The 54172-nt window shown below is 60.1% G+C and carries 59 protein-coding genes and 1 tRNA gene (2 of these 60 running past the window's edge); 28 read left to right on the forward strand and 32 right to left on the reverse strand.

Features of this window, described 5'->3' with window-relative positions:
- On the forward strand, positions 1–372 hold the 3' portion of the coding sequence (locus tag ACTJJ7_RS09505; RefSeq protein ID WP_440966728.1) for a zinc-dependent alcohol dehydrogenase family protein. The gene continues 669 nt to the left of window position 1, outside the view; the window shows 372 of its 1041 coding nt (coding positions 670–1041); the start codon falls outside the window, past its left edge; it ends in the stop codon at positions 370–372.
- 7 nt (positions 373–379) lie between these two features.
- Here ACTJJ7_RS09505 and ACTJJ7_RS09510 read toward each other — a convergent pair whose 3' ends face one another.
- Genes ACTJJ7_RS09510 through ACTJJ7_RS09520 form a run of 3 tightly spaced genes read right to left on the reverse strand, consistent with a single transcriptional unit; the run spans position 380 to position 3119 of the window.
- Positions 380–1249: an SDR family oxidoreductase gene (locus tag ACTJJ7_RS09510; protein ID WP_130271601.1), complete on the reverse strand. Its 870-nt coding sequence runs from the start codon at positions 1247–1249 to the stop codon at positions 380–382.
- The gene (gene queG, locus ACTJJ7_RS09515; RefSeq protein ID WP_440966730.1) at positions 1249–2427 is read right to left on the reverse strand and encodes a tRNA epoxyqueuosine(34) reductase QueG; all 1179 of its coding nucleotides are present in this window, start codon (positions 2425–2427) and stop codon (positions 1249–1251) included. The genes ACTJJ7_RS09510 and queG overlap by 1 nt, the downstream gene beginning before the upstream one ends.
- Positions 2427–3119: a glutathione S-transferase family protein gene (locus ACTJJ7_RS09520; protein WP_105734061.1), complete on the reverse strand. Its 693-nt coding sequence runs from the start codon at positions 3117–3119 to the stop codon at positions 2427–2429. The genes queG and ACTJJ7_RS09520 overlap by 1 nt, the downstream gene beginning before the upstream one ends.
- Positions 3120–3280: 161 nt before the next feature.
- Here ACTJJ7_RS09520 and ACTJJ7_RS09525 point away from each other — a divergent pair, with 161 nt between their 5' ends.
- A complete protein-coding gene (locus ACTJJ7_RS09525) occupies positions 3281–4087 on the forward strand; it encodes an undecaprenyl-diphosphate phosphatase (protein ID WP_130271440.1) in 807 nt (268 codons plus the stop codon).
- A 55-nt stretch (positions 4088–4142) separates the two neighbouring features.
- Here the strand turns inward: ACTJJ7_RS09525 and ACTJJ7_RS09530 are convergent, their stop codons facing one another.
- From ACTJJ7_RS09530 to ACTJJ7_RS09545, 4 genes are all read right to left on the reverse strand, one after another.
- On the reverse strand, positions 4143–5111 hold the full coding sequence (locus ACTJJ7_RS09530; RefSeq protein WP_440966733.1) for a complex I NDUFA9 subunit family protein: 969 nt from the start codon (positions 5109–5111) through the stop codon (positions 4143–4145).
- A 136-nt stretch (positions 5112–5247) separates the two neighbouring features.
- Positions 5248–6516 (reverse strand): D-tagatose-bisphosphate aldolase, class II, non-catalytic subunit, encoded by a 1269-nt coding sequence (locus ACTJJ7_RS09535; protein WP_440966734.1) that lies wholly within the window; start codon positions 6514–6516, stop codon positions 5248–5250.
- 1 nt (position 6517) lies between these two features.
- On the reverse strand, positions 6518–7504 hold the full coding sequence (locus tag ACTJJ7_RS09540; RefSeq protein ID WP_440966735.1) for a tagatose kinase: 987 nt from the start codon (positions 7502–7504) through the stop codon (positions 6518–6520).
- A gap of 113 nt (positions 7505–7617) precedes the next feature.
- The gene (locus tag ACTJJ7_RS09545; RefSeq protein WP_130271603.1) at positions 7618–8634 is read right to left on the reverse strand and encodes a LacI family DNA-binding transcriptional regulator; all 1017 of its coding nucleotides are present in this window, start codon (positions 8632–8634) and stop codon (positions 7618–7620) included.
- 462 nt (positions 8635–9096) lie between these two features.
- Between ACTJJ7_RS09545 and ACTJJ7_RS09550 the strand changes: the two genes are divergently transcribed.
- The 3 genes from ACTJJ7_RS09550 (at position 9097) to ACTJJ7_RS09560 (ending at position 12134) form a co-directional block, all read left to right on the forward strand.
- Positions 9097–10380: an ABC transporter substrate-binding protein gene (locus ACTJJ7_RS09550; RefSeq protein WP_130271605.1), complete on the forward strand. Its 1284-nt coding sequence runs from the start codon at positions 9097–9099 to the stop codon at positions 10378–10380.
- A gap of 82 nt (positions 10381–10462) precedes the next feature.
- Positions 10463–11461: a zinc-dependent alcohol dehydrogenase family protein gene (locus ACTJJ7_RS09555; protein WP_440966737.1), complete on the forward strand. Its 999-nt coding sequence runs from the start codon at positions 10463–10465 to the stop codon at positions 11459–11461.
- An 85-nt stretch (positions 11462–11546) separates the two neighbouring features.
- Positions 11547–12134 (forward strand): hypothetical protein, encoded by a 588-nt coding sequence (locus ACTJJ7_RS09560; RefSeq protein WP_440966739.1) that lies wholly within the window; start codon positions 11547–11549, stop codon positions 12132–12134.
- Between the two features lie 70 nt (positions 12135–12204).
- Here the strand turns inward: ACTJJ7_RS09560 and rpsA are convergent, their stop codons facing one another.
- The 3 genes from rpsA to aroA all read right to left on the reverse strand — a co-directional run bounded on the left by rpsA (position 12205) and on the right by aroA (position 16791).
- Positions 12205–13905 (reverse strand): 30S ribosomal protein S1, encoded by a 1701-nt coding sequence (gene rpsA, locus ACTJJ7_RS09565; RefSeq protein ID WP_091879198.1) that lies wholly within the window; start codon positions 13903–13905, stop codon positions 12205–12207.
- A 126-nt stretch (positions 13906–14031) separates the two neighbouring features.
- Positions 14032–14688 carry a (d)CMP kinase gene (cmk, locus tag ACTJJ7_RS09570; RefSeq protein WP_425350459.1) on the reverse strand — a complete coding sequence of 219 codons (657 nt, stop codon included), beginning with the start codon at positions 14686–14688 and terminating at the stop codon, positions 14032–14034.
- 747 nt (positions 14689–15435) lie between these two features.
- The gene (gene aroA / locus ACTJJ7_RS09575; RefSeq protein WP_440966741.1) at positions 15436–16791 is read right to left on the reverse strand and encodes a 3-phosphoshikimate 1-carboxyvinyltransferase; all 1356 of its coding nucleotides are present in this window, start codon (positions 16789–16791) and stop codon (positions 15436–15438) included.
- A 252-nt stretch (positions 16792–17043) separates the two neighbouring features.
- Here aroA and ACTJJ7_RS09580 point away from each other — a divergent pair, with 252 nt between their 5' ends.
- Positions 17044–17433: a TIGR02300 family protein gene (locus ACTJJ7_RS09580; protein ID WP_105734052.1), complete on the forward strand. Its 390-nt coding sequence runs from the start codon at positions 17044–17046 to the stop codon at positions 17431–17433.
- 164 nt (positions 17434–17597) lie between these two features.
- Positions 17598–17673: transfer RNA gene (locus tag ACTJJ7_RS09585), tRNA-Ala, on the forward strand.
- A 47-nt stretch (positions 17674–17720) separates the two neighbouring features.
- Here the strand turns inward: ACTJJ7_RS09585 and ACTJJ7_RS09590 are convergent.
- Positions 17721–18491, reverse strand: a complete 771-nt coding sequence (locus ACTJJ7_RS09590; protein ID WP_440966743.1) for an NIPSNAP family protein — start codon at positions 18489–18491, stop codon at positions 17721–17723.
- A 106-nt stretch (positions 18492–18597) separates the two neighbouring features.
- Between ACTJJ7_RS09590 and ACTJJ7_RS09595 the strand changes: the two genes are divergently transcribed.
- The gene (locus tag ACTJJ7_RS09595; protein WP_440966744.1) at positions 18598–19203 is read left to right on the forward strand and encodes a TetR/AcrR family transcriptional regulator; all 606 of its coding nucleotides are present in this window, start codon (positions 18598–18600) and stop codon (positions 19201–19203) included.
- Between the two features lie 8 nt (positions 19204–19211).
- Here the strand turns inward: ACTJJ7_RS09595 and ACTJJ7_RS09600 are convergent, their stop codons facing one another.
- The gene (locus ACTJJ7_RS09600; protein WP_440966746.1) at positions 19212–19583 is read right to left on the reverse strand and encodes a hypothetical protein; all 372 of its coding nucleotides are present in this window, start codon (positions 19581–19583) and stop codon (positions 19212–19214) included.
- Between the two features lie 216 nt (positions 19584–19799).
- Between ACTJJ7_RS09600 and ACTJJ7_RS09605 the strand changes: the two genes are divergently transcribed.
- Positions 19800–20753: a DMT family transporter gene (locus ACTJJ7_RS09605; RefSeq protein ID WP_130271456.1), complete on the forward strand. Its 954-nt coding sequence runs from the start codon at positions 19800–19802 to the stop codon at positions 20751–20753.
- Positions 20754–20769: 16 nt separating this feature from the next.
- Here the strand turns inward: ACTJJ7_RS09605 and ACTJJ7_RS09610 are convergent, their stop codons facing one another.
- From ACTJJ7_RS09610 to ACTJJ7_RS09640, 7 genes are all read right to left on the reverse strand, one after another.
- Complete coding sequence (locus tag ACTJJ7_RS09610) at positions 20770–21243, reverse strand: SRPBCC family protein (RefSeq protein ID WP_440966748.1); 474 nt, start codon at positions 21241–21243, stop codon at positions 20770–20772.
- A 13-nt stretch (positions 21244–21256) separates the two neighbouring features.
- Complete coding sequence (locus ACTJJ7_RS09615; RefSeq protein ID WP_440966750.1) at positions 21257–21589, reverse strand: ArsR/SmtB family transcription factor; 333 nt, start codon at positions 21587–21589, stop codon at positions 21257–21259.
- A gap of 93 nt (positions 21590–21682) precedes the next feature.
- Positions 21683–21877, reverse strand: coding sequence for a glutathione S-transferase (locus ACTJJ7_RS09620; protein ID WP_105734036.1), 195 nt, complete (start codon positions 21875–21877; stop codon positions 21683–21685).
- A 12-nt stretch (positions 21878–21889) separates the two neighbouring features.
- On the reverse strand, positions 21890–22351 hold the full coding sequence (locus ACTJJ7_RS09625) for an OsmC family protein (protein WP_105734035.1): 462 nt from the start codon (positions 22349–22351) through the stop codon (positions 21890–21892).
- 88 nt (positions 22352–22439) lie between these two features.
- A complete protein-coding gene (locus ACTJJ7_RS09630; protein ID WP_440966751.1) occupies positions 22440–23126 on the reverse strand; it encodes a response regulator in 687 nt (228 codons plus the stop codon).
- Positions 23123–25819 carry an ATP-binding protein gene (locus ACTJJ7_RS09635; RefSeq protein ID WP_440966753.1) on the reverse strand — a complete coding sequence of 899 codons (2697 nt, stop codon included), beginning with the start codon at positions 25817–25819 and terminating at the stop codon, positions 23123–23125. Before ACTJJ7_RS09635 ends, ACTJJ7_RS09630 begins: the two co-directional genes overlap by 4 nt.
- 7 nt (positions 25820–25826) lie before the next feature.
- Positions 25827–26042, reverse strand: coding sequence for a hypothetical protein (locus tag ACTJJ7_RS09640; RefSeq protein ID WP_105734032.1), 216 nt, complete (start codon positions 26040–26042; stop codon positions 25827–25829).
- Between the two features lie 14 nt (positions 26043–26056).
- On the opposite strand from ACTJJ7_RS09640, the gene ACTJJ7_RS09645 reads away from it, so the two are divergent.
- Positions 26057–26350 carry a Dabb family protein gene (locus ACTJJ7_RS09645; RefSeq protein WP_130271460.1) on the forward strand — a complete coding sequence of 98 codons (294 nt, stop codon included), beginning with the start codon at positions 26057–26059 and terminating at the stop codon, positions 26348–26350.
- Here the strand turns inward: ACTJJ7_RS09645 and cueR are convergent.
- Entirely contained in the window at positions 26337–26732 is a 396-nt protein-coding gene (gene cueR, locus ACTJJ7_RS09650; RefSeq protein ID WP_130271462.1) for a Cu(I)-responsive transcriptional regulator, read from the reverse strand. The two genes, ACTJJ7_RS09645 and cueR, sit on opposite strands and share 14 nt — an antisense overlap.
- A gap of 7 nt (positions 26733–26739) precedes the next feature.
- Entirely contained in the window at positions 26740–29109 is a 2370-nt protein-coding gene (locus ACTJJ7_RS09655; RefSeq protein ID WP_440966756.1) for a heavy metal translocating P-type ATPase, read from the reverse strand.
- Between the two features lie 214 nt (positions 29110–29323).
- Here ACTJJ7_RS09655 and hisC point away from each other — a divergent pair, with 214 nt between their 5' ends.
- Positions 29324–30394 (forward strand): histidinol-phosphate transaminase, encoded by a 1071-nt coding sequence (hisC, locus tag ACTJJ7_RS09660; RefSeq protein ID WP_440966758.1) that lies wholly within the window; start codon positions 29324–29326, stop codon positions 30392–30394.
- Positions 30395–30446: 52 nt separating this feature from the next.
- Here hisC and ACTJJ7_RS09665 read toward each other — a convergent pair whose 3' ends face one another.
- The gene (locus ACTJJ7_RS09665) at positions 30447–31352 is read right to left on the reverse strand and encodes a methylated-DNA--[protein]-cysteine S-methyltransferase (protein WP_130271468.1); all 906 of its coding nucleotides are present in this window, start codon (positions 31350–31352) and stop codon (positions 30447–30449) included.
- Between the two features lie 132 nt (positions 31353–31484).
- A complete protein-coding gene (locus ACTJJ7_RS09670) occupies positions 31485–31979 on the reverse strand; it encodes a DUF2244 domain-containing protein (RefSeq protein WP_440966760.1) in 495 nt (164 codons plus the stop codon).
- A gap of 34 nt (positions 31980–32013) precedes the next feature.
- Between ACTJJ7_RS09670 and nth the strand changes: the two genes are divergently transcribed.
- A complete protein-coding gene (nth, locus tag ACTJJ7_RS09675; RefSeq protein ID WP_245457812.1) occupies positions 32014–32781 on the forward strand; it encodes an endonuclease III in 768 nt (255 codons plus the stop codon).
- On the opposite strand, the gene ACTJJ7_RS09680 is transcribed toward nth, so the two are convergent.
- Positions 32778–33494, reverse strand: coding sequence for a sulfate transporter family protein (locus ACTJJ7_RS09680; protein WP_105734025.1), 717 nt, complete (start codon positions 33492–33494; stop codon positions 32778–32780). The two genes, nth and ACTJJ7_RS09680, sit on opposite strands and share 4 nt — an antisense overlap.
- A 166-nt stretch (positions 33495–33660) precedes the next feature.
- On the opposite strand from ACTJJ7_RS09680, the gene ACTJJ7_RS09685 reads away from it, so the two are divergent.
- A complete protein-coding gene (locus tag ACTJJ7_RS09685) occupies positions 33661–34653 on the forward strand; it encodes an adenosine kinase (RefSeq protein WP_130271474.1) in 993 nt (330 codons plus the stop codon).
- Here the strand turns inward: ACTJJ7_RS09685 and ACTJJ7_RS09690 are convergent.
- The 3 genes from ACTJJ7_RS09690 to hrcA all read right to left on the reverse strand — a co-directional run bounded on the left by ACTJJ7_RS09690 (position 34645) and on the right by hrcA (position 37328).
- Positions 34645–35298 (reverse strand): trimeric intracellular cation channel family protein, encoded by a 654-nt coding sequence (locus ACTJJ7_RS09690; protein WP_105734023.1) that lies wholly within the window; start codon positions 35296–35298, stop codon positions 34645–34647. The two genes, ACTJJ7_RS09685 and ACTJJ7_RS09690, sit on opposite strands and share 9 nt — an antisense overlap.
- Positions 35299–35417: 119 nt before the next feature.
- Positions 35418–36131 (reverse strand): nucleotide exchange factor GrpE, encoded by a 714-nt coding sequence (gene grpE / locus ACTJJ7_RS09695; RefSeq protein ID WP_440966764.1) that lies wholly within the window; start codon positions 36129–36131, stop codon positions 35418–35420.
- A gap of 126 nt (positions 36132–36257) precedes the next feature.
- Entirely contained in the window at positions 36258–37328 is a 1071-nt protein-coding gene (hrcA, locus tag ACTJJ7_RS09700) for a heat-inducible transcriptional repressor HrcA (protein WP_440966766.1), read from the reverse strand.
- 136 nt (positions 37329–37464) lie between these two features.
- Between hrcA and rph the strand changes: the two genes are divergently transcribed.
- From rph to ACTJJ7_RS09730, 6 genes are read left to right on the forward strand one after another with little or no spacing between them, the layout of a single operon-like run.
- Positions 37465–38181, forward strand: a complete 717-nt coding sequence (gene rph / locus ACTJJ7_RS09705; protein ID WP_105734020.1) for a ribonuclease PH — start codon at positions 37465–37467, stop codon at positions 38179–38181.
- Positions 38182–38193: 12 nt separating this feature from the next.
- Positions 38194–38601, forward strand: coding sequence for a VOC family protein (locus ACTJJ7_RS09710; RefSeq protein WP_105734019.1), 408 nt, complete (start codon positions 38194–38196; stop codon positions 38599–38601).
- On the forward strand, positions 38598–39242 hold the full coding sequence (gene rdgB / locus ACTJJ7_RS09715; RefSeq protein ID WP_105734596.1) for an RdgB/HAM1 family non-canonical purine NTP pyrophosphatase: 645 nt from the start codon (positions 38598–38600) through the stop codon (positions 39240–39242). Before ACTJJ7_RS09710 ends, rdgB begins: the two co-directional genes overlap by 4 nt.
- The gene (hemW, locus tag ACTJJ7_RS09720) at positions 39242–40414 is read left to right on the forward strand and encodes a radical SAM family heme chaperone HemW (RefSeq protein WP_440966769.1); all 1173 of its coding nucleotides are present in this window, start codon (positions 39242–39244) and stop codon (positions 40412–40414) included. The genes rdgB and hemW overlap by 1 nt, the downstream gene beginning before the upstream one ends.
- A gap of 9 nt (positions 40415–40423) precedes the next feature.
- Positions 40424–41323 carry a 16S rRNA (cytidine(1402)-2'-O)-methyltransferase gene (gene rsmI, locus ACTJJ7_RS09725; RefSeq protein WP_440966771.1) on the forward strand — a complete coding sequence of 300 codons (900 nt, stop codon included), beginning with the start codon at positions 40424–40426 and terminating at the stop codon, positions 41321–41323.
- Positions 41320–41685, forward strand: a complete 366-nt coding sequence (locus ACTJJ7_RS09730; protein ID WP_440966773.1) for a YraN family protein — start codon at positions 41320–41322, stop codon at positions 41683–41685. The genes rsmI and ACTJJ7_RS09730 overlap by 4 nt, the downstream gene beginning before the upstream one ends.
- On the opposite strand, the gene ACTJJ7_RS09735 is transcribed toward ACTJJ7_RS09730, so the two are convergent.
- Positions 41682–41894, reverse strand: coding sequence for a helix-turn-helix domain-containing protein (locus ACTJJ7_RS09735; RefSeq protein ID WP_105734015.1), 213 nt, complete (start codon positions 41892–41894; stop codon positions 41682–41684). The genes ACTJJ7_RS09730 and ACTJJ7_RS09735 overlap by 4 nt on opposite strands.
- A gap of 10 nt (positions 41895–41904) precedes the next feature.
- Positions 41905–42486, reverse strand: a complete 582-nt coding sequence (locus ACTJJ7_RS09740) for a DUF2975 domain-containing protein (protein WP_105734014.1) — start codon at positions 42484–42486, stop codon at positions 41905–41907.
- Between the two features lie 405 nt (positions 42487–42891).
- On the opposite strand from ACTJJ7_RS09740, the gene cysG reads away from it, so the two are divergent.
- Genes cysG through ACTJJ7_RS09765 form a run of 5 tightly spaced genes read left to right on the forward strand, consistent with a single transcriptional unit; the run spans position 42892 to position 47657 of the window.
- The gene (cysG, locus tag ACTJJ7_RS09745; protein ID WP_440966775.1) at positions 42892–44346 is read left to right on the forward strand and encodes a siroheme synthase CysG; all 1455 of its coding nucleotides are present in this window, start codon (positions 42892–42894) and stop codon (positions 44344–44346) included.
- A gap of 18 nt (positions 44347–44364) precedes the next feature.
- Positions 44365–44679, forward strand: coding sequence for a DUF2849 domain-containing protein (locus ACTJJ7_RS09750; RefSeq protein ID WP_130271486.1), 315 nt, complete (start codon positions 44365–44367; stop codon positions 44677–44679).
- Positions 44680–44702: 23 nt separating this feature from the next.
- Positions 44703–46373 (forward strand): nitrite/sulfite reductase, encoded by a 1671-nt coding sequence (locus ACTJJ7_RS09755; protein ID WP_130271488.1) that lies wholly within the window; start codon positions 44703–44705, stop codon positions 46371–46373.
- A complete protein-coding gene (locus ACTJJ7_RS09760) occupies positions 46363–47118 on the forward strand; it encodes a phosphoadenylyl-sulfate reductase (RefSeq protein ID WP_105734011.1) in 756 nt (251 codons plus the stop codon). The genes ACTJJ7_RS09755 and ACTJJ7_RS09760 overlap by 11 nt, the downstream gene beginning before the upstream one ends.
- 5 nt (positions 47119–47123) lie before the next feature.
- Positions 47124–47657, forward strand: coding sequence for a DUF934 domain-containing protein (locus ACTJJ7_RS09765; RefSeq protein ID WP_440966856.1), 534 nt, complete (start codon positions 47124–47126; stop codon positions 47655–47657).
- 10 nt (positions 47658–47667) lie between these two features.
- On the opposite strand, the gene ACTJJ7_RS09770 is transcribed toward ACTJJ7_RS09765, so the two are convergent.
- Together ACTJJ7_RS09770 and ACTJJ7_RS09775 are read right to left on the reverse strand one after the other, a co-directional pair.
- Entirely contained in the window at positions 47668–48228 is a 561-nt protein-coding gene (locus tag ACTJJ7_RS09770; RefSeq protein WP_440966777.1) for a L,D-transpeptidase, read from the reverse strand.
- Between the two features lie 155 nt (positions 48229–48383).
- Positions 48384–49322, reverse strand: a complete 939-nt coding sequence (locus ACTJJ7_RS09775; protein ID WP_440966779.1) for a nucleoside hydrolase — start codon at positions 49320–49322, stop codon at positions 48384–48386.
- 112 nt (positions 49323–49434) lie between these two features.
- Between ACTJJ7_RS09775 and ACTJJ7_RS09780 the strand changes: the two genes are divergently transcribed.
- Positions 49435–49857, forward strand: a complete 423-nt coding sequence (locus ACTJJ7_RS09780) for an Hsp20 family protein (RefSeq protein WP_105734593.1) — start codon at positions 49435–49437, stop codon at positions 49855–49857.
- A 143-nt stretch (positions 49858–50000) separates the two neighbouring features.
- Positions 50001–50270 carry a DUF1150 family protein gene (locus ACTJJ7_RS09785; protein WP_105734008.1) on the forward strand — a complete coding sequence of 90 codons (270 nt, stop codon included), beginning with the start codon at positions 50001–50003 and terminating at the stop codon, positions 50268–50270.
- Between the two features lie 99 nt (positions 50271–50369).
- On the opposite strand, the gene pncB is transcribed toward ACTJJ7_RS09785, so the two are convergent.
- Positions 50370–51677 (reverse strand): nicotinate phosphoribosyltransferase, encoded by a 1308-nt coding sequence (pncB, locus tag ACTJJ7_RS09790; RefSeq protein ID WP_130271492.1) that lies wholly within the window; start codon positions 51675–51677, stop codon positions 50370–50372.
- A 279-nt stretch (positions 51678–51956) separates the two neighbouring features.
- Here pncB and ACTJJ7_RS09795 point away from each other — a divergent pair, with 279 nt between their 5' ends.
- Together ACTJJ7_RS09795 and ACTJJ7_RS09800 are read left to right on the forward strand one after the other, a co-directional pair.
- Complete coding sequence (locus ACTJJ7_RS09795; RefSeq protein ID WP_440966782.1) at positions 51957–53126, forward strand: efflux RND transporter periplasmic adaptor subunit; 1170 nt, start codon at positions 51957–51959, stop codon at positions 53124–53126.
- A gap of 8 nt (positions 53127–53134) precedes the next feature.
- Positions 53135–54172: the beginning of an efflux RND transporter permease subunit gene (locus tag ACTJJ7_RS09800; RefSeq protein ID WP_105734005.1), read on the forward strand. Its footprint extends 2100 nt past the window's final position; 1038 of the gene's 3138 nt are visible here — the first part of the coding sequence; its start codon is at positions 53135–53137; its stop codon lies beyond the right edge, outside the window.

The raw sequence follows: 54172 nt of genomic DNA on the forward strand, positions 1-54172 counted from the left end.
GGCGCCGTCAAGGAGATCACCAAGGGCGGGGCTCACGTCTCCATCGATGCGCTTGGCCATCCCTCGACCTGTTTCAATTCCATCGCCAATCTGCGCCGCCGCGGCCGCCACGTGCAGGTCGGGCTGATGCTGGGCGATCATGCTCGCGCCCCGATCCCGATGGACAAGGTCATCGCCTATGAGCTGGAAATCCTTGGCAGCCATGGCATGCAGGCCTTTCGCTACAAGGCGCTGATGGACATGCTGGAGCAGGGAAAGCTGGCCCCGCAAAGGTTGATCGGCAAGCGGATTGCCCTCGATGATGCGCCAGCGGCCCTGATGGCGATGGACCGGTTCGAGGGAACCGGCATCAGCGTGGTCACGCGGTTTTAGAGCGTGGCTAGCGCCAGCTCCCGTCGCGCCACATCATCGAGAAAGCCGTTCCATAGTCGGGATAGCGGAAGGCAAAGCCGAGCTTCTTGATGCGCGCGTTGGAAACGCGCTTGTTCTCGCCGTAGAACGACCGCGCCATGGGTGTCAGTTCCGCGGTTTCGAAATGGGTTTCGGCCGGCGGTTCGATGCCCATCAGCTCGGCGGCATAGGCGACCACATCCTGTGGCGGTGCGGGCTCGTCGTCCGTGATGTTGAACACGCCGCCTTCATTGCGCCCGGCGAGAAAATGCAGGGCTCCGGCGATGTCGTCCACGTGAATGCGGTTGAATACCTGTCCCGCCTTGTTGAGGCGGCGCGCCGTGCCATTGGCAAGATTGACGAATGCATTGCGGCCCGGCCCGTAAATGCCGCCAAGACGCAGGATCGCCAGCGGTACCTTGCGCGCATCGGCCAGTTTCTGCCAGTCCTGTTCGGCATCGACCCGTTCGACCGAGCGTGCCGAAACCGGATGGCACGGCGTGGTCTCATCGACCCAGGCGCCGCCATAATCGCCATAGACGCCGACGGTAGAGAGGTAGCCGATCCATTGGAGTTTCGGCATGGCGGAGCGGATCGTTTCGCCGAACTGTGCATAAACGGGATCGCCGGTCTGGCCCGGTGATGTCGAAATGACGATGTGGGTCACCTCTTCCAGCGCGCTGACGATCTCCTGCGATGCGTGGGTACCCTGAAACAGGAACGGTGTGATGCCATCCTGCTTGAGCGCCGCAAACTTGTCGCTGTCACGTGTCGTTCCGCCGATGAAATCCGTTGTGCCGGCCATGATCCGGGCGAAAGCGCGGGCGGAATAACCTGCCCCGAAGAGAAAAATCCGCATCATTGTTTCTTTCCTGCATTGCGCCATTCGGTCAGTACGCCGGCATCGTTTTCCTGTGCAGCGTAGCGTATTTGCAGAGTAGCAAAATGCGCGGCATCGACAAGCTCCCCGAGGGCCCAGACGGCGGCGCCGCGCACGATGGGAGCGGGATCGTCGAGATGCCGCTCGACCAGCGCAACCAGATCGGGTTGTCCGGAATTGCCGCTGGCAATCAGTACGTTGCGCAGGAAGCGGTCCCGGCCGATGCGCTTGACCGGCGAACCGGAGAAGAGTGTGCGGAACGCGGCGTCATCAAGCGCGAGGAAGGTTGCAAGGTCCGGGGCTTTCAGATCGTCACGCGCCTGCAGCCTGGCTTCGCGCGCCGTCGCAGCAAATTTGTTCCACGGACAGACTGCGAGACAATCGTCGCAGCCGTAGATGCGGTTGCCCATGGCCTTGCGGAATTCCGGCGCAATGGGCTCCTTGTGTTCGATGGTCAGATACGAAATGCAGCGCCGGGCGTCGAGCTGGTAGGGTGCCGGGAAAGCATTGGTCGGACAGATGTCGAGACAGGCCCGGCAGGAGCCGCAATGATCGGCTTCCCGCCCGTCCGGCTCCAGTTCAGCCGTGGTGAAGATGGTGCCCAGGAACAGCCACGAGCCATGGCTGCGGCTGACGAGATTGGTGTGTTTGCCCTGCCAGCCCAGACCGGCCGCCTCGGCGAGCGGCTTTTCCATCACCGGCGCCGTGTCGACGAACACCTTGACGTTTTCACCCGCGGCCCGCGAAGCAAACCGGCTGGCGACGCCCTTCAGCTTGCCCTTGATGATATCGTGATAGTCACGGTTCTGCGCATAGACCGAAATCGCCGCCTTGTCTTTGCGGGCGAGGATTTCCAGGGGATTGCTGTCCGGGCCGTAATTCATCGCCAGCACGATGATCGAGCGCACGTCGGGCCATAGCGTCTGGGGATTGGCGCGGCGTTCGGCGGTTTCCGCCATCCAGGCCATGCTGGCGTGGCGGCCTTTCTCCAGATAGTGGCGCAAGCGCTCTTCGGCGAGCGGAATGGCATCCGGCCGCGTGATCGCGACAAGGTCGAAGCCTGCGGCCCGCGCCTCCTCCATGATGAATTCTTTCAGCCGCTGCGGCTGCGCCTTTGGCCCTGAACGTGTCGCGGCTTTTGCATCCGCGGGCAGCATCAGAAATCCAGATCGCCATAATGCGATGATGGCGGCAGGCCGCGCACCCGGTCCGCCAGCAACGGGCGGAAGGAGGGGCGCGATTTCATGCGCGTGTACCAGTCGCGTGCGGCCTTGTATTCAGACCACTTGATCTCGCCGAGATAGTCGAGAATGGAAATCGACGCGGCCGCGGCCATGTCGGCATAGCTCGGCGTCGGCCCGGCCAGCCAGTTGCGCGTTGCGGTCAGCCAGTCGATATATTTCATGTGCTGGGTGATGTTGGCGCGGGCGGCCCGGATAGCGGTGGAATCCGGTGCGCCGCCGCCCTGTTCGGCGGTCATGTGCAGTTTGAAAATGCGCTCGCGCGCCATGTGCCGCGTCACTTCATTTTCGAACTTGATCAGAAACCAGTCGACCAGGCGGCGCACTTCGGCGCGGTTGAGCGAGTCCTCGGGAAACAGGCGGCGGCTGCGCTTGAGGGCGCCGCGCGTCTCATCGATATATTCGGAAATCACCGTGGCGCCGGCAACGGGAACATCGCCTTCCGCCAGCAGCACAGGCAGCGTACCGGCAGGGTTGAGCGCCAGAAACTCCTTGCGCCTCGACCAGCTGTTTTCCTCGATCAGCTCAACTTCAATATCATATTCGTTGAGGATAAGCCGGGCATAGCGCGAACCGGTGGACATCGGATGATGGAAAAGCGTCAACATGGCAGGTGTTTCATAAATCTTTCGAACTGGCATTTTATCAGGGGGCAGCGTATTGCTCGCCAGCCCTTGAGTCTATGCGAACCTATAGGCGCAACCGCGGCGTGAGACAAGCAAACAGCATGTGATCATCCTGACCGGGATCACCATCGGAAGTTATAATCATGGAATCGCAGACAATTGTCGAAGCCCTTTTTCTCGGATTGCTGGAAGGGTTAACAGAGTTTATACCGGTCTCCTCCACGGGCCACCTGCTGCTGGCCGGACGCTTCCTCGGCTTTGAATCAAACGGCAAGACATTCGAGGTTCTGATCCAGCTTGGCGCGATCCTGGCCATTCTCACCGTCTATTTCGGCCGCCTCATGAAAATTGCCCGGGACCTTCCCAGCGATGCGGGCACCCGTCGTTTCGTCGCCGGCATTCTCGTCGCGTTCCTGCCGGCCGTCGTCATCGGCGTGCTGGCGCATGGGTTCATCAAGGCGGTGCTGTTTGAATCACCGATGCTGATCTGCATCATGCTGATTGTCGGCGGCATCATCCTTCTCTGGGTGGACCGGCTCGATCTGAAGCCGCGTTATACCAATGTGATGGATTATCCCCTGTCGCTCTGCCTGAAGATCGGCTTCATCCAGTGCCTTGCCATGATCCCCGGAACATCGCGGTCCGGCTCGACCATCGTCGGCGCGCTTCTGCTTGGCGCGGACAAGCGCTCGGCGGCTGAATTCTCGTTCTTCCTGGCGATGCCGACCATGGCGGGCGCCTTTGCCTATGATCTCTTCAAGAATCGCGATGTGCTGACGCTGAACGATGCGTCGCTGATCGCCATCGGTTTTATCGCCGCCTTCATATCGGGCGTCTTCGTCGTGCGGTATCTCCTGGATTATGTCTCGCGCCACGGCTTTGCATTGTTTGCCTACTGGCGGGTGATCGTCGGGACGGTCGGCCTGATTGCCCTCATCCTGGCGAAGTAGGAAGACAAAAACCCCGGTCGAAGCCGGGGTTTTGTTTGGAACTGTACCGCTGGAATCAGGCCGGTTTCTGGCTCGAATACTGCCCCTGCGCACGGAAGCGCCAGAGATAGGACGGCAGGATCGTATCGATTGTCTGCGGCTGGATGCCAAGGCCTTCCAGCGTGCGATTGTCCCTTTTTGCCGCCTCGGACACAACCGAGTCCTTCTCAAGCAGCACCACCTGATCCCTGGTCAGAAGCGGTTTCGGCAGAAGGCCGAGAACGGAGCCTTGAAGCTTGGCAACCCACCATGGAATGGAGATCATGATGCGCTTGCGCCCGATGATACGCAGGGTTTCCTGCAGACACTGGCGAAATGTCAGTACCTCGGCGCCGCCGAGTTCATAGACCCGTCCGGCATTGAGCGAGCCGTCGACCGAGCGGGCAAACACCTCGGCGAGGTCGCCGACATAAACCGGCTGGAACCGGGTCTTGCCGCCGCCGATCAGCGGCAGGAAGGGCGAGATGCGTGCCATGCCGGCAAACCGGTTGAAGAAATCATCTTCCGGCCCGAACACGATCGATGGGCGGATGATCACCGCATCGGGCAATGTCTCGTGCACGGCAGCTTCAGCGCGGCCCTTGGTGCTGGCATAAAGCGAGGGCGAGTGCGCATCGGCGCCAAGCGCGGACATGTGGGTCAGCGGAACGCCGGCAGCGCGCGCAGCCTCGGCCACGGCGCGGGCGCCGAACTCATGCACGGTGCTGAAGCGCTGGGCACCGCTTTCATAGGCAATGCCGACGAGATTGATGACGTGATCGGAGCCGGCAACGGCGCGGTCGATCGACCAGCGGTAACGCAGATTGGCCTGAACCGCCTGGATCTGGCCGACGCCGCCAAGCGGCTGCAGATGAAAAGCAAGGTCGGGCCGGCGCACGGCAACGCGCACGCGATAGCCGCGCTTGGCCAGGGCCCGCACGACGTGACGACCGACAAAACCCGAACCCCCGAAAATCGTGACAAGTTTTGGCTTCGTGATTGTCATCAGGCACTCCTATGGAAATCGTCCAATATTCCCCTGCTGTTTAAAGCCTTTTGCCGAGAAGGCAAAGGGTGGATCGACAGCAGGTCTCGCGGCGCGTTGCCGCGCTTGGACGGACGGGATCGTGCCGGCTGGCCCGTTACCAGCCGCAGGCGGCGGAATAATCTGCAAGCACGCGGTCGACGGCGGCAATCAGGATGGCTTCCGGTTTGCTGCGGTCCGCCGGAGGAACGGCAAGATCGGGCAGGAACTGCCGCAGCAGTGTTTCCGGAATGTCGCGCCCGGCAAGAGCGGCCATGAGCTTGTTGACGGCTTCCACGGCTTCCGGCTCGGTCCAGTAATAGCGGATGCGGTCGCTGTAGCTATAGTGGCGCTGCACATAGAGCGCATCATCCGTTCCATGATAGTGCGACGCCCAGTGCCCCGGCTTGTCCAGCATCAGGCGTTCCATGGCACGGGCAAGCGGACGTTCGCCGTAAGCCTTGTCCAGTTCCGATGCGATCAGGTCGAGCCCGTAGAGCGCTTCACGCAGTGCAAAGGTCAGGCCGGGGCCGACTTTGAGAATCGGGAACCCGTCGCGCACGAGCGCCGAAAGCGACTGCACACTCTGGTAGTCGGTGGAATGGGCTTCGAACACGAATTGCGGTTCATGCGTCAAGAGCTTCGTCAGCGCCACGGCCTGATCCGGCCTGTATTCGACGACATTCTCATTGCCGAATTCGACGCCGGGCTGCACGACAATGCCGATGACCCGGTCAAAGGCAGCCTGAAGTCCTTCGCTGGCAAAGCGTGCGCGGTGAACTGCAATCGTGTGGCGTGCCGCATCCGGGCTGGTAGGCGTAACCTCGGTAAGCGCGTGATCCGCGCCGCCCGGAACCGGCACTTCCGTGCCGATGATATAATTGGGGAGGGCAAAGCCGCTTGCCGCCGCCGCCTGCTCGGCAGCCTTGGCAAGCCGTGCGGCACGCTCAGCCGTAACCGCGTCATCGAGCGCTGGCGGCTCGCCGGCGCAGCCCATGCTGGCATCGAGATGGATCTTGGTGAACCCGGCCTGGATGTAATCGATCACCATGGCTTCAGCTTTGGCCATGGCCTCCTCGGCCGACAGCTTGCGCCATGGATTGGGGCCGAGATGATCGCCGCCGAAAATGAGATTGTTGCGGTCAAAGCCTTCCTCGCGGGCAATCGCTTCGACGAAGACGACGAAGTCGACCGGCGTCATGCCGGTATAGCCGCCATATTGGTTGACCTGGTTGCAGGTTGCCTCGATGAGAACGATCTGCCCGTGCTTTTTGCCGCGGCGCAGCGCCGCCCTGATGACAAGCGGATGGGCGGAGCAGACGGATGTGATACCGGCATTGTCACCATTGCGGTGCGCCGTGGCCAATTGGGCGAGGGATTTGAACATCTTACTTCCTTGGTGTCGCAGCGATGAACTGGTCAAGTTCCGGGAAGGTCGACGTGCCTTCCATGGGGCCGCGGCGGGTCACATTGCGGGCACCGGCGGCATTGGCATAGTCGAGGGACTGCTCCGCCGAATGACCGAGACGGCGGCAGGTGAGATAGGTGGCGCCGAAGCAGTCGCCGGCGCCGGTCGGGTCGATTTCTTCAACGAGGAATGCCGGGCGGCTGACACGGCCCGCATTGGTATGGAGCGCCGAGCCATGCTGGCCGCGCTTCACCACGATTTCCGCGATCCCCGAGGCGAGCAGCGTGTTGACGGCTTCGTCTGCGGAGGCAGCCGGGCAGGCCACGAAAAGCTCGTCACCCGATGGCAGGAGCAGGTCGCTTGCCGCAACGAGCGCTTTGAACTGGCGTCCGGTCTCTTCACCGGCAGCCAGTTCCTTGCGCATATTGGGATCGAGCGAGAGGGTGCCGCCGCGCTTCTTGATCTCCCCGAGGGCGTAGTCGATGATCGGCCAAACCGCCGGGATCGACAGGGCGGATCCCATGACATGCAAATGACCGGCCCGCGCGATGAGGGCCCTGGCGCTGTCGTTCAGGTCGATTTCGCCTGCGGCACTGCGGGCGATGTTGTAGACGAAATCACGCGTGCCATCATCGGCATAGCGGACAAAGGCGCTGCCTGTGGGATAATCGGAACTGACGGCGATGGCCGAGACATCGGCACCATCCCGGCGCAGCCGTTCGACATTCAGGCGCCCGAAATCGTCATTGCCGACCGTGGCAATGATGCCGGCCTGTCCGCCGAGTTTGGCCACCTGGTCGATAAAGATAGCCGGCGCACCACTTGGAAACGGACCGACCAGCGGCTGGGCATCGAGAAATCCCTTGCCGATCGTCGTGGCCATGATCTCGACGAGGATTTCACCAACGGTGATGGTCGGGCCAAGGCTCTCCGGGGCCAGGGAGGAGGGGGTCACGTCAACCGTCATGTCGCTGTCTGCCTGTTGTCTCGCGCTTGAATCGTCAATACGCTCGGCACAAACAGATAAGCTCTATAATTTCCGTGTCAACAAATAAATCTTTACGCGCGACAAGTTTTATATCAGGCGGATGTGCGCAGCATGATCTCGGCGTTCAGCAGTATCCGTTCATTGGCTGGCAGTTCGAACTTGGAGTCCTGATGTTCGCCGAGCTTGTGGAACAGCAGCGCCGCCGCCAGCCTGCCGATCTCGTTGTAGTTCTGGGCGACCGTCGTCAGCGGCGGGCACATGTAGCGTGACAGGGGCTGATCGTCATGGCCAGCAACGCGCAGATCGCAATCCTCGCCGCGCCCGACCTTCACGCCAGCCTGGTATGCGGCGGCAATCACCCCGAATGCCACGCGGTCATTGGCACAGAGCACGGTTTTGGTCGGAAAGCCGCCATTGCGCAGGATCTGGGTCGTGGCATCGAACGCCGATTTTTCGAAATCCCAGTCGGCCGCCTGTTCCGCTTCGACGACGCGCGGCTCCAGCTTGAGGCTGTCCATCGCCTCGCAATAGGCCTCGCGCCGTTCGAACGCATTGCTGTTGACCGGCGGCATGCCGAAATAGCAGGGGGCATCGCCGGAGCGGGTGAGGTAATCGACAATAAGCTGGAAACTCTGCCGGTTGTTGGTACCGACAAAGGGCGAAACCGTATCCAGAGGAGAGTCCACATAGATCATGGGGATGGACTCGCCCAGTTTCAGCAGCTTTTCCTGGTGCGACTGCACGCCGAGCGGCGCGATGATCGAACCGGCGACATTCATCGATTTGAAGGTTTCGATGGCACGCTCTTCGAGTTCCGGCTTGCCGTCGGAGCTGAGAACAAAAGCAAGATAGCCGGCCTGTTCGGCGATGCCTTCGATCCGCCGGGTCAAGGCCGTGTAGAACGGATCGGTTGAATTCGGGATGATGATGCCGAGAATATTGGTGCGGCGCCGATTGAGATTGACCGCGAAAATATTCGGACGGAAGCCGGATTGCTTGACCGCGGCCTCGATGATGTCGCGGGTTTTCTGGCGCACGGAGCCAGGATCGTTGAAGTATTTCGATACGGTTGGCCGCGACAATCCGACAAACGCGGAAAAGTCTTCCATTGTTCTGATCGTCTTTTTCACCGCGTGCATTCCCTTTTCACGATCGATTCGCCTGTTTTAGGAGACATCGCCGTGCTTGTGAAGAAAATGTCCTGAGACAATTTCACCGGTCTTTCCGTTTATATGCCTGGCACCCGCGACCCGTGAGGCCAAACAAAAATTTACAGAGCCGATCACATGCGTCAAGTTTTCGATTAAACCACAACAATTCTGGATCATGTCAAACTTTCGCTCCTGTAACGCCCGTCAGCCCGCGATGTTCCCGAACGGCGATGCTGGATGCATACTGGCTCCATCGGCAGGTGCCGCTTCGGCGGAAGGCCCCATACAGAATCTTGTATACAGACCTGCAAATATTTTGGTATGACTTATTTTAAGTTTACGTGCGTAAAGTTCGTAGGCTTAACCTTGGAGGAGGAAAAAATGAGCGTTACCTTGAGGAGGGCAACGCACCTGCTGCTCATGACCGCCGCCACCGGCGCTCTTGCCAGCACTGCGTCTGCAGAAGAATTGACCATCGCGACCGTCAACAATGCCGATATGATCGTGATGCAGAAATTGTCGCCCGAATGGGAGAAGGCAACCGGCAACAAGCTCAACTGGGTGGTCCTGGAAGAAAACGTGCTGCGTCAGCGCGTGACCACCGATATCGCCACCAAAAGCGGCCAATTTGATATTCTGACCATTGGCGGTTACGAGGAGCCGATCTGGGGCAAGTCCGGATGGCTGGCGTCGGTGGATGACCTCGGCGACGATTATGATTACGCCGACCTGCTCGATCCGATCAAAAAGGGCCTGACCGTCGATGGCAAGCTCTATGCGGTCCCGTTCTACACGGAAAGCTCGTTCACGCTCTATCGCAAGGATCTCTTCGATGCGGCGGGCCTGACCATGCCCGATCAGCCCACCTATGACCAGATCAAGCAGTTTGCCGCCAAGCTGACCGACAGGTCGAAAGAGCAATATGGCATCTGCCTGCGCGGCAAGGCGGGGTGGGGCGAGAACATGGCGTTCCTCGGAACCATGATCAACACCTATGGCGGGCGCTGGTTCGACATGGACTGGAAACCGCAGATCAACTCGGCGCCGTGGAAAGAGGCCATTGCGACCTATGTCGACCTGATGAAGAAGTACGGCCCGCCCGGTGCGACCTCGAACGGCTTCAATGAAAACCAGGCGCTGTTCGCCACCGGCCACTGCGCCATGTGGATCGACGCGACCTCGGCGGCGGGCCGCGTTTTCGATCCCAAGCAAAGCAAGGTGGCGGACAAGGTGGCCTTCACGCGGGCACCCGTTCAGGTGACGCCCAATGGCGCCGGCTGGTCATGGGCCTGGACTCTGGCTATTCCTGCCACCTCGAAGAAGGTCGATGCCGCGAAATCCTTCCTGAAATGGGCGACGTCGAAGGACTATGTCAAGCGGGTCGCCGCCAGTGAAGGCTGGGTTGCGGTTCCGCCGGGAACGCGCAAATCCACCTATGACAATCCGGACTATCAGAAGGCCGCACCGTTTGCCGCAACGGTTCTGGCATCCATCATGGCCGCCGATCCGACAAAGCCGACGAAAGATCCCGTGCCTTATACCGGTGTACAGTTCGTGGCCATTCCCGAGTTCCAGGCCTTCGGCACGACGGTCGGCCAATTGATATCGTCGGCGCTCGCGGGCACGCAAACCGTCGATCAGGCGCTGGATTCCGGACAGCGGCAGGTCGAGCAGATCATGACCCGCGCCGGCTACATCAAATAGCCTCTTGCCGTGGCCCGCATGGGATGTGCGGGCCACGGCACCTGCAAGCCAGCACTCCCTGCAACAACAGGATGGAATTGCCATGAAAGCCATTCAATTCACTGGCCTCGGCATTGCCGGTCTCGCCGACCTTGATGAGCCGGAACTTGCGCCCGGCCATGCGCTGGTCCGGGTGATGGCATCCGGCCTGTGCCATACGGATATCGACGTGCTGCATGGGCGATATGGCAACGGCGCCTTTCCGCTTGTTCCCGGCCACGAATATGCCGGCATCGTCGAAATGGTCGCGGACGATGTCACGGATGTGCGTCCCGGTGACCGCGTGGCCATCGATCCGAACATCCCCTGCGGCACCTGCCGGTCCTGCCGCAAGGGATTGACCAATCTGTGCGACCGCCTTGAAGCCTATGGCGTCTCGCGCAACGGCGGCTTTGCGCAGTACAGTACGGTCAAGACCGGCCACCTCCATGACATCGGCCATCTGCCTTTCCACATTGCAGCGCTGGCCGAACCGCTGGCCTGCGTGCTCAACGGGCTCGGCAATGCCCATGCCGTACGTGCCAAAAACGCCCTTGTCTTCGGCGCCGGTCCGATCGGACTGCTGATGGCCCTGTCGCTGCAAGCGGAGGGCGTCGAGAATGTCAGCATTGCCGACATCAATGAGGACCGGTTGAGCTTTGCCCAATCGCTTGGCCTCACGCCGATTGTATCCGGCTCGGCCGCGCTTGGGAAACAGGTGAAGGCTTTTGATTTTGTCGCCGATGCAACGGGTGCCGCCAGGGTGGTGGAGGACATGATCGCCTACACGGCCGATGGCGGAACGGCTCTGGTTTTCGGGGTCAGCGCCCCGGACGTACGCATCCAGATCGCCCCGTTCGAAATATTCCGCCGTCAGATCAGTCTCGTCGGCTCCCATTCGCTCAACCGCAATATTCCCGACGCGCTGGCCATATTGCAGCGTGACAACGGAACCATGGCAAGGCTTGTCTCCCACCGCCTGCCGCTAGCTGACCTTCTTCCCTATCTCGCGAAAGGCGCAGCAACGCCGCAGACGATGAAAGTACAATTCTCGGCGGAATAAATCTTCCCGAGGTTTGCTTCGGGTTAAGACTTGGGTAGCATAACCCCGGATCGGTCAGAATCGGTCAATTGAGGGGGAGCATACAATGGATGGCAATATTCCGAGCCCGGAAGTCTTTACTCATGTGCGTGTGATCATCGGTATCGTTCTGGGTCTGAGTATTTCCCGTCTGCTCACCGGTGTCGCCCGCATCATTCAGCATCCGTTGCGCAAGAATATTTATCCGATTCACCTTGGCTGGGTATTGTTCACCTTTCTGACCGTGGTGCATTTCTGGTGGTTTGAATTTTACCTGCACCAGACTTTGGTGTGGAAGTTTGAGGCCTATCTCTTCGTCATTTTTTACGCCAGCCTGCACTTTCTGGCCTGCGGCATGCTTTTTCCTGACAGCATGGAGGGCTATTCCGGCTACGAAAACTACTTCATGTCGCGGCGTGCCTGGTTCTTCGGCTTGCTGATGGCGATCTTCCTCGTTGATTTCGCTGATACGGCCATGAAGGGCCGGGAGCATTTTCATGCGCTGGGGCCTGTCTATCCCCTGCGCAATCTTTTCCTGATCGCTGTCTGCGGTGCTGCTGCCTATCTGCGCGAGCAGAGGATGCAATGGATATTCCTCAGTCTGGCGCTTATCTGCCAGCTCGTCTTCATCCTGATCCAGTTCGATACGATCTGAAAACGGCAAAGAAAAACCCGCCGGTCCTGGGACCGGCGGGTTTCGTTTCAGTCAGAACGTCAGCAGACGCTTAGTTCTTTTCCTGCTTCTTCAGAGCGGCACCGAGGATGTCGCCCAGCGAAGCGCCGGAGTCGGACGAACCGTACTGTGCAACGGCTTCCTTCTCTTCAGCGATTTCCAGCGCCTTGATGGAGACCTGCAGCTTGCGGGTCTTCTTGTCGAAGGCGATGACGCGGGCGTCGACCTTCTGGCCAACCGTGAAGCGTTCCGGACGCTGTTCGTCACGATCGCGGGACAGATCCGCACGACGGATGAACGAGTCGAGATCGTGGTCAACCAGACGGACTTCGAGGCCGCCATCGGTGATCCCGGTGACTTCAACGGTTACAACGGCGTTCTTGCGCAGTTCGCCCGAGGTTGCCGCTTCACCGACCTTGTCGCCTGTGAGCTGCTTGATGCCGAGCGAGATGCGTTCCTTCTCGACGTCAACATCGAGAACCTGCGCCTTGACGACGTCACCCTTGTTGTACTCTTCGATGACCTGCTCGCCCGGACGGTTCCAGTCGAGATCGGAGAGGTGAACCATGCCGTCCACGTCGCCGTCGAGGCCGATGAACAGGCCGAATTCGGTCTTGTTCTTGACTTCGCCTTCAACGATGGTGCCGACAGGGAACTTGTCTGCGAAGGTCGTCCATGGGTTGTCGAGGGTCTGCTTGAGGCCGAGCGAGATGCGGCGCTTGACCGGATCCACTTCGAGAACAACGACTTCGACTTCCTGCGTGGTCGAGAGCAGCTTGCCCGGATGCACGTTCTTCTTTGTCCAGGACATTTCGGAAACGTGGATAAGGCCTTCGATGCCTGGCTCGATTTCGACGAATGCACCGTAGTCGGTGATGTTCGTAACCGTACCGGTGATCTTTTTGCCGATCGGGTACTTCGCACCGATACCATCCCAGGGATCGCTTTCGAGCTGCTTCATGCCGAGCGAAATACGATGTGTTTCCTGGTTGATGCGGATGATCTGAACCTTGACCGTCTGGCCGATGTTCAGGATTTCCGACGGATGGTTGACGCGGCGCCATGCCATGTCAGTCACGTGCAGCAGACCATCGATACCGCCGAGGTCAACGAACGCACCGTAGTCGGTGATGTTCTTGACGACGCCTTCAACGACCTGACCTTCTTCAAGGTTCTGGACGATTTCAGAGCGCTGTTCAGCACGGCTCTCTTCAAGAACGGTACGGCGCGAAACAACGATGTTGCCGCGGCGCTTGTCCATCTTGAGGATTTCGAAGGGCTGCGGGTTGTGCATCAGCGGGGTAACGTCGCGGATCGGACGGATGTCGACCTGCGAACGCGGCAGGAAGGCGACGGCGCCGTCGAGATCGACGGTGAAACCACCCTTGACTTGATTGAAGATGACACCATCGACGCGCTCGCCGCGGTTGAACTTCTCTTCAAGGCGGACCCAGCTCTCTTCGCGGCGTGCTTTTTCACGCGACAGAACGGCTTCGCCGAGGGCGTTTTCGATGCGCTCGACGTAGACTTCAACGATATCGCCCGGCTTCAGCGAGCCATCTTTGGCTTTCGCGCCGAATTCCTTGAGCGGTACGCGGCCTTCAACCTTGAGGCCGGCGTCAATGATCGCCATGTCTTTTTCGATGGCGACGATACGGCCCTTGACGACATAACCTTCAGCAAGGTCATTGGTGGCAAAGGACTCGGCGAGAAGAGCTTCGAAATCTTCGCGCGTTGGATTGGCTTGAGACATAAATACTCCTGATATGTCCGGACAAAGTCATCGGACACAGCACCGGTGGTTCGCGTTACGGTTCATCTGCGGGCCAATCCGCCCTATGCGGGCAATCCGGTGCATGGATCGGTGGCAGATGCTGGTTTAATGCTTGTTTCCCGCCAAAGCCTGATCAATCAGCTTTTTGGCAGCAAGAAACGCGGTCTCTATATCCATTTCCGTCGTATCTAGCAAGTGCGCGTCGGCAGCGGGCTTCAATGGCGAGTCGGTGCGGCCCATATCGCGGGCGTCGCGGCGGGTGAGATCGGCCAGAATCTCCTCATATTGGGCAGGCGCGCCCGAGGATTTGATTTCGTCAAAACGCCGCTTCGCCCGTGCCTGCGGGGAGGCGGTGATATAAAGCTTCACCGGCGCGTCCGGGCAGACCACCGTCCCGATGTCGCGCCCGTCAAGGACCGTACCGGGGGAGCGCTGGGCAAAAGCCTGCTGCGCCGCAACCAGAGCCCGCCGGACCGCCGGCATAACAGCCACCTTGGATGCCGCTTCGCCCACATCATGCGTGGACAGGGCCGTGCGGTCGAGTTTGGACAGATCGATGCCGCGCGCCGCCTTCTCCGCCAGAAATTCATCATCGAGCGCCATGTTCTGGTCAAGCAGTGCCTTGGCGACCGCACGGTATGTCAGGCCCGTATCGAGATGATGATAGCCGTAATAATCGGCGAGCCGCCGGGCCAGCGTGCCCTTGCCAGATGCGGCCGGTCCGTCGATGGCAATGGTGAAACGCAATGGCGCCGCATGGATGTCATCCTTTTCATCGCGGTCAAACAGCCAGTTGCCAAGGGCAAACAGCAGATAGGCCGCGGCAAGGACGAGCGTGATCAGCGGCGTGATGCCGATCGTGACGAACGCGAATCCGCCGACCGTGGTTGCCAGCGCGGAAAGCCATGCCGGCAGATAGGCGGACATGTTCTGCAGAAGCGCATCAATGGCGAATATCAGGGCAAACTGGAACACGAACAGCCAGAACAGGAGAGCGAAGAGCCCGAAACGGACCTTGAGCGCAAACCGTTCAATGGCATAGGCAACGCCAACAATGACCAGGGACGTCAGCAGGAAGAACATCAGACGCTCCCTGCCTGCAGGGGAGCCGTTGTCAACGCAGTCTGCAAATGGACAGCAGGTTCGATCATCGCTCTCTGTTTCTTGCCTTTGCGCCCATGAGGAAGCCTATACCATAACCGACGATTGACCCGAATGCGGGCGGCAGAAGTAAAAACTGATAGGGCATCCAATCGCTTGTTCCCGCAGCCTCAAGCGCGGATACACCCGGCCGGGAACCATCGAAGACATTCCACGCATAGAGGAAGATCAGGAGTATGGGAAGAACGACCCGCATGATCGAACTCAAAATGCCGGGCCACGGCCGTGATGATCCACTGGAAATTGTGCCGCGATGGGCGCTTCGCCCCGCCCAGACGGCAAACGGAACGCTCGACATCATATAAAGAGCGTACACCGTCAGGGCGGAAAAGAGCGCGCTCATCGATATCAGGCTGGTGTTTCCTGCACGGAAATCTCGGCACCCATTCCGGTCATCATGTCCATGAATTCCGGAAAGCTCGTGGCAATCATGGTGGAGTCGTCGACGGTAACGGGTTTTTCCGCAACAAGGCCCATGACGAGGAAGCTCATGGCAATGCGATGATCGAGATGGGTCTCGACCGTGCCGCCGCCGAGGGCCTTGCCATCCGGGCGGCCGCGAACGCTGAGGGTTTCCGGGCCTTCCGTGCAATCGACGCCGTTGGCCTTCAGGCCGTTGGCAACGGCCGACAGGCGGTCCGATTCCTTGACCCGCAATTCCTCGAGGCCGTTCATCACGGTCTCGCCGGTCGCGAACGCCGCCGCGACGGCAAGCACGGGATATTCGTCGATCATCGAGGGCGCGCGGTCGGCCGGAACGATCACGCCTTTCAGCTCGGAGGCACGCACGCGCAGGTCCGCGACATCCTCACCGCCCGCAAGGCGGGCATTGAGGATTTCAATGCTGGCGCCCATGTCCTGCAGGGTCAGGATAAGGCCTGTGCGGGTTGGGTTCATCAGCACATTGCGGATGGTGATATCGGAGCCGGGCACCAGCAGCGCCGCCACCAGCGGAAATGCCGTCGACGACGGGTCGCCGGGCACGTCGATGATCTGGCCAGTGAGTTTGCCCTGGCCCTCGATGCGGATGTGCCGGACATTGTCCTTATCGGTTTCGACCGAAAGATTGGCGCCAAACCCCTGCAGCATCTTTTCCGTATGGTCGCGCGTCATGACTGGTTCGATGACGGTCGTTATGCCTGGTGTATTGAGGCCCGCCAGCAGCACAGCGGATTTGACCTGCGCCGAAGCCATCGGCACCCGGTAGGTGATGGGGGCGGCCACCTTGGGGCCGCGCAGCGTCAGAGGCATGCGGTCGCCGTCCGATGCCGTCACCTGAACGCCCATTTCCCGCAGGGGATTGAGCACACGGCCCATGGGGCGCTTGGACAGGGAGGCATCGCCAATGAAGGTCGTTTCCATCGCATAGACACCGACAAGGCCCATGGTGAGGCGAGCGCCCGTGCCGGCATTGCCGAAATCAAGCGGCGCCTCGGGCTGTAGCAGGCAGCCATTGCCGGTGCCCTGGATGATCCACACATCGCCTTCCCTTGCGATTTTGGCACCCATGGCCTGCATGGCCCGGCCGGTGTTGATCACGTCCTCGCCCTCCAGCAGTCCGGTGATGCGGGTCTCACCCGAGGCAAGGCCGCCAAACATGAAGGAGCGATGCGATATCGATTTATCACCGGGAATCCGGATATCTCCGGAAAGGGCCTTGGAACGGCGGGCGGTGGCAGGCTTGGGCAAAGCGGAATGGGACATGAGTACGATCAATCACAAGGAAAATTGGTGTTTCATCTCGAGCCTGTAGGCGCCGGCGTTCCTAACACAGCTTGTTCGTCGGGTCATCTTGCAAATGCATAGTTCGGCCGAACGGCAATCTCGCGTCGTTTTGGCTTTGACAAATGCGCTGAATTGCGTTTATGGGACCAGAAATCCATTTGATGAGCGCTGGCATAAACGGTTGGACGATGGCATACCGGATGCAGGCGCAGCCAGAAGACGAGGCATAACGTGGTAAATCCAAAACTTGGTACCAAGCGAGTTGACCCTGAGACAGGTCAGAAATTCTACGATCTGAACCGCGATCCGATCGTCTCCCCCTATACGGGCAAGAGCTATCCGCTCAGCTATTTTGATTCGACCGTTCCTTCTGCGCGTGAAGAAGAGGAAGAGGTCGAGACCGAAGAACTCGACGTTGTTCTGGAAAAGCCGGAATTCGTGTCGCTTGAAGAAGCTGATGGCGATGTTGATGGCGACGTGCCGGATCTGGGCGATGATGTCGATGTGGACGTCGACGATGCCGATGATGACGACACGTTCCTGGCCGAAGACGAGGAAGACGAAGATGACGACGTCACCGATATCCTCGGCGGCGGCATCGGCGAAGACGACGAAAACTGATTTTGAACAAGGTCTTTCGCTCTTCCGAAAAATAACGGAAATATCCGGCGAATAGACCTTGATCTTCTCTGCGGCGGGCGATATGTACCCGCCTCGGAACGGTTCCCAACCGTTCGACTGTCCAGCCGGATTTATCCGGCTTAGCCGAAACCGGCTAATGGAATGGGGCCATAGCTCAGCTGGGAGAGCGCTTGCATGGCATGCAAGAGGTCAGCGGTTCGATCCCGCTTGGCTCCACCAAATCTTCATTGATTTCAGAATTCTGTGCACAGCACATGGTGGCCGCCTCAACGCAGCCGCGAGCGCACGGTCGGCTGCAGGCACGTTACCAGCGGCTTGCCGGCGAGATAGGCGCCAAGCCGTGCCTGTTCGGACAGCCAATCCGCATCGCTCTCCAGTGCTACCCCATACGCTCTGTATGCGGGCTCATCGTCAAACCGGGAAAAGACCGCCAGAACATTTTCATTCTCCCGTACGGGGAGGCGGGTGAACGTGTTTTCGCCGTGCTCGGATGTGAAGACGGCAACCGGCTTGTCGCCCCGTTCGCGCAGGAACGGTGCGACAGACGCGCTGTAATAGCTGTAGAAACCCTGGTCCGCAGGCTGGTTGAGTGGATAGATGGCCACCTGAAACACTGCCGTTGAAGCGACTTCCGCCGGAGATGCTGGCCGGGCGGCGGGAAGGGCAAACCCGCTGGATGGTTCGGCGGGATGAAGCAGCAGTACATTGTCCGAATCGATCATGGTGCCGTTGGCCCTGTCACGATGCGCGCTCCAGACCGGGCCGTCATAGAATGCGGTCAACGCCTCGTGCCGGGTTGCCATGTCCTGAAAGCCACGCAGCCAGACAAAGGCGTTGGGATCGCCGGGATCGCGGAACTGGCCGATAATGGTCATGCCGCAGGCTTCCTGACTCTCGAGAAAATGGGCGTCGAACAGGTCGATGAGGTCGTCACGGCGGCCGGGATGAAGCGTATAGCGCCTGAGTTCGACGATGGAATTGAAATGCCTTCCTGCCGCCTCGGTCGGTTGAACAGCCTTTAATGGCAATTGAGACATCTCGTTCAATCCTTTTCGCAAAACAGACCGGTCATCCTGTTTTTAATAAAACCGGTTGTCCTGTTTTTGTCAACTTGTTAGTCTGCAGCGGTAGGAAGGGATAGAGATGGCGCAGGATTCCGTTGGAAGGCCGAAGAGGGTCAATGATCCGCAGGGGATGCGTTCACGCATTCTCGATGTAACGGCGGACCTTTTTCAAAGGCGCGGCTATCATTCGACCAGCGTTCAGGATGTCGTTCAGGCGGCCGGGGCGACAGGCGGCGCCCTGCATCATCATTTTTCCACCAAGAAGGCCCTTGGGCTGGCCGTGATCGAAGAACGGGTGGCGCGTGAGGTCAACACCACCGCGATCGAGCCCGTGCTGCAGGCAGACCGGCTCAAGACCGGCGTTCTGGCGTTTTTTTCCGCGGTGGCCGGCGAACTCGAGCGTAATCAGGCGGTGACGGGATGCCCGCTCAACAATCTGGCCGTCGAGCTTTCGCTGGCTGATCCGGATTTTCGCCAGGCGTCCAACGCCATTTTCGAGCGTTGGGTTGGAGTGCTTGCACAAAGATTGCAGGATGACGACCCGGCCCTCGCATCCCGGCAGGCCAGGGCGATGGCCACGCTAGTGATTGCCGCCTATTCCGGCGCCATGGCAATGGCCAAGGCCAGCCAGAGCGCGCTGCCTCTTCGAGACTGCGCGGTGCAGCTGGAAAAGCTTTTGCCTTAGGATGCTTGTCAGGCCTGCCTGGAAAAAACCACCGCCGTGAACAGAAGCACGCCAGCCAAGACGATCATCGAGCCGATGCCGACCAGCGGTTCCATCGCGGCATGCCCAAGCGACAGGAAATACAACGACGGTATCATCACGACGATACCCACGGTGTAGACAATGAATTGAAGCATTGGCAGGCGGCCGGCGGCCTTTGCCGGGTTGAGCGCGTAGTAGGCGCCGAATATCGCGCTGCTCACCCAACCGAGAAGATTGAGATGGGCATGGGCGGGAAAGGCGGAATGATCGCCTGATATCCCCATTTGCAACCCCATGATGATACCGAGCAGAAAGAAGACCGTCGCGGATTTGAAGAACAGCTGCGAAACCTGTGGCATAAGCACATTCTTTCTCTGAACAGACATGTCAGTCGCGCAAATCTATAGTCCTGAATTCGGAATTGTGCCAGAGCACCGCCGCCCGTGAAAAGGGACGGGATCGTCGTCGCTGGAAACTATTTCGCGGGCATGCATGGCGTTTGCTGTTTTCGACTGGATTAGCGCGAGAAAATCAATCAAACCATTCTGAAAAAGATCAGAATCGAGGAAGCTCCCATGTCTGCCCGCCCGGTTGCCCTTTCCGGAACGCCCGAATCATCTCTGGCGCGCACCGGTGTCCTGTTGATGCTGCTGGGCATGCTGATGTTCGCCCTGAACGACGTGATGGGCAAATGGCTGGTGTCGACCTATTCCGTCGGTCAGGTCGTCTTTGTCCGCAGCGTCGCCGCCCTGATCATTCTCGCGCCATTCCTCTGGTATTCGGGGCCGAAGAAAATCCTGCAGGTGGACCGCCCGGTCCTGCAGCTTGCCCGCGTTGCCGCATCGACGGCGGAGATTTTCGCCTTCTACTTCGCCGTCGTCTATCTGCCGCTGGCCGATGTCATGACCTATTGGCTGGCCGCCCCGATCTATGTCGCCGCGATCTCGCCGCTCGTGCTGAAGGAGCCCGTCGGCTGGCGCCGGTGGAGCGCCATCATCGTCGGTTTCATCGGTGTCGTCATTGCCCTGGAGCCGTCGTCGCAGGCCCTCACGCCGCAGGCGATCATCTCGATTCTGGGCAGCATGACCTTCGCCCTGATGCTGCTGCTCGGCCGTTCGCTGCGTGGCACGCCCGATACGACGCTGGTGTTCTGGCAGATTGTCGGCGCCGGTCTTGCGGGCGCTGCCACGCTCTATTTCGACTGGAAGCCGGTCAGCCCCCGGGATCTGGTCCTGCTCGCCGTGCTCGGCGTTGTCGCCATGCTGGCGCATATGCTGGTCAACCGGGCGCTCAAGATGGCCGATGCGGCGACCGTTGCGCCGTTGCAATATACGCTTCTGTTCTGGGCCATCGTGTTCGGCTGGCTGGTGTTTGGCGATGTGCCGCGCCTGCCCATGCTGATCGGTTCGGGCTTTATCGTGGCGTCAGGCCTGTTCATCTTCTTCCGCGAACAGCAGCTGAAGCGGCAGGGGCGGATGAAGGCGGAACCGGCCGAAACCATCGTCACCGGTTCCGGCGATCCGGTCTGAGGCCGGAAACGGTGGATCAGGCGTTGACCGGTGCGCCTTTCAGCGATGCGCCGAGAGCGTCAAGCAGGTCTTCCGTGCCGCGCCTGCGTTGTCCGGGCTCGTCATATCCGTCGAGAAAGGCGCCCTGTTCGGTGAAGACGAGTTTTGTGCCGGTGCCTTCCGGCTTGAGTTCCATCGTCGCCAGCGAGACGGAAATACGCCTGTCGTCGAGATACATGTCATAGCTGTAGATGATGCGCTGGTCCGGGACGATATCCTGATAGATGGCCTCGAACCTATGCACCGGCCCGCCCTTTGGTCCGCCGCTGTTGGTCTCGCGGCCGCCGATCCGGAAATCCATCTCGAACCGGGCGACGCCCCAGTCGTCGGGGCCGGCGAACCATTTGCTCTTGGCGGTCTTGTCGCTGAGCGCAAAGAAGACGCGCGCCGGGGCCGCCGCATAGCTGCGCTCAATGGTGAATGTATCGTGTTTGACAGATCTCTTCGTCATGCCTTCGCTCCGGTTATTGATTGCCGTCCTCGGCCAGAAACTCGCCCAGCCGGTCCAGCCGGCGCTCCCATGATTTGCGCCGTTCATCCATCCATTGCTCGGCCGTTCGCATGGCGGCCCATTCGATGTGGCATGTGCGCACCCGGCCGACTTTCTCGGTGCGGATCAGGCCGCTGTTCTCCAGCACCTGCAGATGCTGCACCACGGCGGGCAAGGACATGGTCAGCGGCTTCGCCAGTTCGCTGACCGAGGCCGGGCCGCGGCTGAGCCTTTCCACCATGAAGCGCCGGGACGGATCCGCCAGCGCCTGAAACATGAGATCAAGTGGGGTTTGTTGGTTAAGCATATGCTTAAGTAAACCCGCTGGCGAAGTTTGTCAATCAGGCTTGGACGCCATCGCGAAACCGCATGATCCGAGCCCGGAAAGGACTTGGAAAAGTCAGACGCTTGCGTGTCTGTTGTGCGCCAGCGCTTCCTCGAAGTGATTGACCGCTTTCTCGAATTTATCGCGGCAGCCGGGGTTGCAGAAGCCGACAACGGCACCCTTGTAGAGCGTGAGACTGTCTTCGCTGATAGGATCGCCCGACCAGGGACAGGTTGTGTTGACCGCGTCGCTGATTTTCAGGTCTGACATGATGTTTTCTCCTTAAGCCAGGTCGACGCTGATATCGGTACGCACGGAATTGGCGATGAAGCATTGCGCATGCGCCTCGTGGTGCAGGTGTTCTTCCGCTGCCCTGTCCGGTGCGGCGCCGGCATAGCGGACATGCGGCTTGAGCACGACCTTGCTGACGAACAGCTTGCCCTGCTCGTTCTTGCCGAGTTCGCCGCTTGCCGCATCGCGGTATTCATCAACGACGAAGCCGCTTTTGGCCGCACCCGCCAGGAAGAACAGCATGTGACAGCTGGAAAGCGAGGCGACGAATGCCTCCTCCGGGTCGACATTCTCCGCTGCGGAATAGGGCAGGCGGACAATATGCGGCGATGAGGAGGCGGGCACCTCAGCGCCGCCGTCGAACTGCCAGACATGGGCGCGGCTGTATTTGTTGTCGGTAAATGCGGCATCTGGAGCACGGTTCCATAGAACCGTCGCGCTAAAGGAGGTCATGGGCGTTTCCCGAATCTGCTGTTGAATTGACCGGAGCTTGTCAAAGCTCGCGGCAATTGTCGACAGGAATTCAGGCTGCGGCCGGTTCCTATTCCGCGATGAACCGGTAACCGACGCCGGGCTCGGTGCGGATGAAGTGCGGATGGTTCGGATCTTCCTCGATCTTGGCGCGCAGCTGCCCGACAAAAACCCTGAGGTAATGCAGATCTTCAACATGGGCCGCTCCCCAGATTGACGCCAGGAGATGGCGATGGGTCACGACAAGACCGGGATGCAGGACGAGGTGGACCAGCAGCTGGTATTCCTTGCGGGTCAGGTGCACGGCCTCACCCCTGAGTGTCACCACCCGCTTGACCATGTCGACGACGAGGCCGTTGCTTTCAAAGCGCGAGGGAACGCTGGTTCCCGCCACTTTCTGGCGTAGCGCCGTGCGCACGCGTGCCAGAAGCTCGCCGATGCCGAACGGCTTTTCCACGTAGTCATTGGCGCCGAGATCAAGTGCGGCAATCTTCTCGACTTCCCGGTCGCGGGCTGACAGGACAATGATGGGCACTTCGGAAAAAGCGCGCACCGTTTTGATGACCTCCTTGCCGTCCTTGTCAGGCAGGCCAAGGTCGAGAATGACCAGGTCGGGAGCGCTGGTGGCGATCAGCCGTTCGGCATCCGCAGCGGTGGCGGCGGAGATGACGTCATAGCCCGACGCCGTCAGCGCCGGATGCAGGAAACGCTGGATCTGCGGCTCGTCGTCGACAACCAGGATGCGGTTCTCGTTCATGATGGCGCGTCTCCGCTCGTGGTTGCATCGAAAATAGGAAGCCGGATAATAAATCGCGTGCCACGCTTGCGGATTGCCGGACTTTCCGCCTTGATCGTGCCGCCCATCGCTTCAACGAAGCCACGGCAGATCGACAGTCCGAGGCCGGTTCCCGCTGCCCGGCCATCGCCTTTGACACGACGGTAGAACTTTTCGAAGATGCGGTCGATATCCCTTGCCGGAATGCCCTTGCCCTGGTCGGTAACGCTGATTGCCACCTCTGTCGCATCCTGCTTGGCATAGATGGCAATCGGGCCATCGCCGCCATATTTGGCCGCATTGTCAAGCAGGTTGAACAGCACCTGTCCAAGCAGGGACGAATCCCCGCTGACGGTGGCAAGGTCCGGAGCAATGCTGATCTCGATGGCAACGCCCGGTTTGAGCCGTTTCATACGCTCAACCGATGAAATGATGATATCCGCCGCATCGACGGGGCTGTGCTTGACCTTCAGCGTTCCAGCTTCGATGCGGGTCATATCGAAGAGGTTGGAAACAAAGCGGGTCAGCCGCCCAGATTCCTCCTCGATGGAGAGCAGGAGGTCGTCCCGGCTTTCCGGTTTGATGCGGCTGCCAAGCTCGCGCAGCGTGGTGACGGCCCCCGTGATCGAGGCCAGCGGTGTCTTCAGGTCGTGCGAAAGCGAAGAGAACAGCGCTGCGTGCAGTTTTTCGCTTTCCTGCAACGCCGCTGTCTTGGCATTTTCGCGCACCAGCTGGGCGCGGTCAATGGCAATCGCCGTCTGGTCGAGAATGGCAACCAGCATGCGGTCTTCGTTTTCCGTCAGAGAGGTCGGATGCTCGGTCATGGAAAGGCCAAGCACGCCGGCGACACCATGCGACGTCATGATCGGCAGGAACAGCCAGTCGATCTGCGGCAGCGTCCCCGTATCATGCCCGGACCGTTCATTCTTCTCAAATGCCCAGCGCACGGCGGTCATGTCGGTGTTGTCGAGCGTCATATCAGGCGGCCAGGCGGTCTGCAGTGACAGCTCGCCGTCTTCCGGCAGCAGGATCACCACACCCGTTCCAAGCGTTGAATGCAGGTGCATGGCCGCGGCCACAAGCACATCATCGAGCCGCGCTGTGCCCGATAGCTTGCGCGAGAATTCGTAAAGGGCCTGCGTATTCTTTGCCTGATTGCGCGATCGTGCCACCTGGTCGCGCAAACGCCCGGCGAGATCGCCGATCATCAGGGCCACGCCGAGAAAGATGATCAGTGAAAACAGCTGATGCGGTTTGGCTATGCTTAAATTGTGGACCGGCTCGATGAAAAAGTAGTTGTAGAGAACAAATGACAGGCCGGCAGCAATGATGGCTGCAAAACGCCCGCTCGACATCGCCGACAGGATAACGGCAACGAGGTAGAGCATGGAAAGATTTTGCGGGTGGACGATTTCACTGGCGCCAAGCCCCAGAAGCGTCGTCACGGCCGTCGCCGCTATCGGAATGGCGATGGATATGGCGAGATCGCGCGCCGAGCGCTTCTGCGGCGCCGGCGGCACATAGGGTTTGTCCTGTTCATCCCCGGTGACAATATGGACGCCGACATCGGTGAAGCGTTTGACGATCTCGTCGGGAAGCGACCGCCGGAATGGGTTGGAGAAGCGCTTGCCCTTCGGGCGGCCGAGCACGACCTGTGTCACGTTCTCGCGCCGGGCAATGCGGAAAATCTCGTCGACAAAGTCCCGGGCAATCACGCGCCGCGTTTCCGCGCCGAGCCTTTCTGCCAGGTCAAGGATTTCATCAAGCCGCTGGTTTGCCACCGTGTCCATGCCCGCATCGCTGGTCTTGGTCAGTGAAACCACCAGCCACCGGGCGTTGAGGCCCGAGGCGAGGCGGCTTGCGGTGCGGACGACCTTTTCGGACAGGCTATCCGGTCCAACGCAGACCAACAGCCGCTCGCCGGTGGCCCAAGGGCCTTCGATCGCGTTTTGCCGCAACAGGTCGATCATCTGGTCATCGACGCGATCGGCGGTACGGCGCAGGGCAAGCTCGCGCAAGGCGGTAAGGTTGGCCGGCTTGAAGAAACCCCGCGCTGCCCGTTCGGCGTTGCCGGGCAGGTAGACCTTGCCCTCCTTCAGCCGGGCAATGAGTTCCGCCGGCGGCAGATCGACCAGCAGCACCTCATCGGCACGCTTGAGGACCACATCCGGCACGGTCTCGCGAACGGTCACGCCCGTGATCTTTGTGACGAGGTCGGACAGGCTCTCCAGATGCTGGACATTCATCGCAGTCCAGACATCGATACCCTGCCAGATCAATTCCTCGATATCCTGATGACGCTTCGGATGACGGCTGCCGGGCGCATTGGTGTGGGCCAGCTCGTCAAGGACCAGCACCTTTGGCTTGCGCGCCAGGGCTGCATCAAGGTCGAATTCCTCCAGCGTGCGGTCCCTGTAGCCGATCTGCTTGCGCGGCAGCACCTCCAGCCCCTCAAGAAGTTCGGCGGTTTCCGCGCGCCCATGCGTCTCGGCAAGGCCGATGACGATGTCCGTGCCGTCGTCCTTCAGGCGCTGCGCCCGCACCAGCATGGCATAGGTTTTACCGACGCCGGGGGCAGCTCCGAGGAAAACGGTCAGCTTGCCGCGCGATTCGCGCGTTGCCAGCTCCAGCAGCTTGTCAGGATCGGGTCGTGTCTGTTGACCGTGGTCGGCCATATACGCCTCAGTTTGCTTTTTCAGGTCGCTTGCGCCGGTTGAGCGCCAGAACCTTTACCCCACCCTTGGTGGAAATGCCAAGGACAGGATGCCGCGTGGTTGCGGCCACCAGCGCAGAATCCACGCCGGACCGGCAAAATTGCCGGTCATGAAAGCCGCCTGCGACAGCACATCTATTGACGCCGAAGGCGGGTGCTTTAAAAGTCCGCGCCAGTTCGATCAAGCAGGAACAAGACCGTGATCCGCCATATTGTATTCTTCAGCGCCCGCAATCCGGATGATGTCGACACGATTCACACGCGTCTCAAGCGGCTTGGAGAAATTCCGCATTCCCTCGTGTTCGAGGTCATGAAGAACACCAAGACCGATCCGATCTCGGGTGAAATCGATGTCGTTGTTTACGGCGAGTTTGCGAGCGCCGAGGCTTTGGCCGCCTACAAGGCACACCCGATCTACAGTGAAACCACAGCGGTGGTTCGCCCCTTGCGCGAACTGCGCATTTCAGCCGATGTGGTCTCTACTCTGGCCTAGTACCGGAAATACGTTCCAGAATCGGGCAGTCCGGCCGCTGGTCGCCATGGCAATGGGCGACCAGGTGCTGCAATGTGTGCTGCAGTTCGCGCAGTTCGGTGATCTTGCGCTCGATTTCCTTCAGCTTTGTTCTGGCGATGCTTTTGACATCGGAGCTCGCGCGGTCCTTGTCTTCGTAGAGGGCCAGAAGCTGGCGGCATTCCTCGACGGAAAATCCCAGCCCGCGCGCGCGTTGCAGGAAACGCAGCTTGTGGACATCCGACATTGAATAATCCCGGTAGCCGTTGTCCGACCGGTCGGGTTTCAACAGCCCGATATCCTCATAGTAGCGGATCGTTTTGGCCGGCAGGCCCGATTTTTCCGATGCATGGCCGATATTCATGGCAACCTCACAGTTTCAATGCGCGCAGGCGCAACGCATTGGCAATGACCGACACGGAGGAAAGGCTCATTGCCGCTGCCGCCAGCATGGGCGAAAGCATGGCGCCGAAGACGGGGTAGAGAACGCCTGCTGCAACCGGTACGCCAAGCACATTGTAGATAAAAGCAAAGAACAGGTTCTGCTTGATGTTGCGGATGGTTGCATCGGCGAGATGACGGGCACGGACAATGCCGTTGAGATCGCCCTTCACCAGGGTAATGCCCGCGCTTTCCATCGCGACATCGGCGCCCGTGCCCATGGCAATGCCGACATCGGCCGCGGCAAGCGCTGGAGCATCGTTTACACCGTCACCGGCCATGGCGATCTTTGCGCCCTTGGCCCGGAGCTCGTCGACCAGCCGTTTCTTGCTCTCGGGCATCATGTCGGCACGCACTTCATCGATGCCGAGCTGGGCGGCGACCGCCTGGGCGGTGATCTGGTTGTCACCCGTCGCCATGATGATGGTGAGGCCGGCCTTGTGCAGCAGGCGGATCGCCTCGGCCGTCGTCGCCTTGATCGGGTCGGCCACCGCGATAATGCCGGCGGCCGTGCCGCCAACCGCTATGAACAGGACACTCTTGCCGCCGGTCCGCAGTGCATCGGCCTTCGCGCTCAGGGCGGATATGTCGGCGCCGGCATCCTGCATCATGGCCTTGTTGCCAAGAGCGACGGACTGCCCGCCGATACTGCCGGAAACGCCCTTGCCGGTTACCGCTTCGAACGTCTCGGCCTTGAGCAAGGTGAGAGCGCGGGCTTTTGCGCCGTCGACAATGGCTTCTGCAAGCGGATGTTCCGAACCTTTTTCGAGGCTGGCGGCAAGAATCAGCAACTGGTCGTCGGTCAGCGCGCCTGCCGTCACGATATCGGTGAGTTTGGGCTTGCCTTCGGTGAGGGTACCGGTCTTGTCCACGATCAACGTGTCGACACCGGCAAAACGTTCCAGCGCTTCCGCATCCTTGATCAGGACACCGGCCTGCGCGCCGCGCCCGGTGGCGGTCATGATCGACATGGGCGTTGCCAGGCCAAGCGCGCAGGGGCAAGCGATAATCAGCACCGAAACGGCCGCGACAAGGCCGTAGATCATGCCAGGTTCCGGTCCGAACCAGGCCCAGGCGATGAACGAGACGATGGCAACGAGAACCACCGCAGGCACGAAATAGCTGGCAACGCGGTCTGCCAGACCCTGAATGGGCGCGCGGGAGCGTTGGGCGGTGGCGACCATGCCGACGATCTGCGACAGGACCGTATCGGCACCCACCTTTTCCGCCTTGATCAGCAGCGTGCCGTTGCGGTTGAGCGTACCGCCGGTCACCCCATCATTCTCAGTCTTTTCAACCGGCAGCGGTTCGCCCGTCAGCATGGATTCGTCGATGGACGAGCGGCCTTCCAGCACGATGCCGTCCACCGGCACGCTGTCGCCCGGACGCACCCGCAGCCGGTCGCCGGCCACGACCTCGTCCAGCGGGATATCGCTTTCCGTTCCGTCCGCAGCCACACGGCGCGCGGTTTTGGGCGCAAGGTCGAGCAGGGCGCGAATAGCGGACCCGGTGCGTTCGCGCGCCTTCAGCTCCAGGATTTGTCCGAGGAAGACAAGCGTAACGATAACCGCCGCCGCCTCGAAATAAACCGGCACGCTGCCGCCATGCATGCGGAAGGCATGCGGGAAAATGCCGGGGACGAGGGTTGCCACGACACTGAAGGCATAGGCTGCACCGACGCCGATGGCGATGAGTGTCCACATGTTGGGGCTGCGGTTGACAAAGGACGCCCAGGCGCGTTCGAAGAAGGGTATGGCCGCCCACAGGACAACGGGGGTGGCGAGGGCCAACTCCAGCCAGATCGCACGGCTTTCGCCGATCCAGTCGCGGGGCAGGCCAAGCATGGGGCCCATGGTGATGAAGAGCAGCGGTATGGAACAGAGCGCGCTGATCCAGAACCGGCGGGTGAAATCGACGAGTTCAGGGTTTGGACCTTCATCTCCGGTGGGAATGCCCATGGGTTCGAGCGCCATGCCGCACAGCGGGCATGACCCTGGATGGTCTCTGACGATTTCCGGATGCATCGGACAGGTATATTGGGTTCCCGCCGGCATCGGCTTTGGCGCTGGCCTGCCGCCGAGATAATCCTGTGGCGCTTTTTCGAATTTCGCCATGCAGCCGGCCGAGCAGAAATAATAGGTCTCATTGTCGTGCTGCAGGAAATGCTTTGCCGTTGCCCGGTCCACGCTCATGCCGCAGACCGGATCACGCGTGACCTCGGCCTGCGCCGCGTGCGTGCTGCAACAGCTGTGGCCGTGGGTGCCATGGGCGTGATTGTGGTCGTGATGGTCATGTTTCATGATGGAACTTTCGACATGTACGGGAAGATAGTGCTGCAAAGGTAATTCTTCCAGTAACTGGAAGGTCAAGGCCTGCCCGAAAGTTTCTGCAGCACAGCGCAATGGCTGGGGATTTCGATTGTTGCAAAAGCCGGTTTTTGCCATGGTAGGGGAAGCAACACGCACTGTTCGCTTGAATCGTGATCACCCCGCCAAGGCAGTACTGGACATTTTGATGAGCCGTTTTTGGAGCCCCCTCGTGCACACATTGACCCCGTATGTCGCGGGCGAGCAACCGGTGCTGCCCGATCTGACCAAGCTGAACACCAATGAAAACCCATATGGTCCGTCACCGCGCGCATTGGCGGCCATAACAGCCGAGACGACGGAAACGTTGCGGCTTTATCCCGATCCAACGGCGCACAGGTTGAGAGAAGCCATCGCCAAAAGCCATGGGCTTGATGCCAATCACATCTTTGCCGGCAACGGATCTGACGAAGTGCTGGCCCATGTTTTCCAGGCACTGCTCAAACACGACAAGCCTTTGCTGTTTCCCGATATCACCTACAGTTTCTTCCCCACCTACTGCCGCCTCTACGCAATAGATTTTCGGGCTGTTCCGCTCGATGACACGATGGCGGTGCGCATTTCCGACTACCGGCAGCCATGCGGTGCGATCATCCTGCCCAATCCGAATGCTCCCACCGGCACAGCCTTGCCCCTGACGGAAATCGAGGCATTGCTTATCGATCACCCGGATCAGGTTGTGGTGATCGATGAAGCCTATGTGGATTTTGGTGCGGAGAGTGCCATTCCTCTGGTTGCGCATTATCCCAATCTGCTCGTGACCCAGACGTTTTCAAAATCGCGCGGCCTTGCTGGTCTGCGCGTTGGCTTTGCCGTCGGACAGCCTCCGCTGATTGAAGCACTGCAACGGGTGAAGGACAGTTTCAACTCCTATCCCCTCGACCGTCTCGCCATCGCGGGAGCGGTTGCCGCGTGGGAGGACCGGGCATGGTTCGAAGATAAGCGCGATCGGATTGTGGCCACGCGGGAAAGATTGTGCGCCGCCCTGCGCGCGCTGCAGTTTGAGGTTCTTCCCTCGGCGGCCAATTTTCTGTTTGCACGCCATGCTACGCTAGCCGGCGCGCAGGTCGCTGCCGAGCTTAGAAGCAGGGCCATTCTGGTCAGGCATTTCCCGAAACCGCGCATACACGACTATCTGCGTATCAGCATCGGCACGGACGAAGAGTGTGAAAAGCTCCTGTCCGGCTTGGCAGATGTGATCGCATCGTTGAAAGGATGAAAGCCCGGCATTTCTGCCGGGCCTTGATGGGTGTCTCGGGAGGATGTGGTGATCAGCCGGAGCGGGCCATGTCGAGCTGCGTGCCGTCGCCCATCTGTCCGGCTTCCCAGCCAAGAATGGCGCGTTTGCGGGTCAGTCCCCAGTGATAGCCGGTGAGGGCGCCGGATTTGCCGACGGCGCGATGACAGGGAACCACGAAGGAAATCGGATTGGCGCCCACCGCGGCACCAACGGCGCGGGACGCTTTGGGCGAGCCGATTTCCTGGGCAATGTCCGAATAGGCGCAAGCCTTGCCCATTGGCACCTTCAACAGGGCTTCCCAGACACGCAGCTGGAAGTCCGTGCCGATCATCACCACTTTCAGCGGCCGGTCCGAACGCCATTCAGCCGGGTTGAACACCCGTGCTGCATAGGGTGAGGTGGCGCCAAGATCTTCGACATAGGTGGCATTGGGCCACCGCGATGTCATGTCTTCCATGGTTTCACGCTCGTGCCCCTGATCGGCAAAGGCAAGGCCCGCCAGCCCGCGATCCGTCACCATCACCAGCGCCCGCCCGAAGGGCGAGATATGGAAGCCGTAACGGATGACGAGGCCCGCACCGCGGGTCTTGTAATCGCCCGGCGACATGCCTTCATGGGTGACGAACAGATCGTGCAGGCGGCTTGGCCCGGACAGGCCGGTTTCCAGCGCCGTCTCCAGCAGCGGCATGCCCTCGTCAAGCAGGCGGCGGGCATGGTCGATCGTCACTGCCTGCAGAAAGCCCTTGGGCGACAGGCCGGCCCAGCGGGTGAAAAGCTTCTGCAGGGCCGTAGGCGAAAGGCCTGCCTCCCTGGCCAGGACCTCGAGCGATGGCTGGTCGCGATAATCCTCGCTGATTCGCTCAATGATATGGCTGACAATGGCATAATCATTGCCCGAAGGCGTAATATCGTTCTGAAGTATGGCATGCGGTTTCATGGTCGTTACCTCATTCCGGCCTGATCCGGATGCGTTGCACCGCAAAGGCAGATCAGGTTTTCAATTCATGTTGAGTGTCATATGACCATGCAGGGGCCTGATCTGCCACCCGATTCTTGCGTGATATGAAAACTACCGGCTTTTGGCCGCCGCCAAGGCCCGGGTGAATGCCAGAGCAAAGCTTTCCCGGTCATCGGGATTGAGAAACGAGCCGATGGTCACAGCCTTGCCCTGTCCCTCCACCCGCATGGAAGTGATGCCGATTTCCGCGTGCCGCGCGACGTCAAAGCGGGTCCAGAACGGGTTGAATTCGTGCAGGTTGGTCCGGCCCGACGGCGCTACCTGCCTGATCTGCAGCGCGATCCTTGAAACACTGACCTCTTCATGCGCCTTTGCTGCGGTGTAGTTCATCCGGAAGGCAAGGTAGACCACGAGGACGTCAAGGCCGAAAAAGCCGAAAACCGGCCATGCCCCCAGCGACAGGAAGAAAAGACCGGTCAGAAAACTGCATCCGCCGATCGCGGCCATGACAATGAGAAAGCCTTTCCGGCCAAGCGACCGGTGCGGCACCAGCAGGGCGCGGAAAATTTCTTCTTCATTGCGCGCGGCAGCGTCAATTGGGTTCATTGTTTGGCTCATGACGCTTGAGTATAGAAGGGTGATGGAAAATCCCAAGAGCAAACTTGATCAGATTGACGTGAGCGGCATCGCTGAAAAGCCGGTGAAGCGGCCGCGCCTTGTCGCGGGTACGCGTTACACCGCCGATGAAATCCACGAGATTTTTCGCCGGTTCTCCATCCAGCGGCCGGAGCCCAAGGGTGAGCTTGAGCACGTCAATGCCTTTACCCTTTTGGTTGCGGTTGCGCTTTCGGCCCAGGCGACGGATGTCGGCGTCAACAAGGCCACCCGCGCACTCTTCAAGGTGGCCGATACGCCGGAAAAGATGCGCGATCTCGGCGTGGAAAAGGTCGGCGAGTACATCCGCACCATCGGCCTCTGGCGCAACAAGGCGAAGAACGTCATTGCCCTGTCGGAAGCCCTGATCCGCGACTATGGCAGCGAGGTGCCGGACAACCGCGACGAGCTGGTCAAGCTCCCCGGTGTCGGCCGCAAGACGGCCAATGTGGTGCTCAGCATGGCGTTCGGGCAGGCGACGATGGCCGTCGACACGCATATATTCCGCATTGGCAACCGGCTGGGTCTTGCGCCGGGCAAGACACCGGATCAGGTGGAAGCCAAATTGATGAAGATCATTCCGGCGGAATATCTCTACCATGCCCATCACTGGCTGATCCTGCATGGCCGCTATGTCTGCAAGGCCCGTAAGCCCGAATGCACGGCCTGCGTCATCGCGGATATCTGCAAGTCGGCGGAAAAAACAGCGGAACTGCCCGCGCCGCTGGTGCCGTTGCCTCCGCAGGTGTTTTAACGCAACGCTGCAGGCGGTTCCGACTGCGCAACCGCCTTGTGCAGATGCACCATCATGGCGGCGGCAAACAGCGGGGTTAAAAGGTTGAGGATCGGGATGGCCATGAAGGCCGCAATGACGAGACCGGCCAGGAAAACCGTCATTGCATGTTTGGACCGCAGCGCCTTGGCTTCCATTTCCGGGCGGAAGCGCATGGCGGCAAACTCGAAGAATTCCCGGCCAAGCAGGTAGCCGTTGACCACGAAGAACGCGATGATGTTGACGCCGGGAATGAGAAGCATCAGCAGCGCGATGATATTGCCGAGAATAACGATGCCGAGGAATTTCAGCGAAAGCACGAAGGAGCGCAGTACCGGCAGCGGGCGGCCCTTCGGATCGAGCGGGTAATCCGACTTTTCCACAACTTCAGCCACATCGTCGAGAAACAATCCGGCAACGATGGCCGAGACCGGCGCAATCAGCAGTGCCAGACCGAGCGCCAGGGCGATACTGGCGAATATACCGGCGACAAAGCCGAGCCACCCGGCCCAGGATGGCAGGTCCGGTATCCATTGATCGAAAAAGGGCAATGCCAGCAAGGCAAAGAGTTCCCGTAGCCCGAACCAGGCGCCGATCAGCAGAAGCACGGTCATTCCGAGTGACTTCCACAGGACAGAACGGAATTCAGGCCGGAACAGGTGACTTGCTGCGGCCTGGGCGCTGTCAAAAATCATGGTACCGTTCTTCCTTTCCGGTCTTTCCAATGTTTGGGACATAAGGCGCGCGTCCTGTAGAGACAAGGCGCCCGCGCGCATTAGGGGTAGTCAAGGCCCGCTGTTCCAGCTAGGACTTGGCGAACCAGAGGCCAAGAACTGCAATTGAATCAATCCTGGAGTTTTCATGTCGAGTTATGACGTGCTTTGCATCGGCAATGCCATTGTCGATATCATCGCCCGCACGGATGATGATTTCATCGTCAAGAACGGTATCATCAAGAATGCGATGAATCTGATCGATGCCGATCGTGCGGAATTTTTGTATGAACGCATGGGACCGGCCATCGAAGCTTCTGGCGGAAGTGCTGGCAACACCGCAGCCGGCGTTGCCAGTCTTGGCGGCCGCGCCGCCTATTTCGGCAAGGTCGCCGACGATCCGCTCGGCCATATCTTTACCCACGATATCCGCGCGCAGGGCGTTGCCTTCGATACGCGTGTGCTGAAAGCGCCGCCGCCCACGGCCCGCTCGATGATTTTCGTCACGCCCGACGGCGAACGCTCCATGAACACCTATCTCGGTGCCTGTGTCGAGCTTGGACCGGAAGACGTGGAAAGCTCCAAGGTATCGGAAGCCAAGGTCACCTATTTTGAAGGTTATCTCTGGGATCCGCCCCGGGCCAAGGAAGCCATCCGCCTGTCAGCGAAAATTGCGCATGAGCACAAGCGCGAAGTATCGATGACGCTGTCGGATCCGTTCTGCGTGGATCGCTATCGCGAGGAATTCCTCGACCTGATGCGTTCCGGCACGGTTGATATCGTCTTTGCCAACGAGGCGGAACTGAAGTCGCTGTACCAGACCGACGATTTCGAGAAGGGGCTCGATGCCATCCGCAAGGATTGCAAGCTTGCGGCCATCACCCGCTCGGAAAAGGGCTCAGTGGTTGTCTCGAAGGACGAAACCGTTGCCGTTCCGGCGATCGAGATCGCCGAGCTTGTCGATACGACGGGTGCGGGTGATCTCTATGCCTCGGGCTTCCTGTTCGGCTACACCAATGGCCGCTCATTGACCGATTGCGCGCGGTTGGGGTCGCTCACCGCCGGTCTCGTGATCCAGCAGATTGGCCCGCGTCCGGCGCAGAACCTGAAAGTGGCAGCCCAGCAGGCCGGCTTACTCTGACCGGACGATGCCGTCACGCTTGAGCTCTTCAGGCGTGCGGCCCACCTTGTGGTAGTTCGGCAGGGTCCAGCCGAAGTAAAGCGCGCCGCCGCGCACCGCAAAGGCGGTCAGGGCGGCGAGCAGGGCCGACATTTCCGGCCCTGCCGAAAGCCCCAGCAGCAGCGTATAGGCGGCGGAACCGGCAAGCGCCGCAGTGACGTAGATTTCGCGCCGCATCAGCACTGACGGTTCCCCGGAAACGATATCACGCAGCACGCCGCCGAACGTGGCCGTCAAAATGCCTGTGACCACGGCGATTGTCGGGCTGAAGCCGAGCGCCAGTGCCTTCGCCGCGCCCATGACGCTGTAGGCCGAAAGCCCCAGCGCATCGAGCCACAGCAGAAGCCGGTAGCGTGATTCCAGGAGATTGGCGGAGAAATAGACGATGATTGCCGCCGCGGCACAAACGAGGATATAGCCGGGCTCCCGGACCCAGAAGACGGGGACGCCGAGGATGAGGTCGCGCAGGGTGCCGCCGCCGATGCCCGTTACCGCAGCCAGGAACACGAAAGCGATGATATCGAGCTGGCGGCGCGAGGCAGCGAGCCCGCCCGTCGCGGCGAAAACGAAAACGCCCGCATAGTTGAATATCTGGATCGATGTCATCGGCTGTTCCCCTCCATATAAAAGGTAGAACATGACCGATACGGAGCGTAAACAGCTAAATGAAAAAGGCCAGACGCCGTTACCGGAATCTGGCCTTTGCCGTTGAGAGAACGCTGTGATTATGCGTCTTTTTCCGCCTGCGGGTTGATCGGGCCCGGCTCTGCCTGGCCTTCGCCGGCTGCCTGCTTCGGACCGCCCTTGGAGACGCCGACGAGCGCCGGGCGCAGCATGCGGTCACCGATGACGAAACCGGCCTGCGCCACCTGCAGCACAGTGTTGTGCGGCACGTCGGCGTTGGGGATTTCGTACATGGCCTGATGGAAATTCGGGTCGAAACGCTGGCCCTGCGGCTCGATCTTCTTGACGCCGTGGCGTTCCAGCGCTGACATCATCGAGCGCTCGGTCATTTCCACGCCTTCGGCCAATGCCTTGAAACCCGCATCGCCATTGGCGAGGGCATCGGCCGGAATGGCTTCGAGCGCGCGCTTCAGATTGTCGGAGACGGAAAGCATGTCGCGGGCGAAATTGGCAACCGAATAGGACCGCGCATCGTGAACATCACGGGCGGTGCGCTTGCGCAGGTTTTCCATGTCGGCGGCCAGACGCAGCAGCTGATCGCGCAGATCGCCGTTTTCGCCGCGCAACGCATCCAATTCAACGCTGCTGGCCGCCTGCGCCTGTTCTTCCTCTTCCTGCGCCATGGCATATTCTTCGGCCTTGCGCGATTTCAGAAAATCATCGGCGGCACGCTTCAGCGCATCACGGTCGCGCGGATTCTTCAGATCGCGCTGATCGAGATCGGGTGCGTCATGATGTTTCTTTTCTTCAGTCATCTATCCTGTCCGTTCATAAATCGAATGTGCGCTGGATATCGAGGTTTAGGCCATGAAAATCAAGTGCAAATGCCCGGCGCGGCGGAAGTTCGCACGCCGGAATGCCCCGGTTCAACATCCCCGGCATTAGCGCAGCAGTCTTGAGACCAGTTGCGCGGTGTAGTCCACCATCGGAACAATGCGCGCATAGTTCAACCGGGTTGGGCCGATAACGCCAAGGGCACCGATCACCCGCTGTTCCGAGTCGCGATAGGGCGCGATCACCAGAGATGAGCCGGAGAGCGAAAACAGCTTGTTCTCGGAGCCGATGAAAATGCGCACGCCCGATCCTGCTTCCGCCAGATCGAGCAGTTGTATGGTGCCTTCCTTGGTTTCGAGATCATCGAACAGATGGCGCAGCCGGTCGAGATCCGCTTCGGCGTTGATGGAATCCAGGAGGTTCCCGCGCCCGCGCACGATGAGCCGTGGCGGCTGGCCGCCACCCGTGCCGCCCCAGACGGCCAGTCCCTGTTCGACCAGGTGTTGCGACAGGGTATCGAGTGCCTGCTGGGTTTCATCTTTGAGCCGGGCAATTTCGGCGCGCGCTTCGGTGATGGTGCGGCCCTGAATATGCGCGTTGAGAAAATTCGATGCTTCGATCAGCTGCGATGGCGTCACGCCGGGCGGCAGATCGACGACCCGGTTTTCAATATCGCCGCTCTGGGTCACCAGCACCGCCAGCGCCTTGGTGGGTTCCAGCCGCACAAACTCGATGTGCTTGAGCGCGCCTTCCGCTTTGGTCGCAAGCACAAGTCCGGCACCGCGCGACATGCCCGACAGGATCTGGCTGGCTTGCGTCAGCATGTTCTCGCTCGACTGGGCGTCGCCGCCCGCCCGTACCTGCGCCTCGATGGAATTGCGCTCGTCGGAGGAAAGGTCGCCCACTTCCATGAAGGCATCGACAAAGAACCGCAGGCCCAATTGGGTCGGCAGCCGTCCCGCCGAGACGTGCGGCGCGTAGACAAGGCCGAGATGCTCGAGATCGCTCATGACATTGCGGATTGTCGCCGGAGAAAGCGCGACGGGCAGGATACGCGACAGGTTGCGCGATCCGACGGGTTCGCCGTCGCCGAGATAGCTCTCGACGATGCGCCGGAAAATATCCCGCGACCGCTGATCGAGGGACTGCAATGGTTCGGGAGTAACTGCCTTGTTCATTCTGTGTGACGCCCTTGTTCTCTGTCAGGGAATATAGGCATTGTCGGCGCAATCATCAAAGCTTTTGCTTCATGGTTCCATTTAAGCCTCCGTTGCTCTAAAAGGCCGGACAACCATATTTTCAAGAGGTCAATCCATGCGTCCTTCCAAACGAGCTCCAGACGAAATGCGCGCCATTTCCTTCGAGCGCGGCGTTTCCAAACATGCTGAAGGCTCGTGCCTGGTCAAGTTTGGCGATACCCACGTTCTGTGCACCGCCAGCCTGGAGGAAAAGGTACCGGGCTGGATGCGCAACACCGGCAAGGGCTGGGTAACGGCGGAGTACGGCATGCTGCCGCGTTCGACCGGCGATCGCATGCGCCGCGAGGCGTCATCCGGCAAGCAGGGCGGCCGCACACTGGAAATCCAGCGTCTCATCGCCCGTTCGCTGCGTGCTGTCGTGGACCTGCAGGCGCTGGGCGAAGTGCAGATCACCGTGGATTGCGATGTCATTCAGGCGGATGGCGGCACCCGTACGGCAGCCATCACCGGCGGCTGGGTTGCCTTGCACGAATGCCTGCGCTGGATGGAAACACGCCAGATGCTCAAGGTCGAGAAGGTATTGAAGGATCATGTCGCGGCGATCTCCTGCGGCATCTCCAATGGTACACCGGTGATCGACCTCGACTATGCCGAGGATTCAACGGCGCAGACCGATGCCAATTTCGTCATGACCGGCAAAGGTGGTATCGTCGAAGTGCAGGGAACGGCGGAAGGCGAGCCATTCTCGCAGGACGAGCTGCTGGCCTTGATGGGGCTTGCCCGCAACGGCATTACCCGGCTGGTTTCCCTGCAGAAAATGGCGGTCTCGTAAGCGGAAAACACCATGCAGCCATCGGGTATTCTGGAAACAGCTCTGTATGTGACCGATATCGACGTGGCTGCACGGTTCTATACCGATATACTCGGACTGGACGTTATCCTGCGGGCGGGCGATGAATCGGTCTTTTTCCGCTGCGGAGCCGGCGTCCTGATCCTGTTTAATGCGGAAAAGCTGGCGGAAAGGCCCAAAGGCGGTCTTCCCATCCCGGCGCATGGTGCCAAGGGGCCTGGTCACGTCTGTTTCCGTGCAACGCGGGATGAAATTTCCGGCTGGAAGTCCCATCTTGAGGCCAATGGTATCGCCATCGAAACTGAATTTGACTGGCCCAATGGTGCCCGCTCCCTATATTTCCGCGATCCGTCCGGAAACTCGATTGAATTTGCCGAACCGGCTTTATGGAACCTGACATGAGAACACTTGAAAAAGGCAAACTGCTCGTTGCCAGCCACAACAAGGGCAAGATCCAGGAAATGATCGATCTGCTTGGCCCCTTCGGTTTCGAAGTGGTGTCGGCGGGCGATCTCGGCCTGCCGGAACCGGATGAAACCGGCACCACATTTGAAGAGAACGCCTATATCAAGGCTTTCGCGGCGGCCAAGGCGACCGGCCTTGTCGCGCTATCAGATGATTCCGGCCTCTGTGTCGATGCGCTGGACGGCGACCCCGGCGTTTATACCGCCAACTGGGCGGAACTGCCGGATGGCAAGCGAGATTTCGCCCATGGGATGCAAAAGGTGGAAACCGCGCTGCGGGACCGGGGAATCACCGATGCCAGGGATCGCGGCGGGCGTTTCGTTTCGGTGATCTGCCTCGCATGGCCTGACGGTGAAGCCAATTATTATCGCGGCGAAGTAGAGGGCGAGATTGTCTGGCCGCCGCGCGGCACCGCCGGTTTCGGTTTTGATCCGGTGTTCAAGCCGCAGGGCTATGATGCGACCTTCGGGGAAATGACCGCCGAGCAGAAACATGGCTGGAAGCCGGGCGAAGCCGATGCTTTGTCGCATCGGGCACGGGCTTTCCAGCATTTTGCCCGTGATTGTCTGGGGGCCTGATGACCCCATTGCTGCGCGGTCAGGAGAGCGAAGGGGGCTTTGGCATTTACGTCCACTGGCCCTTCTGCATGGCCAAGTGCCCCTATTGTGATTTTAATTCGCATGTCCGTCACCAGCCGGTGGACCAGCTTCGGTTTACCGCGGCCTTCGCCCGCGAAATGGCGACCATGCGCGCGCGCACCGGTCCGCGCACGATTTCCAGCATTTTTCTCGGTGGCGGCACGCCATCCCTGATGGAGCCGGAAACTGTCGGGTCCGTGCTCAATGAGATCGCGAAGAACTGGACTGTGCCCGACAATATCGAGATCACGCTGGAAGCCAATCCGACCAGTGTCGAGGCCAACCGTTTTCGCGGCTACCGGGCGGCAGGCGTCAATCGCGTCTCGCTGGGTGTGCAGGCATTGAACGATGCGGACCTGCGGCGGCTCGGGCGCATGCACAATGTCGAGGAAGCCCTGGTGGCAATCGGGCTGGCACGCGATATTTTTCCGCGCCTGTCCTTCGATCTGATCTATGCCCGGCCCGACCAGACGATCGAGGCATGGCGCGAGGAACTGAACCGGGCCATCTCCTATGCGGCCGATCATCTGTCGCTTTATCAATTGACGATTGAAGAAGGCACGCCCTTCTACCAGTTGTGGAAAGCCGGCAAACTGATCACGCCCGACGGCGATCATGCGGCAGCGCTCTATGCGGAAACGCAGGATGTGACGGCCGGGCGCGGCCTGCCGGCCTATGAGATTTCCAATCACGCGGCACCCGGAGCCGAATCCCAGCACAATCTGGTCTACTGGCGGTATGGCGAGTATGTCGGCGTTGGTCCCGGCGCGCATGGCCGTTTCATCGAAAACGGCAAGCGTGCGGTGACGATCACCGAGCGTCACCCCGAAACCTGGGTCAGCAGGGTCGAGAGCAATGGTCATGGCGTCGTTGAAGAGGAACTGCTCACCGGCGAACAGGAAGGCGATGAATTCCTGCTGATGGGCCTACGGCTTGTCGAAGGCATCGATCTTGCCCGCTACGAGCGGCTGACCGGCCACGGCGTCAAGGAAAAGCGCGTGATTTCCTTGGCTGAACAGGGTCTGATCGAATATATCGGCAACAGCCGCATCCGCACGACGCCCGAAGGCGCTATCGTTCTGAATGCGGTCATTGCCGATCTGGCAGCGTGAGGGTGCGGCGTGTCTGACGGGGAAACCAGGGAACGGGACTATCAGATCGGCAACACGGCGTTTCGCGCCCGGCCGCTCGAGCCGGCGCTTTACATCGTCGCCACACCCATCGGCAATCTCGGCGATATGACGCTGCGCGGCATCGAAACCCTCGCAGCCGCCGATGTGATCGCCTGCGAGGATACACGCGTCAGCCGTGTTCTTCTCGACAGATACGGGATTTCCCGGCGTCCCTATGCCTATCATGAACACAATGCCGGGGAAGCCGGGCCAAAGCTGATCGAAGCCCTGCTTTCGGGGAAAAGCGTGGCGCTGGTATCGGATGCGGGGACGCCGCTGGTCTCCGACCCTGGCGGGCGTCTCGTACCGGAAGCCAAGGCTGCCGGTATCCGCGTGGTGCCTATTCCCGGCGCATCCTCGGTGCTGGCGGCGCTGACGGCCTCGGGGCTGTTTACCGACAGCTTTTACTTCGCCGGGTTTCTGTCGTCGAAACAGGGGCAGCGCCGGTCGAAACTTGAATCCCTGAAGACGCTGGATGCTGCGCTGGTCTTCTTTGAATCGCCCAATCGTGCCGCGGCGACGCTGGCGGATATGGTCGAGGTGTTCGGCCCGAAGCGGCAGGCATCGCTGTGCCGCGAACTGACCAAAACCTACGAGACGGTGGTTACCCTGCCGCTGGTGGAACTGGCGGCGCAGTTCGATGGCGAAGACCGGATCCGCGGCGAGGTGGTTCTTGTCGTGGGACCGCCCGAGGGCGATCAGAACATTGCCCGCACCGACGATGATATCGATGCGCTGCTGCGCGCACTGGCACTGGAAATGCCGCCCTCCAAGGCCGCAGGTGAAGCATCACGCATGACGGGCCGTCCGAAGGGCGAACTCTATCAGCGGTTGCTCGCAATGAAATGACGGGCGCGGGCAAGCGACACAGGGCTTACCGGCGCGGCCACTCCGCTGAGTATTTCGCCGCGCTTGCCCTGATGCTGAAAGGCTTTCGCATTGTCGCGCGGCGCCACCGCACCAAACAGGGGGAGATCGACCTCATTGCCCGGCGCGGCGACCTTGTCCTCATTGTGGAGGTGAAGGCCCGTCCGACACTCGAACAGGCGATGGAGGCGGTGACCTGGACCGCCATGCAGCGCATTGAGGCGGCTGCCGATCTCTGGCTCGTGCGTCAGCCCGATTATGCAAACCTGTCATTGCGCTATGATCTCGTGGCGATTGTGCCGTGGCGCTGGCCGGTGCACGTGCCGGCCATTTTCACCGCCTAGCTCTCCTCCTTGTCGTAGCGCATGAGATCGCCGGGCTGGCAGTCGAGATAGTCGCAGATGCGCTCCAGGGTTTCGAAGCGGATGCCTTTCACCTTGCCCTGTTTGAGCAGGGACAGATTGGCTTCCGTTATTCCGACATGTTCCGCCAGATCCTTGGATTTCACATTGCGCTCGGCCAGCATGACATTGAGCCTGACTTTGATGGGCATGGGCTGATCCTCAGACGAACTGGGCATTTTCATCGGCTATCGCGATGGCTTCGCGCATCACCCAGGCAATGACGGTGATGGTTCCGGCAAACAGCAGCCCAAGCAGCATGTCCGAGCTGATGCCTATGGCCAAAGCACGCTGCCCGGCCGGGTTGGTCCAGGTCAGGATGAGCGAGAGGGCGGAATAGGCGAAGGGCTGAAGGAGCGTCGATACGAAGACCGCCATTGCAAACGCACGCAAGCTGCCAACGGTTTCGGCCGTGAAGAACTGTTGTCTGGCAAAGCCGTCAAAGCAGCGCCGGGCCTGCCCCAATCCCCAGATCAACGCTGCCAGCGGCAGCATCGAGACGAGGAAGGCAAGAAGACGTGTCGGGAAACCAAGGTTTCCGGCTCCGGCTGCCGGCAAACCGGCCGAAGCCAGAATATCGGCCTGCGGCGTCGCAAGCCAGTAGCAGAGCGTTCCGGCAGTCAGGACGACCGATGTGGCGAGATACAGGCCGGACATGATTTTGCTGAAACGCCGGATGCGCTCCGCGCGGTGAGCCGGCGTGCGTCCAGTCGTTGGTATATCAAGCGAAGAAAGATTGCTCATGGGGCACCTCTGTGAATTTTCTTCTGTAAGGATAGCAAGAAATTATCGTTTTACAATAATAAATTTTCGCGATACGAATTTTGAACCAGCGCAGGAGGTTTTGATATGTCCCCTTCTCTCGCCGGATATGCACAATGGACTTGCATTTCTGCATTAACACGATAAAAGTAGTCGTGTATCAAACCGCCACCGCTTGATCCGGTGCCGTTTGCTGTCGCTTGTCCCGCCTTGCTGGTCCCGGCAAAGGCTGGGAGGCATTTTCTTGCAATGCATGGAAAGAGAATCCGCTTGTTCCGGGATTTTCAGAAATTCTATGCTCCGCCGTTCGATTCGGCGCACTTCTGTTCCTTATAAAGCGCGGTCCGATCAACGATAATCCCAGCATTCACCGGGATTGTCTTGCTCATGTCTTTTCATGCCAACCAGCTTTCTGTCTTTCCTGCCTTCTTCCGCGTGCGGAATGAAGTGGTTGTGGTTGTCGGCGAAGGCGAAGAAGCACTGAACAAGGTTCGGCTTCTGGCGCAGACAAATGCGATGATCCGCGTTGTCGCTGCGGAACCCGAACAGGACCTTGCCGATTTCATCCGCGCTGGCCGTCACGAGCATATCGCGGACATTTTTTCTCCAAAGCACCTCTCCGGTGCAAAGCTGGCCTTTGTTGCCACGGGCGATGAAGCGCGCGACAGCGCCATTGCCGCCGAGGCACGCCGCCAGCATGTTCCGGTCAATGTGGTCGACCGTCCGGAACTTTGCGACTTCTTCACCCCCGCCATCGTCAACCGTGCGCCGATTGCCATTGCCATTGGCTCGGAAGGCACAGGCCCCGTGCTTAGCCAGATCATTCGCGCCCGTATTGATGCCGCGTTCTCGCCGCGCCTGGGTGATCTTGCCCGTCTCGCCAATGCCTATCGTCCGGCCGTTGAAAAGCTGGTGAAAAAGGGCCTGCCACGGCGCCTGTTCTGGCGCTCCTTCTTCTCGGGCGATGTTGCCGGCAAGGTCTACAACAATGATCTCGACGGTGCCCGCCAGGCTGCCGGGCTGCTCCTCGACAATCAGGACGAGCCGAAGGGCTATGTCTGGCTGGTCGGCGCAGGCCCCGGCGCTGAGGATTTGCTGACCCTGCGTGCGCACCGCGTTCTCATGGAAGCTGATGTCATCGTTTATGATGCGCTGGTGCCCGAGGCAGTCGTTTCCATGGGCCGCCGCGACGCAGCCCGGCTGTCGGTCGGCAAGCGCAAGGGCTGCCATTCGAAAAGCCAGGCGGAAATCAACACACTTCTCGTTTCGCTCGGCCGTGAAGGCAAGCGCGTCGTGCGCCTCAAATCCGGCGATCCGCTGGTCTATGGCCGTGCCGGTGAGGAAATGGCGGCGCTGCGGTCCGCCGGTATCCCCTTCGAGATCGTTCCCGGCATCACCTCGGCCTTTGCCGCGGCAGCCGATATGCAACTGCCTCTGACCCTGCGTGGTGTCGCATCCTCCCTTGTGTTCACTACGGGTCATGACATGGCAGGCGAGGTGCTGCCCGATTGGGCGCGCCTCGCCATCTCAGGCGCAACCATCGCGGTTTATATGGGCCGCAGCGTTGCAGCCTCCGTCGCCGAGCGCCTGATGCGTGCCGGTCTGCATGCCGATACCGGCGTGGCGGTGATCGAAAATGCCGGACGTGCGGATCGCCGCATGTTCCATGGCACGCTGCACGATTTGCCGGCGCTGGAACAGCGCCCCGACCTGGATGGCCCGGTCATGGTGGTCATTGGTGACGCCGTGGCTGGTGCGGCGATCGACAAGGCCGAGCCGCTGGCCATCCGCACCCCAACCTCTTCGGTGGCAGCGCGCCGCCTTCAATCCAATGCCGCTTGATTGCGAAGGATGATGATCATGAGTGTTAAAGTTCTCACCGCAAACCGTCTGACCGATGGCGAAGCCGTATGGCTTGGGGCCAACGGCGAATGGCTCGATCACATTGACGGTGCCCTCGTGGCCCGCCATGCGGAAGCAGCGGCGGCGCTGGAGGAAGCGGGCAAGGTGGCGATCAAGTCCAATCTTGTCATCGACGTCAATGTCATTGATGTGGAAGAGCGCGGCGAACATCTTTATCCGGTCCGCCTGCGCGAGCGCATCCGCCAGCTCGGCCCCACCGTCCGTCTTGACCTTGGCAAGCAGGCGGAAAAGCCTGCGGCAAACGCTGCTTAACTGATAATTGAAGGCCTCGCAGAATGTATCGTTACGATGAGTTTGACCACGCGTTTGTTTCCGCCCGTGTTGAACAGTTCAAGGATCAGGTCGAACGCCGTCTTGCCGGTGAGCTGACCGAGGACCAGTTCCGGCCGCTGCGGCTGATGAATGGCGTCTATCTGCAACTGCATGCCTATATGCTGCGCGTCGCCATTCCCTACGGCACATTGTCGTCGCGTCAGATGCGCAAGCTTGCCCATATCGCCCGCACCTATGACCGCGGTTATGGTCATTTCACCACGCGCCAGAACCTTCAATACAATTGGCCCGCCCTCAAGGACATGCCGAAAGTTCTCGATGAACTTGCCGAAGTCGAGATGCATGCCCTGCAGACGTCAGGCAATTGTATCCGCAATGTGACCGCCGATCACTTTGCCGGTGCTGCCGCCGATGAGGTTGCCGATCCGCGCCCCTACGCGGAAATCCTGCGCCAGTGGTCGTCGATGCATCCGGAATTCTCCTACCTGCCGCGCAAGTTCAAGATTGCCGTTACCGGCGCCGAGCGTGACCGTGCTGCCATTCAGGTGCACGATATCGGCCTGCACCTGAAAAAGAATGCGGCGGGCGAGATCGGTTTTGCCGTCTATGTCGGCGGTGGCCAGGGCCGCACGCCGATGGTTGCCAAGAAGATCCGCGACTTCCTGCCCGTCGAGGATCTGCTGACCTATACCACGGCGATCATGCGCGTTTACAATCTGAACGGGCGCCGTGACAACAAGTACAAGGCGCGCATCAAGATTCTCGTGCATGAAACCGGCACGGAAGAGCTGACCCGCCAGGTGGAAACCGAATGGCTGGCGCTGAAGAACAGCGACCTGAAGCTGCCGCAGACGGATGTCGATGCCATCGACAGCTACTTCCGTCCGCCGCACCTCCCGCAGCGGCCGGAAGGCTGGTCGGCACTGGCCAGCGCGCGCAAGGCGGATCATGTCTTTGCCGCCTGGGTCGACCAGAACGTGACACCGCACAAGAACCCGGATTACGGTGTCGTGACCATTTCCCTGAAGCCGATCGGCGGCATTCCGGGCGATGCCACCGATGCCCAGATGGATCTGGTTGCCGATATTGCCGAACAGTTCTCCCAGGACGAAATCCGCGTCAGCCACGAGCAGAACCTCATTCTGCCGCATGTGGCGATCGCCGATCTGCGCATTGTTTACGATCTGCTGCTGACCGACAGTCTCGCCACCGCCAATGCGGGGCTGATCACCGACATCATTTCGTGCCCTGGTCTGGATTATTGCGCGCTGGCGACAGCCCGCTCTATCCCGGTTGCCCAGCGCATATCGGAACGCTTTGCCGATCCGGCGCGCCAGGCCGACATCGGCGAGCTCAAACTGAAGATATCGGGCTGCATCAATGCCTGCGGCCATCACCATGTCGGTCATATCGGCATTCTGGGCGTTGAGAAGAAGGGCGAGGAACTCTACCAGATTTCTCTCGGCGGCTCCGGTGACGAGGTCTGCACCATCGGCGATATCACCGGGCGCGGCTTCTCTTCCGAAGAAATCGTCGATGCGATCGAGACCATTGTCGACCGCTATCTCGAAATCCGGACGGACAAGGAAGAAACCTTCCTTGCCGCTTACCGGCGCCTGGGCGCTGCTCCCTTCAAGGATGCGCTCTATAGCGAGGCTGCCAATGCTGCTTGAAACCAATGCGATCACCGTTGCGGACGAGGCGCGTGCGCTGGAAGCCCGCCATGGCAATCTCGACCCGGCACAGATCATCGAACTGGCGATTACCCAGCTCTTCAAACAGGATATCGCCGTGGTTTCCTCTTTCGGGGCGGAATCCTCGGTGCTTCTGCACCTGATCGCGCAGGTGGATCGCGCCCTGCCGGTGCTCTTTCTCGAAACCGGCAAACATTTCCCGGCAACCCTGCGCTACCGCGACCAGCTCGTGCACGAACTTGGCCTGACCGATGTGCAGGACATCCACCCGCTCAAGCAGAGCCTGAAAGACGAGGATCCTTTCGGGGCGCTGTCCATGACCAACAAGGACCGCTGCTGCTATATCCGCAAGGTCGAGCCGATGGCCCGTGCTGTCGCGCCGTACCGCGCGTGGATGACCGGGCGCAAGCAGTTCCAGGCCTCGACACGCACGGCACTGCCGGTGTTCGAGTCCGTGGGTGCGCGCGTGCGCATCAATCCGCTGGCACGCTGGACCTCAGCGGACCTGAAGGCCTATATGGCTGCCAACCAGTTGCCGCCGCACCCGCTTGTTGCGGAAGGCTACCGGTCCATCGGCTGCATGCCCTGCACGTCCCCGGTGAAGGACGGCGAAGATGACCGTGCTGGCCGCTGGGCAGGCACCGATAAAACCGAATGCGGTATCCACCTGACTGGCCTTACCGACCAGTTGAGCAATATTTCCCTGACGGATTCGAATCTATGAGTGACATGTCTGAAAAGCCCGAGAGCCAGCTTTGGGGCCGCGAGGGTTTCCGCGAGGACCCCTATATCACGGCTGAAACGCTGGAGGAGGCAGGCGATGCCCCGGCGGTCATCCTGCCGCTGGCCGTCTGGCTCGGGCTTGATGAGGGCGTGCGCAATGCGACCAACCGGCGGATCGGCGTTTCCGTCGCGCCCGGCGAAAGCATCGATCCGCTTCTGCCGTTGCTCGGTTCAATCCCTGTGATTGCGCTGCAGTTTCCAGCCTTCAATGACGGCCGCTCCTATTCGAAGGCCGAGGTCCTGAAGGATCGCCATCAGTACCAGGGTGAACTGCGTGCGGTCGGCGATGTGCTGATCGATCAGGTCGCCTATATGCTGCGCACCGGCTTTGACACGCTGAAGGTCACCCACGCGGTGACGTTGACACGCCTCGCCAACCATAACCTGCACGACACGCCGGTCTATTATCAGCCGGGCCGCGGCTCCCACACCAGGGCGGGCACCTATAGCTGGCGCCGCGTGCCCGACACGCGCTCCTGAACGATCCGGTTCACAGGACGACGACCGCGGTTCCCAGGGGAACGCGGTCGTACAGGTCAACCACGTGCTCGTTGATCATGCGGATGCAACCGTTGGAGACGGCCTTGCCGATCGACGAGGGTTCGGTGGTGCCATGGATGCGGTAATAGGTGTCGCGGCCATTGCGGTAGAGGTAGAGGGCGCGGGCCCCCAGTGGATTGCTGCCGCCGCCGGCAACCCCGTCCGCATAGCGGGCATATTTTTCCGGCTGGCGTTTGATCATGTTGTCCGTCGGCTGCCAGCGCGGCCATTTGGCTTTGCGCCCCACTTCCGCCGTTCCCGAGAAGGCCCGTCCGGCCCGTCCGACGCCGATGCCGTAACGGATGGCTGAATACTCATCCTCGACGAGGTAGAGAAAGCGGTTGCGCGGATCGATGATGACGGTTCCGGCCTCTTCATAGGTCGGGTAATCAACGATTTGCGGCATGTATTCCGGGTTGAGGATAAAGGATTTCCTGGGTTTTGCCGAAGCTGCCCGAGGCGCGGCAACGGTCACCATCAATCCGCAGAGGAACGTCCGTCGTGTCAGCATATCGATCCCAACAGGCTTGAGCGCAGCCCTTGCGGGCCTTCCGGTCACGGGAGGATTATGCGCGGAAATTGCTGACTGAAGGTTTACGCCGACTCACCTTTTCGTGATGAAACAAGGAGATAGGTCCGGCGGCGGGCTGCCGGACCTGCTTTGGTTCAGGGAAGACGGGCGATGCGTTCAATCAGGAGGTCGAAGAAACCCTCATCGTTCACATCGCGTATATAAAAGGCGTTTTTCGGCCTGTCGGTCACGCCCCACCAGTCGACGACGGTCATGCCGAGGGTAAGGTCTGACGCCGTTTCCACGACGACATTGCAATGCCGCCCCTTGTAAAGCTCCGGCTTCAGGAGATAGGCAATAACGTTCGGATCATGCAGCGGGCCGCCATCGCTGCCATATTTCTCTTCATCGAACCGCTCGAAGAATTCCAGCAGCTCCGCGGACGCAGCGCCGGACCGGGTTCCCATGGCGCGGAAGCGCTCAATCCGCCTGGCGCTGGTCAAAGCCTTGTGCGTCACATCCAGTGGCAGCATCACGATGGGTACACCCGATGTCAGCACGATGTGGGCCGCCTGCGGATCGACATAGATGTTGAATTCGGCCGTCGGGGTGATGTTGCCGCCCTCGAAAAAGCCGCCGCCCATCAGCACGATTTCGCGGATGCGTGTGGCGATCTGCGGGGCGCGGATCAGAGCCTGGGCAATATTGGTGAGGGGACCGAGCGGACACAGGGTCACACTGCCGCTCTCCTGCGTCAGCAAGGTCTCGATGATGAAATCGACCGCATGCTGGTCCTGCAGAGGCATGGCGGGTTCCGGCAGGTCCGGGCCATCGAGACCGGTCTTGCCGTGGACGTTTTCAGCCGTGACCAGCGCGCGCATCAGGGGCCGGTCGGCACCGGCAAAGACCTTCACATCCGTCCGTCCTGCTAGTTCACAGATCTTCCGGGCGTTGGTTTTGGTCAGGTCCAGGGGAACATTGCCGGCAACCGCCGTGATTCCCAGAACATCCAGTTCCGGGCTTGCCAGCGCCAGAAGGATCGCCAGCGCATCGTCCTGGCCGGGATCGGTGTCAATTATGATTTTCCGCGTCATCTCTTGCTTTCATTCTCTTGAAGTCTGCTTGCCGATCGACCATATCAAAGGACAGAAGGGAAATGCCATCTCCGGGTTTCTCTTTTCGGTCGCTTTTCTGAGGACTGCACAGATGACACGAATGACACCGTTTTCAAGCCCTTTGCTGCTTGGTTTCGACACGATGGAAAAGACGCTGGAGCGTATCGCCAAATCCGGTGATGGCTACCCGCCCTACAATATCGAACGCATCCACGCCGACAGCGGCCGGGAACAGCTTCGCATCACCCTCGCGGTCGCCGGCTTCTCCAATGACGATCTCGAAGTGACGACAGAGGACAATCAGTTGGTCATCCGCGGCAGGCAGGCCGATGAAAGCGAACGGGAATATCTGCATCGTGGCATTGCCGCGCGCCAATTCCAGCGCATTTTCGTTCTTGCCGATGGAATGCGCGTGAGTGCTGCTACATTGAAGAATGGGCTTCTGTCGATCGATCTCGACCGTCCGGAACCCGAACGATTGGTCAAACGCATCAACATTGCAGTTCAGGACTAGCGCATAACCCCAAAAATCACTTCGATTTTTGGAAAGGATTATGCGCCACTAAAGGGCTACTGCGTCCTTTATGCGTCCAGGTGGACGCATGGCGCAGTAGTGTGGCTCTAACAGGACGGGGCCTTTGGAAGGACTGTCCGAATATGGAGGCTGATATGCAAAATACTGTTTCGAAGAATTTCCTGAGTGAACTGGAATTCTCGCGTCTTGGCGCCGGACAGGTCGCCTATATGCGCAAGGTGAAGACTGACGATCTCGCCACCAGTTTCCCAGCATTGCCGCCGATGACACCGGGTGTCGAGCTCTGGGCGCTCTTTGCCGCCAATGGCGACCCCATCGTGCTTTCCGATGAACGCGACAATATCCTTGTCGGCGCGCAGGAACACGAGCTGCAGACAGTCATGCTGCAGTAACAGCCGTCCGGTCGACGCTGAATTTCCAAACCCCGCCGGCTTGCCGGCGGGGTTTTATTCATATCGGTCCACGCAGGATGGCAATGCGGCTTCTTCCGCTTAAACCTTCACGGCCTGTTCCACCCGGTCTTCCGCGCCGAACAACTCCAGATAGCGTTTGATTTCGGCTGCGTCGCCGGTTGCCTTCTTCGGATTGTCCGAAAGCTTGACGGCAGGACGGCCATTGGCTTCGCTGACCTTGCAGACCAGGGAAATGGCATTGAGCTGATCGTTGAAACGCGGTGCGCAATCCTCGAAATCATTGGTGAGGTTTGTCCCCCAGCCGAAGCTCATGCGCACTTTGCCCTTGAAGTGATGATAGGTTTCTTCGATCGTCTCGACGTCAAGCCCGTCTGAAAACACCAGGAGTTTGCCGCGCGGGTCCTTGCCCCTGGAGCGCCACCAGGACAGGATCTTTTCCCCGCCCTCGATTGGCGGCGCACTGTCCGGGCGAAAACCCGTCCAGTCGGCAACCCAGTCGGGTGCATCGCGCAGAAAGGCAGCGGTCCCGAATGCGTCCGGCAGCACGATGAGAAGATTGCCGCCATAGTAGCGGTTCCAGTCCTGCAGCACCTTGTAGGGCGACTTCAGCAATTCCTCGTCCGTCCGGCTGAGCGCCGCCAGGACCATCGGCAGCTCGTGCGCATTGGTGCCGAGCGCTTCCAGGTCATTGTCCATGGCGAGGAGCACATTGCTGGTGCCGGTAAAGGCTTCGCCGATGCCTTCCTTCAGGGCTTCCACGCACCAGCGCTGCCACAGGAACGAATGGCGGCGGCGGGTGCCGAAATCGGAAATCCGGATATCGGGCAGGGAGCGCAGCCGTTCCACCTTCGTCCACATCTTGGCCTTGGCACGGGCATAGAGCACGTCGAGTTCGAACCGCCCCATCTTCTTCATCGCCGCGCGCGAGCGCAGTTCATTGATGATGGTGAGCGCCGGGATTTCCCACATGGTCGTGTACATCCATGGGCCATGGAAGTTCAGCTCGTACTGGCCGTCCCGTTTGGTCAGCTCATATTCCGGCAGCTGGAAATGCGTCAGCCATTCGAGAAAGTCGGGTTCGAAGATCTGCTTCTTGCCATAGAACGTATTACCGCCAAGCCAGATCATTTCCTTCTTGGAAAAGCGGATGGTGCGGGCATGGTCGAGTTGCGCGCGCAGTTCTTCCTCGTCGATCTCGTCGCCCAGCCGGACGCGTGTGGTGCGGTTGATCAGCGTGAAGGTTGCATCAACCTTGGGGTAAACACCCCAGATCATCTGCAGCATCAGCAATTTATAGAAATCCGTATCCAGCAGACTGCGGACAATGGGGTCGAGTTTCCACGTGTGATTGAACACGCGGCGTGCAATGTCGGTCTTCGTCGCCATTGAATGCTCTCCTTCCGGAATTTCCGCCCGCCATGTTGCACGGCAGAAACCGCCCATCAAGCAGAACCGGGCATAACCGGCTAAATTCTGCAGTCAAAGCCTCGCAGGCATTTGCATTAAATCTTTGTAACCTCACCGTTTTGTCATTAACGGCGACATCAAAGCGCTTTATTCATGTCGCTAAACAACCTTTCGCGCCGGGATGCGCATTGGGATACAATCAAAAATACAGTGGTGCTGGCTCCGCGGGTGGCGGAACCGGCCTTTTTGGAGTGATGTATGAAAGTCTGGAAACAACTTGTTCTGGTTGTCGTTATCCTAGCCGTTGCCGGCGCGGGATGGCTGTATTTCTTTCCGGGCGCATCCAGTTTCCTGAAAAAGGCCGGTGCCGACAAGGTTCAGACCGCGGCAAAGGAACCAGCCCAACCCAATGGGCAGGGACGGGGCGGACAGGCCGTTCCGATCGTCGTCGTCCGAGCCGCCAACGCGGCCAAGATCAATGACAAGCTGTCGGCCATCGGCACGGGCAAGGCAAAGAGCTCGGTTTCGGTCACGCCGTTTGCTGCGGGACGCATGACGGAAATCCTGGTCACTTCGGGCACCAAGGTTGAGGCTGGTGACGTGATTGCCCGGCTTGATTCCGAGGCGGAGACCATCGCGGCCGACAAGGCGCGCACGATGCTCAAGGACGCCCAGACCAAGCTGAAACGCGCGGAAAATCTCAGCACCACCAACACCGTTTCCGCTGTGCAGGTGTCCGATGCCGGATTGGCTGTCGACAATGCCGGTCTCGACCTGCGTGAGGCCGAACTGGCGTTGGACCGGCGCGCCGTCAAGGCGCCGATTGGCGGCATCGTCGGTATTCTCCCCGTGAGTGCCGGCAATTACATCACCACGACGACGCAGATCGCGACCATCGCCGATCGCAGCGAAGTGCTGGTGGATTTCTGGGTGCCGGAACGCTTTGCCCCGGCCATCAAGGTCGGCGCCGCCGTCACCGCCACTTCCGTTGCCCGTCCGGGCGAGACGTTCAAGGGCACGATCAATGCCATCGACAACCGCATCGATCCTGACAGCCGCACGCTGCAGGTGCAGGCGAGGATCACCAATCCGAACGATGCCCTGCGCGAAGGCATGGCTTTCCAGGTGAATATGGGATTTGCCGGAGAGACCTATCCGACGGTCGATCCGCTGGCGATCCAGTGGGGCACGGACGGTGCCTATATCTGGAAGATTGCCGATAACAAGGCGCAGCGCGTTCCCGTCCGCATCATGCAGCGCAATGCAGCCTATGTTCTGGTCAATGCCGAGATCAACCCGGGTGACCTTATCGTCGCCGAAGGCGTGCAGGCCGTTCGCCAGGGTGGTACGGTCCAGATCAAGGGCCAGCCTGCCAACCAGACAGATTCCGGCGCGCGGCCGCTGGCTTCCGTTGGCGAACAGGGCTGAGGTGTGGCGTGAGCAATTCGCACGGACAGTCCGGCTCCAATTTCACCGCCCTTTTCATCCGCCGCCCGGTGTTGGCCCTGGTGCTCAATGCCCTGATCGTGGTTGCCGGGCTTGCCGCCTATTATGGCGTCGACGTGCGCGAACTGCCGGACGTCGACCGGCCCGTGGTGACGGTATCCACAACATTCCAGGCCGCCGCGGCCGAAACGGTCGACCGCGAGCTGACCGCTGCGATTGAAGGCGCGGTGTCGCGCGTTTCCGGCGTCAAAGCCATTTCCTCCAGCTCATCCTTCGGTATCAGCCGCGTCACCGTGGAATTCAACGACGGCGTCGATCTCAACGTTGCCGCCGCCGATATGCGCGATGCCATCAGCCGCATCACCAACACGCTGCCGGAACAGGCCGACCCGCCGCAGATCGTCAAGGCGGATGCCAATGCCGATGCGGTGATGCGCCTTGCCGTCACCTCGACCACGATGCCCGTTGAAGACATGACCGTTCTGGTCGAAGACCAGATCAAGGATGTGCTTGCATCAGTGCCCGGCGTCGCCGACGTGCAGATCAACGGCAACCGCAGCAAGATTTTCCGCATCGACATCGATCAGGGCAAACTGGCAAGCCTCGGGCTGACGGTCGCCAATGTCCGCACGGCCCTTGATACGATGGCGTTCGACACGCCTGCCGGCCAGATCAACAGCAGTGCCCAGAGCATCGTCGTTCGCGCCACCGCGCCGGTGTCGACGCCGGAGGACTTCGAAAACATCATCATCAAGGATCGCACCAAGATCCGGGATGTCGCAACCGTGACGCTTGGTCCCGATATCGGCACGTCGACACTGCGCGCCAATGGCAAGACCGGTATTGGTCTTGGCATTATCCGCCAGGCGCAATCCAACACGCTCGATATCTCCAAGGGTATCCGGACGGCCATCGGTCAATTGCAGAAGACATTGCCGGAAGGCGTCGATATCCGCGTGACCAGTGACGATGCCGATTTCATCAACGGTGCCGTGCATGAGGTTGAAATCGCACTGGGCGCCTCCGTC

Origin of the sequence: Phyllobacterium sp. 22229 (genome assembly GCF_052056495.1) — a bacterium.
GTDB lineage: Bacteria > Pseudomonadota > Alphaproteobacteria > Rhizobiales > Rhizobiaceae > Phyllobacterium > Phyllobacterium myrsinacearum.

What these genes read in the sequence shown, in the direction of transcription:
- ACTJJ7_RS09735 (WP_105734015.1), bottom strand. Translation starts at nt 41,894, where the DNA reads ATGCCCATCAAAGTCAGGCTCAATGTCATGCTGGCCGAGCGCAATGTG.
- ACTJJ7_RS09680 (WP_105734025.1), bottom strand. Translation starts at nt 33,494, where the DNA reads ATGATTTTTGACAGCGCCCAGGCCGCAGCAAGTCACCTGTTCCGGCCT.
- ACTJJ7_RS09630 (WP_440966751.1), bottom strand. Translation starts at nt 23,126, where the DNA reads ATGAACGAGAACCGCATCCTGGTTGTCGACGACGAGCCGCAGATCCAG.
- ACTJJ7_RS09780 (WP_105734593.1), top strand. Translation starts at nt 49,435, where the DNA reads ATGACACGAATGACACCGTTTTCAAGCCCTTTGCTGCTTGGTTTCGAC.
- ACTJJ7_RS09670 (WP_440966760.1), bottom strand. Translation starts at nt 31,979, where the DNA reads ATGAACCCAATTGACGCTGCCGCGCGCAATGAAGAAGAAATTTTCCGC.
- hemW (WP_440966769.1), top strand. Translation starts at nt 39,242, where the DNA reads ATGACCCCATTGCTGCGCGGTCAGGAGAGCGAAGGGGGCTTTGGCATT.
- ACTJJ7_RS09610 (WP_440966748.1), bottom strand. Translation starts at nt 21,243, where the DNA reads ATGACGAAGAGATCTGTCAAACACGATACATTCACCATTGAGCGCAGC.
- ACTJJ7_RS09540 (WP_440966735.1), bottom strand. Translation starts at nt 7,504, where the DNA reads ATGACGGTTGACGTGACCCCCTCCTCCCTGGCCCCGGAGAGCCTTGGC.
- ACTJJ7_RS09605 (WP_130271456.1), top strand. Translation starts at nt 19,800, where the DNA reads ATGTCTGCCCGCCCGGTTGCCCTTTCCGGAACGCCCGAATCATCTCTG.
- ACTJJ7_RS09685 (WP_130271474.1), top strand. Translation starts at nt 33,661, where the DNA reads ATGTCGAGTTATGACGTGCTTTGCATCGGCAATGCCATTGTCGATATC.
- hisC (WP_440966758.1), top strand. Translation starts at nt 29,324, where the DNA reads ATGAGCCGTTTTTGGAGCCCCCTCGTGCACACATTGACCCCGTATGTC.
- ACTJJ7_RS09665 (WP_130271468.1), bottom strand. Translation starts at nt 31,352, where the DNA reads ATGAAACCGCATGCCATACTTCAGAACGATATTACGCCTTCGGGCAAT.
- ACTJJ7_RS09620 (WP_105734036.1), bottom strand. Translation starts at nt 21,877, where the DNA reads ATGTCAGACCTGAAAATCAGCGACGCGGTCAACACAACCTGTCCCTGG.
- nth (WP_245457812.1), top strand. Translation starts at nt 32,014, where the DNA reads ATGGAAAATCCCAAGAGCAAACTTGATCAGATTGACGTGAGCGGCATC.
- ACTJJ7_RS09710 (WP_105734019.1), top strand. Translation starts at nt 38,194, where the DNA reads ATGCAGCCATCGGGTATTCTGGAAACAGCTCTGTATGTGACCGATATC.
- ACTJJ7_RS09785 (WP_105734008.1), top strand. Translation starts at nt 50,001, where the DNA reads ATGGAGGCTGATATGCAAAATACTGTTTCGAAGAATTTCCTGAGTGAA.
- ACTJJ7_RS09615 (WP_440966750.1), bottom strand. Translation starts at nt 21,589, where the DNA reads ATGCTTAACCAACAAACCCCACTTGATCTCATGTTTCAGGCGCTGGCG.
- ACTJJ7_RS09655 (WP_440966756.1), bottom strand. Translation starts at nt 29,109, where the DNA reads ATGAAACATGACCATCACGACCACAATCACGCCCATGGCACCCACGGC.
- ACTJJ7_RS09690 (WP_105734023.1), bottom strand. Translation starts at nt 35,298, where the DNA reads ATGACATCGATCCAGATATTCAACTATGCGGGCGTTTTCGTTTTCGCC.
- ACTJJ7_RS09765 (WP_440966856.1), top strand. Translation starts at nt 47,124, where the DNA reads ATGTCTGAAAAGCCCGAGAGCCAGCTTTGGGGCCGCGAGGGTTTCCGC.
- ACTJJ7_RS09755 (WP_130271488.1), top strand. Translation starts at nt 44,703, where the DNA reads ATGTATCGTTACGATGAGTTTGACCACGCGTTTGTTTCCGCCCGTGTT.
- cysG (WP_440966775.1), top strand. Translation starts at nt 42,892, where the DNA reads ATGTCTTTTCATGCCAACCAGCTTTCTGTCTTTCCTGCCTTCTTCCGC.
- queG (WP_440966730.1), bottom strand. Translation starts at nt 2,427, where the DNA reads ATGCTGCCCGCGGATGCAAAAGCCGCGACACGTTCAGGGCCAAAGGCG.
- pncB (WP_130271492.1), bottom strand. Translation starts at nt 51,677, where the DNA reads ATGGCGACGAAGACCGACATTGCACGCCGCGTGTTCAATCACACGTGG.
- ACTJJ7_RS09795 (WP_440966782.1), top strand. Translation starts at nt 51,957, where the DNA reads ATGAAAGTCTGGAAACAACTTGTTCTGGTTGTCGTTATCCTAGCCGTT.
- ACTJJ7_RS09545 (WP_130271603.1), bottom strand. Translation starts at nt 8,634, where the DNA reads ATGGAAGACTTTTCCGCGTTTGTCGGATTGTCGCGGCCAACCGTATCG.
- ACTJJ7_RS09625 (WP_105734035.1), bottom strand. Translation starts at nt 22,351, where the DNA reads ATGACCTCCTTTAGCGCGACGGTTCTATGGAACCGTGCTCCAGATGCC.
- ACTJJ7_RS09550 (WP_130271605.1), top strand. Translation starts at nt 9,097, where the DNA reads ATGACCGCCGCCACCGGCGCTCTTGCCAGCACTGCGTCTGCAGAAGAA.
- ACTJJ7_RS09520 (WP_105734061.1), bottom strand. Translation starts at nt 3,119, where the DNA reads ATGTTGACGCTTTTCCATCATCCGATGTCCACCGGTTCGCGCTATGCC.
- aroA (WP_440966741.1), bottom strand. Translation starts at nt 16,791, where the DNA reads ATGTCCCATTCCGCTTTGCCCAAGCCTGCCACCGCCCGCCGTTCCAAG.
- ACTJJ7_RS09560 (WP_440966739.1), top strand. Translation starts at nt 11,547, where the DNA reads ATGGATGGCAATATTCCGAGCCCGGAAGTCTTTACTCATGTGCGTGTG.
- ACTJJ7_RS09760 (WP_105734011.1), top strand. Translation starts at nt 46,363, where the DNA reads ATGCTGCTTGAAACCAATGCGATCACCGTTGCGGACGAGGCGCGTGCG.
- ACTJJ7_RS09510 (WP_130271601.1), bottom strand. Translation starts at nt 1,249, where the DNA reads ATGCGGATTTTTCTCTTCGGGGCAGGTTATTCCGCCCGCGCTTTCGCC.
- ACTJJ7_RS09595 (WP_440966744.1), top strand. Translation starts at nt 18,598, where the DNA reads ATGGCGCAGGATTCCGTTGGAAGGCCGAAGAGGGTCAATGATCCGCAG.
- ACTJJ7_RS09770 (WP_440966777.1), bottom strand. Translation starts at nt 48,228, where the DNA reads ATGCTGACACGACGGACGTTCCTCTGCGGATTGATGGTGACCGTTGCC.
- ACTJJ7_RS09600 (WP_440966746.1), bottom strand. Translation starts at nt 19,583, where the DNA reads ATGCCACAGGTTTCGCAGCTGTTCTTCAAATCCGCGACGGTCTTCTTT.
- ACTJJ7_RS09525 (WP_130271440.1), top strand. Translation starts at nt 3,281, where the DNA reads ATGGAATCGCAGACAATTGTCGAAGCCCTTTTTCTCGGATTGCTGGAA.
- ACTJJ7_RS09775 (WP_440966779.1), bottom strand. Translation starts at nt 49,322, where the DNA reads ATGACGCGGAAAATCATAATTGACACCGATCCCGGCCAGGACGATGCG.
- cueR (WP_130271462.1), bottom strand. Translation starts at nt 26,732, where the DNA reads ATGAATATCGGCCATGCATCGGAAAAATCGGGCCTGCCGGCCAAAACG.
- ACTJJ7_RS09740 (WP_105734014.1), bottom strand. Translation starts at nt 42,486, where the DNA reads ATGAGCAATCTTTCTTCGCTTGATATACCAACGACTGGACGCACGCCG.
- ACTJJ7_RS09590 (WP_440966743.1), bottom strand. Translation starts at nt 18,491, where the DNA reads ATGTCTCAATTGCCATTAAAGGCTGTTCAACCGACCGAGGCGGCAGGA.
- ACTJJ7_RS09530 (WP_440966733.1), bottom strand. Translation starts at nt 5,111, where the DNA reads ATGACAATCACGAAGCCAAAACTTGTCACGATTTTCGGGGGTTCGGGT.
- hrcA (WP_440966766.1), bottom strand. Translation starts at nt 37,328, where the DNA reads ATGAACAAGGCAGTTACTCCCGAACCATTGCAGTCCCTCGATCAGCGG.
- ACTJJ7_RS09635 (WP_440966753.1), bottom strand. Translation starts at nt 25,819, where the DNA reads ATGGCCGACCACGGTCAACAGACACGACCCGATCCTGACAAGCTGCTG.
- rdgB (WP_105734596.1), top strand. Translation starts at nt 38,598, where the DNA reads ATGAGAACACTTGAAAAAGGCAAACTGCTCGTTGCCAGCCACAACAAG.
- ACTJJ7_RS09535 (WP_440966734.1), bottom strand. Translation starts at nt 6,516, where the DNA reads ATGTTCAAATCCCTCGCCCAATTGGCCACGGCGCACCGCAATGGTGAC.
- ACTJJ7_RS09750 (WP_130271486.1), top strand. Translation starts at nt 44,365, where the DNA reads ATGAGTGTTAAAGTTCTCACCGCAAACCGTCTGACCGATGGCGAAGCC.
- ACTJJ7_RS09555 (WP_440966737.1), top strand. Translation starts at nt 10,463, where the DNA reads ATGAAAGCCATTCAATTCACTGGCCTCGGCATTGCCGGTCTCGCCGAC.
- grpE (WP_440966764.1), bottom strand. Translation starts at nt 36,131, where the DNA reads ATGACTGAAGAAAAGAAACATCATGACGCACCCGATCTCGATCAGCGC.
- rpsA (WP_091879198.1), bottom strand. Translation starts at nt 13,905, where the DNA reads ATGTCTCAAGCCAATCCAACGCGCGAAGATTTCGAAGCTCTTCTCGCC.
- rph (WP_105734020.1), top strand. Translation starts at nt 37,465, where the DNA reads ATGCGTCCTTCCAAACGAGCTCCAGACGAAATGCGCGCCATTTCCTTC.
- ACTJJ7_RS09730 (WP_440966773.1), top strand. Translation starts at nt 41,320, where the DNA reads ATGACGGGCGCGGGCAAGCGACACAGGGCTTACCGGCGCGGCCACTCC.